The following is a 57,671-nucleotide window of genomic DNA, read 5'->3' as shown; positions in this document are numbered from 1 at the left end:
ATCGCCCAGGCCCAGATCGGTTTTGCCGACCGCCTGCTGGTGAGCAAACGTGATCTGGTGGACGACGCCACCTTTGATGCCCTCAGCGAACGCCTCACCCGCATCAACCGCCGAGCGCCGATTCGCGTGGTGGAACACGGCAAGATCGACCTGGCGCAATTGCTCGACGTGCGCGGTTTCAACCTCAACGCAGGCATGAGCCTGCGCCCAGTGAGCAAGGCGCCGTCCATCGACCGCATCTCCAGCCTGGTGCTGCGCACCGACCAGCCACTGGACATCGACCGCCTCAGCGAGTTTATGAATGAGCTGTTGGAAGACCATGGCAAGCAACTGCTGCGCTACAAGGGCGTGCTGAACATCGCCGGGGAAGACCGGCGCATGGTGTTTCAGGGCGTGCTGAAGCTCTACGGCTTCGATTGGGACACCGAGTGGGCCGAAGGCGAGGCGCGGGAAAGTGTGATTGTGTTTATTGCCGATGACCTGCCGGAGGACAAGATCCGCGAAGGTTTTGCTCGGATCTACCATCTGTGACCTGAAATGAGATCAGGCATAAAAAAGCCCGGCTCAAGAGCCGGGCTTCTTATTCAAGCAACTGCAATCAAGCGCCGTATACCGGCAGCTTCTTGCAGATGGCCTTGACCTTCTCACGGACCGCGTCGATCACGGCTTCGTTGTTCAGGTCGGCCAGGATGTCGCAGATCCAGCCAGCCAGTTCCTTGCACTCTGCTTCTTTAAAGCCACGAGTGGTCACAGCCGGGGTGCCGAAGCGCAGGCCCGAGGTGACGAACGGCGAACGTGGGTCGTTCGGTACGGAGTTTTTGTTCACGGTAATGAAGGCTTTGCCCAAGGCAGCGTCAGCATCTTTACCGGAAATGTCCTGCTTGATCAGCGACAGCAGGAACAGGTGGTTTTCAGTACCGCCGGACACTACATCAAAGCCGCGCTCGATGAACACGCTGGCCATGGTCTGGGCGTTCTTGACCACTTGTTGCTGGTAGGTCTTGAACTCAGGCTGCAGCGCTTCCTTGAAGCAGATCGCTTTGGCGGCGATCACGTGCTCCAGCGGGCCGCCCTGGGCGCCTGGGAAAACGGCGGAGTTCAGCTTCTTCTCGATCTCGGCGTTGGCGCGAGCCAGGATCAGGCCGCCACGTGGACCGCGCAGGGTCTTGTGGGTGGTGGTGGTGACCACGTCAGCGAAGGGAACCGGGTTCGGGTAGACGCCAGCGGCGACCAGGCCAGCCACGTGAGCCATGTCCACGAACAGGTAAGCGCCCACTTTGTCGGCGATGGCGCGGAAACGTGGGAAGTCCAGGATCTGCGAGTAGGCAGAGAAACCGGCCACGATCATTTTTGGCTTGTGTTCAACCGCCAGGCGCTCGACTTCGTCGTAGTCGATCAGGCCGTTGGCATCGATACCGTATTGAACGGCGTTGTACAGCTTGCCGGAGGAGGAAACGCTGGCGCCGTGGGTCAGGTGACCGCCGTGGGCCAGGCTCATGCCCAGGATGGTGTCGCCGCCTTGCAGCAGGGCCAGGTACACGGCGCTGTTGGCTTGGGAACCGGCGTGCGGCTGGACGTTGGCGTAATCGGCGCCGAACAGCTCTTTTGCACGGTCGATGGCCAACTGCTCAACCACGTCGACGTACTCGCAACCGCCGTAGTAACGCTTGCCTGGGTAGCCTTCGGCGTACTTGTTGGTCAGAACCGAACCTTGAGCCTCCATGACCGCAGGGCTGGTGTAGTTTTCCGAAGCGATCAGCTCAATGTGCTCTTCCTGGCGCACGGCTTCTTGCTCCATGGCGGCGAAGAGATCGGCGTCGTACTTGGCAATGGTCAAATCACGGCTGAACATGGCGGTCCTCAAGGATCGGGGGCAGAAAAGGAGGGCATTCTAACCCAATGGGTTTTAGATGGCATATGAAAGGACATCATGTCGCGGACAAGCGGGATTCACTTGGGCATGAGTGGTGGCTTTGGAGGCCTCATCGGGGCAAGCCCCCCCACACTTGAATGTGTTCACAGATCAAAATGTGGGAGGGGGCTTGCCCCCGATGGGGCCAGTAGCCTCACCACCTGATCTCAATCAAACATGAACAGCGCATCATTACTGAACTGCACCTCAAACCGATTCGCCGGCATCGGCCGTCCGAACAGATAACCCTGCACCTCATCGCAGCCATGCTCGCGCAGGAAGTCCAGTTGCTCATGGGTTTCCACGCCCTCGGCGATTACCGCCAGGTTGAGGCTGTGGGCCATGGCAATAATCGCCCGGGCGATCTGCGCGTCCTGCTCTCCGGACGGCAGGCCGTCGACAAAGGTGCGGTCGATCTTCAACACATCGATAGGGAATTGCTTGAGGTAGTTGAGCGAGGAATAGCCCGTGCCGAAATCGTCCACCGCGATACTCAGGCCCAGGTTTTTCAGGCTGTCGAGGATGTGCAGGGCTTCGTTGACTTCGCGCATCAGGATGCTTTCGGTCAGCTCCAGCTCCAGGCACGCCGGCGGCAGGCCGGTGTCCTTGAGGATCGTGGCAATGCGGGTGCCCAGTTGGCCGTCGGAGAACTGCCGCGCCGAGATGTTCACCGAGACTTTTGGCACGCGCACCTTGTTCTGGTGCCAGGTCTTGAGCTGGCGACAGGCTTCGCTGATCACCCAATCACCCACATCCACCACCAGGCCCAACTCTTCCAGCACCGGAATGAAGTCCCCTGGCGGCACCAGCCCGCGACGCGGATGGCGCCAGCGCAGCAGGGCTTCGGCGCCGGTCAGGCGTTTGCCATCGCCGCTGAACTGCGGCTGGTAATACAGCACGAATTCGTTCTGTTCCAGGGCGTGGCGCAGGTCGCTTTCCAGCTCCAGGCGTTCCAGGGCGCTGGCGTTCATGTCGGCCTGGTAGAACTGGAAGTTGTTCTTGCCACGTTCCTTGGCGTGATACATCGCCGTGTCGGCGTTTTTCATCAGTTGGCTCAGCTCGTTACCGTCCTGCGGGCTGAGGGCGATGCCGATACTGGCGGTCACAAAAAACTCGCGACCCTCCAGTACAAAGGGTTTCACCAGGCTGGCAAGGATCTGCTCGGCCACGTGAATCGCACGGTTCAGCGCCATCTCACGGCTGACCCGTGGTTGCAGGAGCAAGGTGAACTCATCACCGCCCATGCGCGCCACGGTGTCGTCTTCGGCCACGCAGCCGAGCAGGCGGGTGGCCATTTCCTTGAGCATGCGGTCGCCAGCGGCGTGGCCGAGGGAGTCGTTGATCGGCTTGAAGCGGTCCAGATCGAGGAACATCAGCACCACCCACGACTTCTGCCGCTCCGCCGACTGCAACGCAGTGTGCAGGCGGTCCTGGAACAGCGTGCGGTTGGGCAGGTGGGTCAGGGCATCGTAATAGGCCAGGCGGTGGATGCGCTGTTCGCTGGCCTTGCGCTCGCTGATATCACTGAAGAAGCACACGTAGCTGGCCAGGTCGCCTTCGTCGTCGAACACGGCGGTAATGCCGACCCACGCCGGGTAATGTTCGCCGTTGCGGCGCTTGAGCCACACTTCGCCTTCCCACGTGCTGTGCTGGTGCAGTTGCTTGAGCACGTAGCGCAGGTGGGCTTCCTGCTGTTCATCGACGGTGAGCATGTTCGGCAACTGGTCGAGTACATCCGCGACGGCATACCCGCTGACCCGGCTGAACGCCTCGTTAGCCTGCACGATATAGCCCGCCGGGTCGGTGATCAGGATCGCCGAGGTGGAGTGCTCGAATACCGTGGCCGCCATGCGCAGGTCTTTCTCGGCGCGGCGTTGTTGGCTGATATCGCGGCCGACGCCGAGAATGCCTTCGAAGGCGCCATGCTCGTCCCACACCAGGACCAGGCGCAGCTCGATCGGCACCTTACGGCCGTCGGCGCGCAGGCAGTCAAACAGGAACAGCTGGGTCTGCACTTCATCGCGCAGCTTGTTCAGCACCTCGACGTCACCCAGTGCGCGGCTGACCTGTTCCACCAGGCTGTAGATACCGGCCAATTGCGCCGGATTGGCGATGATCGACTGCCAGCCGTTCTTGAACACCCAGTCCACGTCGTACCCGAGCACCGCGCTGACCGATGGGCTGATGTAGTTGAGGGCCAGTTTGCTGTCTGTGGAGCAGATCACGTCACTGATGCTTTCGGCCAGCATGCGGTAGCGTTTTTCGCTGTCGCGCAGGGATTCGCTGGCTTCGATCTGGTCGGTAATGTCCTTGGCCACGCCGATGATACGGGTGACCTGGCTGGTTTTATCGCGGGCCAGGGCCTGCTCACGAATGTCAAAGCGCCGCCATTGGTTGTTGCGATGGCGGAAACGCAATTGGCAATGCAACTGCGTTGCGTAGCCGGCCTGGCGTTGCTGCAGGCGCAAGTCGTGGTAATGCTCGGCGTCGTCGGGGTGCAGCAGGATTTCCCAGAAGTACTCGCCCATTTGCTGCAGTTCGGCCTTTGTGTAGCCGAGGGTGTGGCCCAGGTGATGGTTGCTGAAGATCATGCGCTGGCTGATCACGTCCTGCACATACAGATGATCAGGCACCGTGCGCACCACGTCCGACCAGAAACTCTCACGCTCCACCAGCGACAGCTCGATCAGCTTGCGGCTGGTGATGTCGCTGATACTGAGGATCACCGCCTTGAAATCGTCCTTCTGCTCCGGCAGGCGCATCACCAGCCACAGGTATTGCTCGTTACCAGCCACATCGTTGAGCTGGATTTCCAGTTCAAGCTGGTTCTGCTGGGTCAGCACGGCTTCGAGTATCTGATGGCCAATGGACGTGCTGTTGCTTGGGCAGTCATCGATCAGCCGTTCCCAAGCCTCCTCGCACGAGTCCACGTTCAGCAGGCGCACCGCTACCTGGTTGATCTCGGTGATGCGCAGCTCGGCGAGCAACTGCCTGCTTTCTTCAGGCTTGTGTTGCAGCCAGGCGTGCAATTGCTCGCGGGTCTGCACGTGCGTCCTGGCAAAAAACGCATTCAGGCCTGACAGGTCAAGCACGCACAAGGCCACGCCGGTGCCTTCGAAAATATCCTGATAACGCCGCCGGCCTTCATGCACCTGGCGCTGACGGCGACGCATATTCAGCAGCACGATCACCGGGATCAACGAGAACGCCAGGCCCAGCAGGCATTTGCCGATAAACGCCGGCAGCAGTTGTTCCAGCACAGCGGCGCGGTCGAACATGCCACGCAACTGCCAGTCGCTTTTGCTCAGCGGCGTGACCAGTACGCTTTTATTCAAGTCATCCGGGGTCAGGGCGCCGGACCATTGCGCCGGCGAGCCATTGTCACGGCTGACCACGCGGTGGTTCAGGCGGTTTTCGATGGCCCACATCGGGCGCGCACCTTGGCTGTCCTGGCGGGTGAGGTTAACCAGGTAACCGGGCGCCAGGCGCAGCGCCCAGTACATCCTTGAATCGCCGCTGGGCTGGTGCAGCAGCAGGTAGATGATGGTGCCGTCGTTGTTGTTGCTCAGGTAATAGGACTGGCCGTGACTGCGTTGCACCAATTCTTCCAGCCAGGCGCTGTCCTCGCTGTCATTGGCGCTGTCGCTGATCATCGTGCCGCTGGGGGCCAGCAGGGCGAAACTGCGCAGCTCCGGCAGGGAACGCTGCAAGGTGCGCATCAAGGCCTGTTGCTGTTCGCTGTCGCGGGGCGGTTCGACGATCGGTAGCAGGTTGAGAGCAATTTTTGCGCTCAGGGCCATGTTCAGGCTGAACTCTTCAGCCAGGTCGGCGCTGTAGTCGATGGTGTATTGCTGCTGGTTTTTCTGGTTTTGCTGCAACTGGTCCAGCAGTTGCCAGAACAATAACGCGAGCAGCATGAGGACGAGCGTCGCCAATGCGCCTTTAAGGGTGCCGTGCAGGGGCGCTCCCGGCGCTATATGAGCGGCGCGTAAAGGCGTTGGCGGCGTGACTTTGGACAAGCTGTGATCCTGCGGTTTGGCTGGATTGGCGCGCGACGTGCACTATAAGCCGGACGCCCGGAGGGCGGCTAGCATGCCTTGACTTGTGGCAAAGTGCCAGCCCCGCTTGGCTGGACTGACCAAGCGCATTCAGGTAGCTTTGCCGGTTACGCGGGGGCGTTCCAGCCCCAGAGACTCAGGCTTTTTCCGCTCGCTGGCATTGATGATAGTCAACGGCCCGCGCGGCGCATGGCCTGGCACGGGCTTCGCCCGCTTAATTCATCAGTCACTGACGCTAGGTTCACCATGGCTCAATACGTCTTCACCATGCATCGGCTGGGAAAAGTTGTTCCGCCGAAGCGGGAAATCCTGAAAAACATTTCGCTGTCCTTCTTCCCCGGCGCCAAGATCGGCGTGCTCGGCCTGAACGGTTCGGGTAAGTCCACGTTGCTGAAAATCATGGCTGGCGTCGACACCGAGTTCGAAGGCGAAGCCCGCCCGATGCCGGAACTGAACATCGGTTACCTGCCGCAAGAGCCAATCCTCGATCCGACCAAAACCGTGCGCGAAGTGGTCGAAGAAGCCGTCGCCGTGATCAAGAACGCCCAGGCGCGCCTGGACGAGGTCTACGCGGCTTACGCTGAAGAAGACGCCGACTTCGACAAACTCGCCGCCGAACAGGCCAAGCTCGAAGCCATCCTGCAGGCCGGCGACGGTCACAACCTGGAGCGCCAGCTGGAAGTCGCCGCCGATGCGCTGCGCCTGCCGGCGTGGGACGCCAAGGTCGAATTCCTGTCCGGTGGTGAAAAACGTCGCGTGGCCTTGTGCCGCCTGCTGCTGTCGGCCCCCGACATGCTGCTGCTCGATGAACCCACCAACCACTTGGACGCCGATTCCGTCGCCTGGTTGGAACACTTCCTTCACGATTTCCCGGGCACCGTGGTTGCGATCACGCACGACCGGTACTTCCTGGACAACGTCGCAGGCTGGATCCTGGAGCTCGACCGCGGCGCCGGCATCCCTTACGAGGGCAACTACTCCGGTTGGCTGGAAGCCAAGTCCGACCGTCTGGCCGCCGAATCCAAGCAGCAATCGGCCCACGAAAAAGCCATGAAGGAAGAACTGGAGTGGGTGCGCAAAGGCGCCAAGGCCCGCCAGTCCAAATCCAAGGCGCGTCTGCAACGCTTTGAAGAAATGCAGTCGCAGGAATTCCAGAAGCGCAGTGAAACCAACGAGATCTACATCCCGGCCGGTCCACGCCTGGGTGACAAGGTCATCGAGTTCAAGAACGTTTCCAAAGGCTATGGCGACCGCGTGCTGATCGACAATCTGTCGTTCTCCATGCCAAAAGGCGCGATCGTCGGCGTAATTGGTGGTAACGGCGCGGGTAAATCCACGCTGTTCCGCATGCTGATGGGCAAGGAAACGCCGGATTCGGGCACCATCGAAGTCGGCGAAACCGTGCAACTGGCCTGTGTGGACCAGAGCCGTGATGACCTGGATGGCAGCAAGACGGTGTTCCAGCAGATTTCCGACGGCTCCGACCAGATCCGCATCGGCAACTATGAAATCCCGTCGCGCACCTACGTCGGTCGTTTCAACTTCAAGGGCGGCGACCAGCAGAAGTTCGTCAAGGACCTGTCCGGTGGTGAGCGTGGCCGCTTGCACCTGGCCCTGACCCTGAAAGAGGGCGGCAACGTGTTGCTGCTCGACGAACCGTCCAACGACCTCGACGTAGAAACCCTGCGTTCCCTGGAAGAAGCCCTGCTGGACTTCCCGGGCGCCGCCATTGTGATCTCTCACGATCGGTGGTTCCTTGACCGCGTCGCGACCCACATCCTGGCGTACGAAGACGACTCGCAAGCCGTGTTCTTCGAAGGCAACTACACCGAGTACGAAGCCGACCGTAAAAAGCGCTTGGGCGACGCTGCTGCCCAGCCGCACCGTGTACGCCACAAAAAACTCGCCTGATCCGGCGGGTTTGAAAAAAAGCGGAGCCCTCGGGCTCCGCTTTTTTTTGCGCATTTTTCCTGACCCACACCGATCAAATATGGGAAGGGGCTTGCCCCCGATAGCCATTTATCTGTTGGTGCATGTGCGTGATTTGAAATCCCCTTTTAAGTGCATAAAACACGGTAAAACTGGATACAGTTATATCCAATGCACCATTTAAATTCACAAAGGCGACATTTTGCCCTGTCGCAGTGCGACATGAATTGATAAAGTCCGGCCCAATCTCCCTTAAAAACAATCAATTTGCCGAGACTTTTCATGATCGAATCCGTCGAATCCTTCCTTGCCCGCCTGAAAAAACGCGACCCAGACCAGCCAGAATTTCACCAGGCTGTAGAGGAAGTCCTACGCAGTCTGTGGCCGTTTCTTGAAGCCAATCCTCACTATCTGAACTCGGGCATCCTGGAACGCATCTGCGAGCCGGAGCGTGCAATTACCTTCCGGGTGTCATGGGTCGATGATCACGGCAAGGTCCAGGTCAATCGCGGTTTCCGTATCCAGATGAACAGCGCCATCGGCCCTTACAAAGGCGGCCTGCGCTTCCATCCGTCGGTCAACCTGGGGGTGCTGAAATTCCTCGCCTTCGAACAGACCTTCAAGAATTCCCTGACTTCGCTGCCCATGGGCGGCGGTAAGGGCGGCTCGGACTTTGATCCAAAAGGTAAGAGCGACGCAGAAGTCATGCGCTTCTGCCAGGCATTCATGAGCGAGCTGTACCGCCATATCGGCGCGGATGTGGATGTGCCGGCTGGCGATATCGGCGTAGGCGCCCGTGAGATCGGTTTCCTGCTTGGCCAGTACAAGCGCCTGAGCAACCAGTTCACCTCCGTGTTGACCGGCAAGGGCATGACCTACGGCGGCAGCCTGATCCGCCCGGAAGCCACCGGTTTTGGCTGTGTGTACTTCGCTGAAGAAATGCTCAAGCGCGACGGCCAACGGGTTGAAGGCAAGCGCGTGGCGGTGTCCGGCTCCGGCAACGTGGCGCAATACGCGGCACGTAAAGTCATGGATCTGGGCGGCAAGGTGGTCTCCCTGTCCGACTCCGAGGGCACCCTGTACGCCGAAAGCGGTTTGACCGAAGAGCAATGGTCAGCCCTGTTGGAGCTGAAAAACGTTCAGCGCGGCCGCATCAGCGAATTGGCCGAGCGTTTCGGCCTGGAGTTCCGCAAGGGCCAGACGCCTTGGGAGCTGGCCTGCGATATCGCCCTGCCATGCGCCACCCAGAACGAACTGGACGCCGCAGCCGCCCGCACCTTGCTGCGCAACGGCTGCATCTGCGTGGCCGAAGGCGCCAACATGCCGACCACGCTTGAGGCGGTGGATATCTTTATCGAGGCAGGCATTCTGTTTGCACCGGGCAAGGCATCCAATGCCGGTGGCGTAGCGGTGAGTGGCCTGGAGATGTCGCAGAACGCCATGCGCCTGCTGTGGACCGCCGGTGAGGTGGACAGCAAGCTGCACAACATCATGCAGTCGATCCACCACGCGTGTGTGCACTACGGCGAAGAAAACGGCCGGATCAACTACGTGAAGGGCGCGAACATCGCCGGCTTCGTGAAAGTCGCCGACGCGATGCTGGCCCAAGGCATCGTCTAAGTCTCGGCTTCGATACGCAGCACCTCGATCAACTGATCGCCGACGGGGCGCTGCCACAGCACCTCGTCGCCGATCTGGGCGCCCAGCAATGCGCGACCCAGAGGTGAACCCCAGTTGATCAGGCCTGCGGTCGCGTCGGCCTGGTCTTCACCGACTAACTGGATGCGCTGCTGCTCGTCCTGTTCATTGGCGAACGTGACCCAACTGCCGATCTGTACCTTGTCGGTGGAAGTGGCTGACGCCACCACTTGGGCGCTCTGCACCCGCTGGCTGAAATAGCGCAAATCCCGCTCAAGATCGGCCTGGCGCTGCTTATCGGCCTGTTCGCCCTTGGCGGACTCGGCGCTGTATTCGGCCTGTAGTTGCGCAACCTTGGCCTGTAACTGCACCAACCCATGCGCGGTCACGTGATTGGGCTGCTCGCTGACCTGCCGCTCCACCGGCTGATCAGCCTGGGCGGCGGCGCTGTCTTCATTCACAAAAGCTCGGCTCATGGTGTTCTCCCTCTATGAAGCTTGGGCCATGGTCGCCGTGCTTTAGTTTCGATGGATGTCTGAACGCGACCTATTGCGAGCGATAGGCCCTGGCGGCATCGCGATCCTTTTCCTGCTGCCAGGCGCGCTCACGGTCGTCCCAGTGATTGTCCTTGTAGTCGCGCAGTTCTTCGTTCTCGCGCATGGCCTTGCACTGGCGAAAACCGTCTTCCCAGCCTTCGGCGTACTCCCGGTCTTTCAGATAGCGTGGCACGTTCTTGCGAAATGTCCCCGTGATCACCCCGGCCGCTTGGCGACCGCTGCTGCAGCCGTCGTCAAAGCCATCGGCAAAAGCCGGTGGATAGCCTTTGGCCAACAACTCCTGGTGAGTCGATTGACAACCCGCCAGCCACGCCATCGCACACAGCATTACCGCATACCGCCACATGGCTTACTCCCTGGCCGTTTCACGGCTGATAGGGGAAGTCTAGAAGGGGATTCGTCGGGGGGATGTGAAAGGCGTGTGAGAAATCTGTAGACCGCTATGGGCTGCGCAGCAGCCCCAATACAGGCAATGGAGATTATCCAGAAAGAGTGCGGTGCCTGGTTTCGGGGCTGCTGCGCAGCCCAACGGGAGCAAGCTCCCTCGCCACAGGGGATATCGTCCGCCCCTAGTCGTAATAACCCACGGTCTTTTTCAATTGATCCGCATACTCGTAAATCTCATCAATGGACGAAATCGCATGTCGGGTTTCATTTTTTTCCTCGTCGAATATCCCGAGGTACTTCTGACTGCGGTTGAAGTGGAGGCGACAAATCGGCTTGCGATTGTTGTCGTCCAGCAAAATTCCAAAATAGCTTTGAGTATCTCGCTGAACAATTCGCTTGGCATCTACCACCGATCTCACAACTGCCCTGACGATGTGATAACCCTCTAACTCTTCAAGTGTCGTCAGGATCTTGTCTTCTGATTCATCGCGGTCCTGCGTATCAGAATTCGCGCTGTTTGCCACTGGCATCGAGGCGATAGTCGGTTGAATTACGCCGCTCATGGCTGACTTGAGTCGATCATTGATTTGATCATTCAGGAATTGTGCTAGCGCTTTTCGAGTCAGTTCAAAAAACTGTTCACGCACTTTCTGCGTGATGACGCCGTCATAAACGCGGGATGCAAAAAATTTCACGAATTCGTCTTCGGGTTTACTGACCTGAGCGCCGATAATTTTCTTGAGTTGGCTGACGTACTTCAGCTCTCCTGCAGCATTGATGATCGAATCTACGTCGAAAGCCGACTTAGTAAGCTTGATCAATTCAGGCACGGAATATTCGTCAATGTCCAGCAAGTCTAGTTCCAGGAATGGCTTTTCGTCCATTTTGTTGGGGGCGTCCAGGTCGGTAAAAAACCTGTAGACCTGGCCGTTTGTGAGAATGGAGATTCTCGCGCTTGTCACATGGAAGTATCGAAAAAGCTGAGAGGCGTGATTAATGCTCAGTGACTCACCGATTTTTTTGCATTCGATGAGAATTTGAACCTCACCGTTTTTCATGATTGCGTAGTCGATCTTTTCGCCTTTTTTAGTCCCCACATCGCATACGAACTCAGGCGTCACTTCCTGGGGATCAAACACGTCATAACCCAGGACAGTGTTTATGAAAGGCATTACGAAAGCATTTTTTGTAGCTTCTTCCGTTTGAATGGCAGGGCCTTGTAACCGAACTTTTGCTGCCAGACTGGTAAGCTTTTCAAAAAAATCCATAGTCAGCCTCTACCTATTCAGATCCGTGGATAGACTTGGTGGCAATTTGATTGCTATCCGAGACTAGCCACAAATTCTCATAAAGCGAGGGCAGTAAAAGCAAGTTGGTATAAATTAGAAAAAGCTAAAAAATAGGCTGAGGTTTCCTGCTTATTAATCAGTGGCTTGAAGATGCCTAAAGGATTTCTATATCAGCGAATAAATTTGCCAATTTTTACCCCACTCGACCGCGTGCCGCATGCTCAGCCAACTCTTGCTGGATAAACGCCGCAATCATTGCGCGATAGACCTGCTCGGTGACTTCTGGATTGGCGCCCAGCGTGTGCGCCAAGCCCCGCACCTTGGCGATCACCTGTTCAACCCGTTGTGGTGCCTTGACCGCATCTGCATCCTTTTTAAAGCGGGCTGCCTGGGATACGTAGGCGCCACGTTCAGCCAGTAGGCTGACAATTTGCTGGTCGAGGCGGTCGATGTTGTCACGGACTTCTTCGAGAGTGTTGCAGTTAACTGCCATGTTGATTGGAACTCCCTGAGATGGAAACTGAATAAATACGGGCAAATGTGGGAGGGGCAAGCCCCCTCCCACATTTTGATTTTCGCCAGGCTGGGTCAGTAGTGATACCACTTTACTTCGAGCATCACTTCATTGACCGGTGTCGACAAGTGGCTGTATTCGCGCTGTGCACTCAGGCGCAGCCCCAGGTTGCGCGACAGTTCCCACTGTTGGTTGAGGCTGATGCTGCGACGCACTTCACCATTGGTGAAGAAATCGCCCTTGGCCTCCAGGCTCAGATTGCCCAGCGGGTTTTTCCACAGTACGCCGGTGTTAAAGCCGGCCGCGGGGGAGATGGCTTCGTTGAAGTCGTTGTTGTGTTCCACACGCACGGTGCCGAGGGCGAAGCCGAGCATGTCGTCGCGCAGTTGCCAGGTGCCGCCGGCGCCGCCGTTGACGTGGGCGACCAGGGTTTCATCGTCGTGCTTGCCCGGCACGCGTTCCAGGCCGCCGGTGACTTGCCATGACCACGGCTGCAGCAGGGCGTTGCGCGGGGTCAGGGAGCGGATGGTGGCCAGGTCCAGTTGCTGCAGTTGCCAGTGGTTGCCTTCGTACTGGCGCAGTTTCATTTGCAGGATTTCGATCTGCGCGCCGAGGGGGAAGCCTTCGGCATTGTCGTTGAGGTCGTGGTAGGCCATGCGCAGGCCGTATTCACCGAAGGCCTTGTCGCCACGGGTGCCGAGGCCGGCTTGCCAGGTGCGCGATTCGTGACCGTTTTCCGGCAGGCCGGGCGGCGTGATCTTCAGGTCGGGCGCGGGGTTCTGGTTGATGGCGCGCAGCAATTCGAAACTGCGTTGGGAGCGTGCAGTGTCGCGTTCCAGGCCGTTGGCGCGGTAGCGGCCCAGGCGATAGGCGGCGTCGATGATCAGGGCCTGGCGGTCGCGGGGCAATGCTTTAAAGGCCGGCGCCTGCAATTGTTGCTGGTCATCGCTGACCTTGAGCACCCATTGCTGTTCGTCGCTGTCCAGCGGCTTGGCGCGTTCCAGCAACTCGCGCTCGCGGGATGGCCTGTAGTCGATTTTCTCGACCAGGCCTGCGTCCTTCACTGCCTTGACGGTGTCGGTAGGAATGGCCGTCAGCGGGAATTGCTCGGTCAGGCGCAGGCCGGGGCGGGCCACTTGCAGCAGTTCCAGCAGGCGATAGGAGCAGTTTTCGTCGAAGAAGAAGTAGTCGAACTGGATCTGCTTGAGCTCCCACACGTGCTCGACCATGCGCTCGGTCTCGACCTGGGTGAGGTTGAGCCGGTATTCCCACAGGTCGCGGTTTTCGAGGCTACGGTACTCGGAGAGTTTTTCCTGGTAGGGCACCAGCGCGAACAGGCCGGGGTAGCCGCCCATCAGGCCTTTCCAGGCGTAGAGGATGCTGTTATCCGAGCCTTCTATGTAGGCGCCGAAGTTGATCGCGTAGCTGAGCAGCGCGGTCTTGTTGCTCTGCACGTCAGCCTGGTCGATACGCAGCAGGGTGTGGCCGAACATCGACGACGGGCTGTTGAGGTAGGCCGCCGGGAAGATCATCACCGCGCTGTGAGGGGCGACATCCTTGAACCATTGCTTGAATTCGGTGCAGTCCACGGCGGGCAGGTCGGTCAGGTTCAACTGAGCCTTGAGCCAGCGGGTACGTGCGGGGTAGACACATTGGGCGTGTTTTTCGCCCAGGCTGGCCGGAGCATAGAGTGCTTCAACGGTGGCCTTGAGTTCGGCATCCGGGTGGTGGGCGCCATCGGCGGCCAGGAAGAATTTCTTTTCACTGACATAACTGCGCCAGCCGCTGATTTTCCCGGCTTCGTAATGGCCCAGCGAAAGCCAGAACGGATCGTTGGCCAGTTGCTGCAAACGTTGATCATCAAGGTGCGGTGCCGCGTACAGCGGGGCGCAGGCGAGGAGTGCCATCCAGGCAAAGCGTTTGAGCATAGGGGCAACTTAAGTCGGAAATTAGAGAGACCCAAAGGGGAGGCGGGTCCAAAAATAAAACCCGCGCCTGGGGAGGCGCGGGCAGGTCGAGCTTAAGCCTGGGTAGCGTATTTCGCCAGACGGGCATCGCCTTTCAGTACAGCCAGGGTGTTGTTGTGCACGTCTTCAGCGGTCACATCGGCCTTGCTGAAGATTTGTTGGAAGTGTTCGTGAGCCACGGCTGCGAAGTGGTCACGATCTTCTGGCGCAACGCCCAGTACCACGGCGTAGGTGGTCAGTGCTTCGCCATTACCCTTGGCCATGTCTTCGGACAGCTCGTTCATCATGCCATTCATGGCAATCCAGGACTTGCCGCCGTAGGTCAGCGCGCTGTTGGTGCTGCAACCGTTGGTGCCCGAGGTCATGCCGAAGGTGGCGTTGCCCGAGGTGCCGTTGGTGGTGGAAGCCAGGAAGTGGGCTGGAGTACCGCGCTGGCCTTCGAACAACATGTTGCCCCAACCGCAGTTCGGGCCACCTGGTGCTTCTGCCATTGCATTGAGGGAGACGACGGTGAAGAGAGTACCGAGAAGGATCCGTTTCATAGCTTTGTTCTCTTTGTGTGCAAACCAATGGACAAGGGTTCAGGCACTTCATAGCGCCCTAGGGGTCGGTTATTAGTCCAACCCGCGCAGTTTGGAGTTTAGGCACGTTCCAAGGGTTCCGTGTGTTTTTATAAAACAATCAGAGATGTCGCGATTTTTTTGTAGGACGCATTCCGTGTCTACGCTTTCCCAAAGGCTCGCCTTGCCAGAGCGCGCAACGGAGAGCCAGAATGCCGTCATCTGCCCCGCCTGATGTAAGGAAGCCCGATGCCTGATCCTGTTGCTGCCAGCCTGCGTCTAGCGCCCGAAGCGCTGACTCGCCCTTTCTCCGCTGAACAGTTCAGCTTCTCGACCACCAATGATTTGGAGCCCTTTCGCGGTGTGCTTGGCCAGGAACGCGCAGTTGAAGCGTTGCAGTTCGGTGTGGCCATGCCACGCCCCGGTTACAACGTATTTGTCATGGGCGAGCCGGGTACCGGCCGTTTTTCGTTCGTCAAACGCTACCTGAAAGCTGAAGGCAAGCGCCTGCAGACCCCGTCGGACTGGGTCTATGTGAATAATTTCGACGAGCCGCGCGAACCCCGTGCCCTGGAATTGCCAGGCGGTGCGGCGGCAGCATTCATTGCCGATATCAATGGCTTGGTCGATAACCTGGTGGCCACCTTCCCGGCGGTCTTCGAGCACCCGACTTATCAACAGCGCAAAAGCGCCATCGACCGCGCCTTCAACCAGCGTTACGACAAGGCCCTGGACGTGATCGAGCGTCTGGCTCTGGAAAAGGACGTGGCGCTGTACCGCGACAGCACCAACATCGCGTTCACGCCGATGCTCGACGGCAAGGCGCTGGACGAAGCCGAGTTTTCGCAGTTGCCGGAAGTGGATCGCGAGCGTTTCCATACGGATATTTCCGAGCTGGAAGAGCGCCTCAACGAAGAGTTGGCCAGCCTGCCGCAGTGGAAGCGTGAGTCCAACAACCAACTGCGTCAGTTCAACGAAGAAACCATCACCCTGGCCCTGCAACCTTTGCTGGCGCCACTGTCGGAAAAGTACGCCGAGAACGCAGCTGTCTGCGGTTACCTGCAGGCCATGCAGGTGTACCTGCTCAAAACCGTGGTCGAGCAATTGGTCGACGACGCCAAGACCGACGCCCAGGCCCGCAAGCTGCTCGAAGAGCAATATTGCCCGAGCCTGGTGGTGGGTCACCCCGTCAACGGTGGCGCACCGGTGGTATTTGAGCCGCACCCGACTTACGACAACCTGTTCGGCCGTATCGAGTACAGCACCGACCAGGGCGCGCTCTACACCACGTATCGCCAACTGCGGCCGGGCGCCTTGCACCGTGCCAATGGCGGGTTCCTGATCCTTGAAGCCGAAAAAATGCTCAGCGAGCCGTTCGTGTGGGACGCCCTCAAGCGTTCCCTGCAATCGCGCAAGCTGAAGATGGAATCGCCCCTGGGCGAGCTGGGCCGCCTGGCGACAGTGACCCTGAACCCGCAGATGATCCCGTTGCAGGTCAAGGTGATCATCATCGGCTCGCGCCAGTTGTACTACGCGTTGCAGGATGCTGATCCGGACTTCCAGGAGATGTTCCGGGTGCTGGTGGATTTCGACGAAGACATTCCAATGGTCGATGAGAGCCTGGAGCAGTTCGCCCAGTTGCTCAAAACCCGCACATCGGAAGAAGGCATGGCGCCGCTGACCTCGGACGCGGTGGCGCGGCTGGCGACGTACAGCGCTCGGCTGGCGGAGCATCAGGGCCGTCTGTCGGCGCGTATTGGTGACTTGTTCCAGCTGGTCAGCGAGGCGGACTTTATCCGTCACCTGGCGGGCGATGAGATGACCGACGCGGGGCATATCGAGCGCGCGCTCAAGGCCAAGGCCACCCGCACCGGCCGCGTGTCGGCACGGATTCTCGACGACATGCTCGCCGGGGTGATCCTGATCGACACCGCGGGTGCGGCCGTGGGCAAGTGCAACGGGCTGACGGTGCTGGAAGTCGGTGACTCGGCGTTCGGCGTGCCGGCGCGGATTTCCGCCACGGTGTACCCGGGCGGCAGCGGCATTGTCGACATTGAGCGTGAGGTCAACCTTGGCCAGCCGATTCACTCCAAAGGCGTGATGATCCTGACCGGTTACCTGGGCAGCCGTTATGCCCAGGAATTCCCGCTGGCGATTTCGGCGAGCATCGCGCTGGAGCAATCCTACGGTTATGTAGACGGCGATAGCGCGTCCCTCGGCGAGGCGTGCACCTTGATCTCGGCGCTGTCGAAAACCCCGCTCAAGCAATGCTTTGCCATCACCGGCTCGATCAACCAGTTTGGTGAAGTGCAGGCGGTGGGCGGGGTCAACGAGAAGATCGAAGGCTTCTTCCGCCTCTGCGAAGCGCGCGGTTTGACCGGTGAGCAAGGGGCGATCATTCCCCAGGCCAACGTCGCCACGTTGATGCTTGATGAGAAGGTGCTGCAGGCCGTACGCGCCGGGCAGTTCCATATCTACGCGGTGCGCCAGGCCGATGAGGCGTTGAGCCTGTTGGTGGGCGAGGACGCGGGTGAGCCGGACGCCGAAGGGCAATTCCCGGAAGGCACGGTGAATGCGCGGGTGGTCGAGCGTTTGCGGGCGATTGCCGAGATGATCAGCGAGGAAGACTTGAAGGAGGCGGAAAAGGAATTGGCGCAGCAGGCGTTGGCTGAAGCGAAACCTGTGAGCTGACGGGTCTCTGTGATGGGCCAGCGTTCTGATGAGCGGGCTCTTGTGGTGAACGGACTCTCGTGGTGAGTGGGCATTTGTGGTGAGCAGGCTCTTGTGGTGAGCGGGCTTGCCCCGCGCTGGGCTGCGCAGCAGCCCCAATAAGGTCACCGCAGAGTGCCAGAATCAATCGCGGTGAAGGTTTTGGGGCCGCTTCGCGGCCCAGCGCGGGCAAGCCCGCTCACCACAGGGACTGCTCACCACAGGGACTGTTCACCACAGAGACTGTTCACCACAGGGACCGCTCACCACAGGGACTGCTTATCACAGGGGATCACCTACCACACGGATTTGCTCGCCACAGATTTGGTGAAGTTGCCAATAAACTGACTCAACCATAGGCGCCCACCACCGTTGGTCTCTATAACCTTGGTTTGTAGCGGTTTTCTTCTATTCTCTGCTTTAGGGATATCCACAGGAGTCGCTGGATAGAAACAGCCTCGCCCCAGGCCGGGCTGAACACCGATCTACCGAGGGTCGCCGCCATGCCGCGCAACCTTTGCCTTACCCGCCAGTGCTTCGGCCTGGTCACCCGTATCGAATGCTCCATTCGCCCTCTCGCGGGGGATAACGGGATGTGGACCGTATTGTTTGCCGCCGGAATGTCCGGTGAACAGCCGTCCACCATCAAGTCCCAAGGCCCGTTTCCTGGGTCTTCTGCGGCGCAAACCATTCTGGAGTCCATCGTGGACAGCCTGACCCAGCACGGCTATGAGGTGGCGGGCGACCCGCAGATCTGGTGCCTGCACATGCAGGCCCACCTGCGACAGCTCAATGGCAACCGTGAACCGCTTGCGCTGTAGCGGTGGTCATTTGCTGTCAGGTTTGTCCAGCTTGACCTCAAAGCCGTATTGCACGGTGTTCAGGTCGGTGCGTTGGTAGCTTTCCAGTGCGGTCGGTCGGCCGTAGAAATAATGCACGTCAAACATCGCCGTGCCGTACTCCTCGGCGCGGTGGCTGACCCCCAGAATTTCCTTGAGGTACTGGCCACTGGCATCCTTGGCGTAGAAGCGCCAGCTGTCGGCGGGGAAGTCTTTTTGATCGACGACCAGCGCGTTGTCCTTGAGCGACAAGCCCTTGGGCAGTTTGGTCACGTCCAACTCGCCTTTCTCGATAGTCGCCAAAAACAGCGGGATCGAGCCCACCACGAACGCCGGGTTTTCCGGGAACAGGTTGAGGTCGTAGGTGAGGGTGCCACGGGCCGGGTTCAGCTCGAACGCTTCGGTCGGCAGCTCGATGGGGTCTCCGCGCTCGCCTTTTTCGTCCGCGGTAAAAAAGGTAATCGGCGATACGCTGCTGTTGCGCTCGGCACCCACCAGGTCGTCGTTGAAGGTGAATGGGTGGTCGAACACCACATGCGCGGCACTGGCGTCCTCAACGGACTGGCTGATGCTGACGCTGTTTTTCAGCTGATCTTCGGTCATGGCTGCGTCTTTGAGCCAACTGGCAGCGCTGTCGTCGTACACGGTGACCGGCATCGGCAAGGCTTGTACGGTCTTTTCCAGGCTGTTCTTGTCGAAGCGCAGCACTGGCAGTTCAAGGTCCTTGCGGGTGACGGATGCCGTAGAGAAGTCCATCACGTTGACCTGCAGGTTATCGATCAGGCCGTTGAAGTACACCTTGGCGTAATGACTGCCCTGTTTATGTTCGAAGGCTTTCTGTTCATCCGTGAGCTGTTTTTCGAACCCTTGCGACCAGGCCTTCTGCTTTTGCATCTCAGCCAGTTGTTTCTCGTAGAACGCCACTTGCGCAGCGCTCTCGTTGATCGAGCCTGCGCGCGTGAGGAATTGGCCTGTACTGTCCCGCGCTTGCACCAGCAGAGGGTTCGGCGACTCATCGCCGACTTGCGGTGCCAGCGGTGCGCTGTTGGTCAGCTCGATTTCCGCGTAGTTCTTCTCCAGCAGCAGCAAGTTGAGCGTCATAGTGCCTTCGGTGCGCTTGTGGCCCACGTCCTTTTTCGACAGATCAAACGTCAGCACCTTGCCCGGCGCGATGACTTCGACCGCGCCTTTGAGCGTGACGGGCTGCGGTTGGCTCTTGTTTTCCGTCTCGATACCGTCGATGAAGGGGTAGGTCACCGTCAGGTCATCGGGGTTGGTCAGGTTGGAGCTGCTGGGGCTTAACTGAATGCCGGGGTCGGTTTCCGACCATTCTGGCTGGAAGGGCACGACTTTGTTGTTGCTCAAGGTGACCGACTGCCATTCCAGGCCATGGGGGAAGGGGAATTGGTCGGGCATGTTGAAACTGAACGGGAAGACCGGTTGCAGATCCGTCAGGTAGTCGGAATGGGAGGTCTTGCGCAGCACGAACAGGCCATTGATGTAGGTGTCCACCAGCGCCTGGGGCGTTGGGTAGTGCTTGAGCAAGGCGAGGGTGTCTTCGCCGTACTCGGCTTCGATGGGCTTGGTGGCCAGCTTGACTCGCGCCCGTTCCAGCAATAACAGCGAACCGCCGAGGTCGGCGATGGCGTCGCGCAGTTTGGGGTCTTGGATGCTGTCGAGGGACTGCTCGAACGTGGCGGTTTTCTCTTCAAGCGTCGTCTGTTTCTGCTCGTCGCTGGGAGAGCAGCCGCTGGCCAGCAGCAATGCCGTGCACAGGCCGATGCTGGCCAAAGGGGATCGCACATCCATCATCTGAGTTTCTTCCTGTCCGACGTCATCGAGCCGAGTTTAGGGGCTCGACACTAGCAGAAAAATTCTCTTACAGATGCCGCCTGGGTCAGTTTTCTCGTGCTTACAGGTGTCTTGTAGCGGCTGGTATACTCGCCGCCATTTTTAGCCAAGCTGTGTGAGATCCCATGGAACGCTTTATCGAAAACACTATGTACGCTTCACGCTGGCTGCTGGCGCCGATCTACCTGGGGCTGTCCCTGGGTTTATTGATCCTGGCGCTGAAATTCTTCCAGGAAATCATTCACGTGATTCCCAACATTTTTTCCATGCTGGAAGCGGAAGTGATCTTGCTGCTGCTGTCGTTGATCGACATGGCGCTGGTGGGTGGCTTGCTGGTGATGGTGATGATTTCCGGCTACGAGAACTTCGTGTCGCAGCTGGATATCGATGAAAACAAGGAAAAGCTCAACTGGCTGGGCACCATGGACTCTTCCTCGCTGAAGATGAAAGTGGCGGCGTCCATCGTGGCGATTTCCTCGATCCACCTGCTGCGCATCTTCATGGACGCCAAGAACGTCGATCCCGATCACCTGATGTGGTACGTGATCATCCATATGACCTTCGTGGTCTCGGCCTTTGCCATGGGCTATCTGGATAAGCTCACCAAGCACTGATCCCGCCGTGCGCTGGCCTTACTGCTCGATGAAGTAGTAAGGCTGGCGACCGATCTTCATCTCTTTGATCACCGTGACCTTCCCGCTCAGTTGGCGGGTGTTGTCCAGCAATGCAATGTTGCCGGGCTTGGCCGTGAGAAAGCTGCGTAACTGCGCTTCGGTTTGCAGGATCGGCAAGTAGGCCTGCAGATAGAACACGCTCGCCCCGGCAATGCGTTCATTGGGCTGGAACATCACCACGTCCCTACCTTCGGTTTGAAACGCCCTGGCCTGACTGATCACCGGCACGAAGGACTCACGCTTGTCTGCTTTGGGGGCGAACCAGAACGCAGCCGTCAGGTAGCTGGCAATTGCCAGGCTGAATGCACTGATGATCACGCCCCGGTGGTAGCGGTACAGCGCTGGCTTGTGTGCCTTGAGCCACTCCAACAGCACCCCTGAATATTCTGCGGCGAGCACCGCAGCGGCCGGGGTCAGTGCCATCAGGTAAACCGTGCGCTTGCTGGAAGCCAGGGTCAGCAGGGTGAACTGTGCCACCAGCCACACGCTGAAAAACAGGCGGTAGCGGTTGTGTACCAGACTTTTTCGAAAGTGCCACAGGCCCAGGTACACGAGGATATTCCAGGGTAGAAACGCCTCCGGCAGCTTCGCGATGTAGTAGTAGAACGGCTCGTAGTGCCCGGCCTCGACAAACGAACCGCTGAAGCGCCCAACGCTGTTGGTCCACAACACTTCGCCGACCGCCTGCATCCCCCCACGTTGAAACAGAAACCCCAGCCAGATCAGCAGCGGCACCAAAGCCAGTAGCGTGAACAACGCCGGCTTAAGCCAGTCGCCGATGCGCAGGCGTTTATCCATCAGGCTGGTGCTGGCCAGGTACACAAAGATCACGATGCCCGGCAACGCCAGCCCCAACACGCCTTTGCTCAGGGTGGCGATGACCATGCCGGCGGTAAACAACGCCCAGGCCCACACACTGGAACCTTCGCGCTCGGGCCGCAGAGCCTGGTAAAACCCAAGCAATGCCATGGTCACGCCGAGGCTGAGCAGTGAATCCTCACCCACACCGCGCACATTGCCCCAATAACTGGCCATGGTCGCCAGGATCAGCGCGGCGCTGAACGCCAGCGTCTGCGGCCGCCCGAAGCGACGTAGCATCCCGTACAGCAGCATCACGCTGAACAACCCGGCAAACGCCGAAGCCAGGCGCACCGCCCCGGTGCTGGCGCCGAACAAACGAATCGCGCCGGCGTCCAGCCACAGGCTCAGGGGCGGTTTTTCCAGGAAAGGCTCTTGAAACAGGCGCGGCACCACCCAGTCATTGTCCAGGTGCATCGCCATGGCAATCCCGGACACCCTTGCCTCGGTGGAGCCCTGCAGCTCGTGGTTGCCAAGGGCGAAAAAGAACAACAGACCAGCAATCAGGAGCAGCAGGGGAGCGGGACGCGTCATGGAATCTGGCTACCGGGGCATGAGACCGATCGGGCGACCGGTCATGGGTAGTCAAGGAGTATACGAGCGCGATTCTTAACCTTTGGTGAATGGCTGTGGAGTTTTTCTCGGGCGCATCAGGGCAGTTTCAACCTGGGCACTGCCGCTTTGCCTTGTTCGGTCAGCACCGGTTCCAACTGCTCCCAGGTGAAGGTCAGGTCGTTGTCGCAACCGTCACCATTGGCCGGCGTGGCGAGCCGCAGGCCCTGGGTGTTGAAGCTCAGGTCAAAGCTGGAGTAATCGGTAATCGCGGGGCAGCCCTCGTCGGTGCTGGTTTGCTTGGCCAGCCAGGTGCTGAAGGCGGCCGGCAGCTTCAAGTGCCCGGAATAGGCGTCGTACCACTGCTGATGGCCGCCGAACCAGGTCCATGGGTCCACACTCTCGCCGGTTTGCAGATTCCAGGAGTGCAGCCCCCAACTGATGCCCCTGGCGCCTGTGCCCGCGGCCCAGCGGTAGAACCGCACGGTAATGAATTGCGACGACCAATAGCTAGGCTCAACCTCGATTTCACTGGTATAGGCCGAGCCGTTTCGACCCAGGTATTCACGTCGTTCATGAAAGTAGTCGGTTAGATCATCGTCATTGACGGCCAGAGCGGCGAGTTGCTGATTGATCTTCTGCACCGCCGGGCCGTCGCCCTCCAGCTTGAGCGTGACGCGGGGGCCCTGAGTCTTGAGTTGGTAGGCATGGTTTTCGAAAGTCTTCTTCTCGGTCTTGATCGGCAGCGGCGCGGCTTCCATGGGCGCGTTATAGGCATCGCTGCCGCAGCCGTCCGTGGCAATGCGGCGTAAAGCCAGCGGCAGCGGCGTGCCGCCGGTGGTTTTACTCCAGGCACCAGAAAGGGCATCGCCTTGAGGTTTTTGCAGGGCCCAGAAACCGGTGTTGCCTTCCTCCACCCAGGGAGCGTTGTCGTTGGCCTGAGTCAATTGGATAGGGGTACGAATGCGCTGGTAGTAATAACTGCCATGCTCCCCGTCGGCACCGTTGAAACAGACGGTGATCGCGGACTTGCCCAAAGTACCTTGCCAAACCCCGGCCAGCTCAGCAGCGGTGGCGAGTAAGGGCATGACAGAGAGGGCGATAACGGCGAAGGGCTTGAGCACGGGTATCTGACTTCCGATTGTCTGATAAAGGCCGTCAGGGTAATGGGAAGTGTGAGGGGATGCCAGCGGGCGAGAAACGCTGAGGCGCCTCGCCCGGTTTCGTGTTTTAGGGTTGTGGCGGATGGGTAGTGAATGGCTGGATGTTCAAGACTCGTTCTACCAGTAGCTCACCCAGAACGATCAATTGCTGAGCGGCGAGCAACTTGTGGCGGTGCGCGCCTTCAAGCTCGAAAGCCAGGTCGGTGGTCATCGCGTTGAGACAGGCGAGGGTTTCGCTGGCTTGGATTAGCAGGGTTTCGGGGTGGATGTTTTCGGCGAGGGTGAAGAGGGTGGTTGGGGGATTGGGGGTGATTTTTTTCATGATGAAGCTCCCACACTGTTTAAGGAGCTGCCTCCCCCTGCTGTCAAACAGGAATAGGTGGCAGCTGTACGCGGGTTGACAGACCGGAAGTGTAGGAACCCGGCGCACCCGAAGATGCCCCACGCACAGCCACCATGAACGGGGCGGAATGCGTAAGCATGCCGTCTTATCACGGGGTGTGAAAGGTTACACTTTTCGGCCTGTCAAAGCCGGTCGCTGATGAGCAGCGACTGGGGGAAGTTAGCGTTGTGACGCGGGCTGCGCCAGTTCATCAAGGGCGCGGTAGCTTGAAGGAAAATTCTGAAGGCCTTCCCCTGCGCCTCCCAACCAGCAACAACCAAACCCGACCCTGACATGTGCTGCTGCATTTGTTCACCTATATGCATAAGTATCTGCACTAAAGTGGCCTCAAAAAATATGTAGATACCAATGCCTATAGGGGCACCTATCCTCGACGTAACCTGTTGTATTGCTTAAGGTATGGCCATTCGATATTGCCCATTCGGTGGTCCGCATGAAGCGCGCGCAATTCCTTGCACAACCTGAAGTGGTGGATTTTCTTGCATGGTTGCAAGTTAACTTGCCGGTGCTCACGTTCAATCTGCGCTTTAAAGCCAGTAACTTCGTGCCCGGTGGTTTGATCGCCCAAGTTCAGGGTTTCGAGCAAGTGATCAAGCACTATCGCTGGAAGGCGAGCTGGCAGGATACGCACCAGAACAATGTCGATTCACAGACCTGGTCACAGACCCAACGCTCACTCGGACAACTGCGCGAATGGCTAACAAGTGCCGTCACTGCGGGTGATGATGCGCAAGCCCTCGCAGCCTGTTTGCAGGTGCTTCGCTGGGGCGGTGTACGGGGCGCGATTCCCTTTTTGCAGCGGCTGGCTGCCGAAGGTCGCCTGACGAATTATTTGCGCAACATGGCCGGGCTTATGGCGCTTGATACTGACCACGACCTGGAGGGTCTCAACGCGGAAAGCGTGCAGCGTTTTGATGCGGGCCTGACCAAGATTCATGCGTTGCTTGATGTGTCGGGATCGCCGATTTATGACAGTCGCGTCGGCGCTGCGATGGGCATGTTGTATTCACTGTTTCGCCAGCAATGGACCGGCAAGGGAAAACCCTTGTTAGCGTTCCCTTCCGGAGGTGCCCGTGGTAACCAGTTGCGTAACCCTGGGGCCTTTGTGAATGGGGTGGCGGCGCCACAATTTTCATCGATCAACTATGAAACGTGGGCGCGCTGGCAGGTTCGGCTGGGTTGGATTATCCGAGCCTTGCTTGAACGCACGAACTGGTTTATTGAGCACGGTGCTTTACCCGCTCGCTGCCACGCCTTTGAGGCCAGCCTGTTCATGCTTGGCTATGACCTGCGCTGTTTTGGCGTGCCGCCCACGCCAATGGAATCTGTGACTCAAACGCAGCCCAGTGAGCGTGAAAGCACGGGCTGGGTACCGAGGGGGCATCCCTTCAGCCAGGTCATCCAGGATTACCTCATGTTTCGCCGCAGCGGTGCACAGGACAATAAAGCGTCATTTGTTGACTGGCTGTCGACTCACCCACGTGACGCCAAGACGATCTCGCGCGCGACTGCACAAGGTTACTGCTTTGCGTTTTCCATGCAGGAGTTCGACCTGTTCGGTCGCCCCATCGAAACCCTTGAGCGCATCGTTGACGGTGGCAAGGACGGCTTGTGCGCGGCACTGGGGTATAAGGAACTGGAGCCGTTCACCTTGGCGGATGAGCGGGTCAATGTGTGCCTGGTGGATGTGCTGATCACCGGGAAGGCGTATCAGCAGGCGACGAGCGCGCAGGCGCGCGTCGAGTTCATCCTGAGCGCCGGCTACGCCGGGACCGAGAACGCCGCAAGAACGCTGATGGCCCTGGGGCGCAACGTAGGCAACCACTTCGGCCTGCTCGATGCAGAGCATTTGCCGACGCCTCTGTTCGAGCAGTTTTTTCACAGCTGTTCGTTCGACGCCTGACGTGCATACGGCCGAGTGCGTCCGCACGCGAGCAGAAAGTGCGGCGCACCGCCCTCAATCATGCATGAGCCAGGGCCTCAACTCCTTGAGATTGGTAACCACGATCTGCTGTGCCTCAGGGTTGGTGGCCTGGTTTCTCGGGTCGACCTGATAGCGTCGTAACACATACTTCACCAATGCTTTGCGACTGGCGACCACCAGTTGCCCATCCGTCATGCCGAAGTCGGTTTCGATGATTGCCTGCTGCGCCGCGTTCAAGCGGCCATCGGGTGCAAAGATGATCGGTACTTCGGTGTTCCAGTCTTCGTCCAGTTCACGTGTGTTCTGCGACTCGTCGAGCAGGTCCGGCTCGCCCCGCAGGCGGCTCAATACAAAGTCGCGATACTGGCGGTTCTTCTCACAGTAGGCGCGCACATGCCAGCGCATCCCGGTGTACACCAGGGTATGTGGGGCGATCAGGCGGACTTCCACGTTCGGGGTGTTGAGCGAAACGTATTCGGTTTCCAGGCGCAAACCGTCGCGACAAGCCGCGAGCAAGGGCCGCAGGATTTCTGGCCGAATCGGTCGGTCCGGCACTTCCAGCACCTTGGTATGAGCGTAGGCCAGGGCCAATCCGTCGATGTGCGGCGCCCGTTCATTGTTCTGGTAAAGCAGGTGCAGATAAGCACTGGCGCTGTCATCGATGAACAGCGGTTTGAACTGTTTGCTCGGTACATAGCCCTTGCGTTGCTTGTCATATGTCAAGTTTCGGGGCGCATGTTCATTAATGTAGGTGTTGATGTCTTTGGAGGCCTGCTGACGGCTGATGCCGAAGCTCTGGATCAAGTGCCCCGTGGTCAGCCGACCTTCCCACCAGGCAACAGTCTCGATCAAACGATAGCGAAGTGCTAGGTCCCAACGGACTTGTTCGATGGATTGCTTGCGTTTCATACCCGCTCCATGTGTGTGAATACTTTACCTGTATAAGTCTACATTCTAGACCTGTCGTTAAACACTACATATCGTGTAACTGTCTTCGGAATACATCGAAGGCATGAAAGGATGTGAGCATGAGTATGTCGGAAGCGGTTTCGACGGGGGCATTGGCGGTGATGGGGATCATCCTGCTGGTGCTGATACAGCAGTGTTTGAAGCTTAGTGAGCTTTGGAAAATGGTCGACCATTATCAGAAAGATCTGAGTTGGGCGCAGATCTGGGAAGTAGAAAACCGCGAGTTGCGTTCGGCGCTGCGGGCCGAAAGAGAACACGTCGCGCAGTTGCAGCGACAGCTGGTGATTTTGCAGGCAATGCTCCCGGTAGAGGAATAAGCCGTGGGGCGGGTATTCAGGAGAACGTATTGATGCCGATAAAACCCACACCCTTCACGTTTGTGTGTGAAGACTGCAAGTGGAAGAAAACCGTCGCCCCGCGCAGTGATGCATTGATGCCCGGTGATTGGTTTGCGGTCTGTCCGAAGTGCGGCAGTACGGCGCTGAAAATGCGCGCGGCAGGGTGGCTTGAGGCGGCGGCAGCGGAGCTTGTAGCACTGCGGAGGCTGTAAGTAACGCGGCGGAGGGCAAGAAAACTCGGCTGCGATAGGTTGTGGCAATGTGGCATCATCTGCCGACGTCTTGATATATCGCGGCCGCAAAATGCGCTCTCGCTAAGCGATGGCGCCCCAAGGAGTTTCAGGTTTATGGATCAAGCAGTGCTGTATATCGATGCGCTTGAGGCTGAGTGCCAACGTCTTCAACTGCAACACGCTGAGGCCGTGCCACCCAAGCCGCGCATTGCTGCATGGGGGTTGGTCAAAGCCGGCAAAAGCTCGTTGCTCAACATGCTGAGCGGCAATGTTCGCGAGGAATATTTCGCAACCGGCGTGGTGCGTACCACCCGCATCAACCAGCAGCTTGAGCTTGAACACTATGTGCTAGTCGACACACCTGGCCTGGGTATAGATCAGGTGGATAGCCAACAGGCCATGGAAGGGCTCGACATCGCCGATATTGTGCTATTCGTTCACGCGCCTCCGGGGGAGTTGGACGAGGAACAAGTCAGCCTGTTGCTAAAACTGCGTGAGGTCCATGGCGATGCCCTCGAGCAGCGGTTAGTGCTGGTGTTGAGTCTTCTGGACTTGGATCAGAACGGCTCGATGGCTCAGGTGCGTGAGCGCATTGAAGGCCAGGTGCTGCGTTGCCTGGGGTTCCAGCCGATGTGCTTTGAAGTCTCCAGCCGCCGTTATCAGCGTGGTGTTGAATTGGGCCGTGAAGGGATGCAGGCCAAAAGCGGGATTCCCGGTCTGGCCTTGCATCTTGACCAGATGTCGAGCGAGTTGGCCCCCTCACTTACGGTGGCTCGTCAGCAGCGCCTGGTGCAACGCCGTGACGAGTTGGCGGCCGCGCTTGGCCGCGCTATTGAGCATGAGCAATTAGCGATGCAGAAGCTCTGTGCGCCCTACGCCAACACCGCCAATGCATTCGTTGAACTGATGAGCAGCGTTCAAAGCCGTTTTTCGGCTAAGACCGCCGAGATCCGCACTGCCCGCGAAAAGTTGAACAGCCTTTAAGTCAAGGAGACTTGTAATGCCTCTACCCTGGTTGATTGGTGCTGTTGCGGTGGCTGCCGTGACAGCGATCGTCAAGGCCGTGTCTGATGACAGCCCGTCTTCAAGTTCATCCAGCGCTTCAAGCTCTGGTGACGCTGAGCGTCGCAAGCAGGAGCTTGCCGCCAAACGTGAGCGCGAGCAGCAAGGCTTGAAGGCGCGGATCTCGAACCTGGAAAAAGATCGCCGCGAGCAATTGAAAGCACAGCTCAACAGTGCCGGGCCAATCCTGGGTCGGCCCGTGAAGGCAATTGCCGCGGCGAAGACGGCGACTCAGCTGGAGCAAACCGTCGCCAGCAAGCAATCCTCGGGCTCAGCTTACGGGGAAGCGATGAAGGTCATTTTGCATGCCGACTCGGCGTTCTCTGCGGTGAAAACCAAACGCTTCCTTTTGCAGCTCAATGTGCTTGAGGCCCTTACTGCACCGCTGGCTGCCCAACAGGCGGAGCAGCAGGCCCAGGTGCAACTCAAGCAATCGGCGGCGCGAATCAAGCGACTGCAGCAATTGAAAAATACTGTGGAGCAGCTTGTATGAATGCCGTGACCCGCGACGAATTGATGGGCGCTTTCGAGCAACTCCAAACCCAGTTTGAGCGACAGAAAAACGACATCCATGCCAAGGATCGTGCATTCAACTTACTGCGCCAGGAATTTGTTTCCAGCAACCTCGAACACACCCAGGCGTTGCTCGACTCTGTCAGCAACGACAACCCGCTGCACGCGTTGGCGCAAGGTCTGTCGGAACGTTTGGCGGATCAGTTCGCCGTGTGGCAAAAACAAATCAAGGTCCGCGCCAAAGGCGCGCAGTTTCGCGAAAACGTCAACGACTCTCTGCTGGTATTCGTCTACGGCAAAGTCAAGTCTGGCAAGAGTTCGCTGGGTAACTATGTTGCTTGGGGCCACAGCGAGCCTACCGCGCAATTGAAGGCGCAGGCGAAAGTCCAACCCGTTTATTTCTCTACCGAGCAGACAACAGTAGAGGGCGGTGACAAGCACAAGGAAGCTGAACATAACTTGCAGTTTCGCGTGGGCGCCACCGAAGCGACCAGCTCGATCCAGGGCTTTCGTTTACCTGGTCTGACCTGGGTTGATTCGCCGGGCCTGCATTCGGTCAACCGGACCAATGGAGACCTGGCGCGTGAGTATGTCGAACACGCCGACCTGATCCTCTACACCATGAGCTCCCAAGCACCCGGTCGAGCCTCCGACATGGGCGAAATTGGCGAGTTGCTGGCCGACAAAAAGTCTTTGATGGTGTTGCTCACGGGCAGCGATACCACTGATGAAGACGAAGACGAAGACGGCAATGCGGTGTGTGAAATTGTCATGAAGCCGGCAAAGGATCGGCAATCACAAGTTAATTATGTAAGCGAAGAGTTGCAGAGGCTGGACGACAATGCGCTGAAGTACACGCATGTGTTACCCCTGTCGACACGCTTCGCTGAAACACACCCGGATGATTTGGCTTCCAGCGGTGTGGGCGACTTGTTCCAGACGCTCAAGGCCATCTGCGACAGCGATGCGCTGCAGCTCAAACTTGCCACGCCAATGAAGAATTTGCGCAACGCCATCAAGGACACGGTGGCAGACCTGGCTTTGGTGGCAGATCTGGTCACCGGCTTCGAGCAGCAGATCCGTGAGCAGGGCAAGGCTATTGAGCAGGAGATGCACACCCTGGGCCTGGCAGGCGCCGCGCAGATGGGCCGTTACGTCAACCAACTGTTCGATGCAGGCTACGACGAAAAGCATGAAGGCAAACTGCGTAACCAACTCACGCGGGTTCTGGGCGACCGGGCTGATGACGCGCTGAGGCATATCGGCAAGACACAACAAGCCGGGTTGCGCCGGGCTTTCGACGCGAGCCGTTTAAGTGCCCTGCCTGAATACCGAGAAGTAACGCAGGCCAAGGAATACCGAGCCGGTACCGAGTCAGGGACCAAGACAGCCTGGGGCGCGGGCGGGACGCTGGTGGGCGGCGCCATAGGCTTTTTGGTAGGAGGCATACCCGGCGCACTGCTCGGGGCCTCCATTGGCAGTACTTCCAGTCTTGCCGGTCGCAGTGCCAAGGCTCGCTATGAAACGCATCAAGTAGTGGTCGGCGACAACCTGGAAGAGCAGCGCCAAGCTGCCCTTGACGCCTACGCCAACGCTGTGCCGGATTTGCTGGCTGAGCACGTCATGCAGCTTTACGAACCGGTGCGCGCTGGCATGCAACGCTATTGCGAGCAACTCGTCAGCGAGATTGCCCGCTTGAACGACCGACTTGATTACCTCGTTGAGAGCCAACAGTCATGACGCAGCAACCTCCAATGTCCCACGTACTGTCGCTCTACGACGATGTGGACGAACTGTGTGCCGTTTACAACCCCTCAGCGACACCGGCCATCCGCAAGATGGTGGCGTCCCGAAAGGCCAGCGCTGCAGCAACCATCATGGTCTACGGCGTGTTCAACGCCGGTAAAAGCACACTGATCAATGCGTTGCTTGGCGCTGAGCTGGCGCAGGTTGCCGATACGCCGGAAACCTACAGGATCCAGGGTTACCGCTGGGGCGACTTCGAAATCTTGGACACGCCGGGTATCGACGCGCCACAAGCTCACGAGCAGGTGACGCGCGAGCAATTGTATGGCGCTGACGTGGTGATCTTTGTCGTCAACCCGCTGGGCGTTGTTGAAGAGGAAGCCACGCTTTCGGCATTGTTGGAGTTGGTCGAGCGCAATAAACAGATCTTCCTGGTGCTTAACCGTAAAAATCCGCTGGAGCCGCTGGAAGCTGAGCGAATCAAAGACCAACTGCGCGAACGGATCCAGCAAATGGCCCGGGCGCGCGGATTGCCGCAAGTGTTGCAGGCCATCCCGATCCTGGAAGTTAACGCCCGATCGGCGCTCAAGGCCAAGCTTGAGCACAAGAGTAATTTGCTGCAGAACTCGGGCTTTCCGAAGTTCGAAAGTGAACTCAACCAGTTCTTTGCCTCGATCGAGCAGCGTCAGATTGTTGCCGGTGTGGCCACTGATTTGAGCGGTTTCATCGATGAGACGCTGGACCTGTTGGACCAACAGCGCGACCAGGCCTCCAGCGCTCGCATTGATGCGTTTTATGCGCAAATTGCAAGGCGTGAGATTGATCTACGCTCGCTGCTTAAAGCGTCGATACAAGCCAAGTCGGCCGGTGTGGCGCAGAGCGCGATCATGGCGATGCACCAGGACGCAGAAGGCGCCCAGGCCAAAATCGATGGACTGATCCGGCGCGCCAACGAACAGGTGTGTGGTGATCTGGACGATGAACTCAAACGCCTGGCGCTGGATGCGTCGCAACTGCTCGACGAGATGTTCGACCAGGTCCGCGTTCAGCAAGCAGGTGTGCCGTCCACGGGCACGCTGGACATCCCCGACGCTTCAGCTGGTCAACCCTCAGCGGGTACCGACTCGACCGTCGATATGAGTTTGCTGGAGGCGGGTGTGCGCCAAGCGGGTGGGGCGCTGAGGACCGAACACGTGGTGACGGTGATGAAGTTGGGCAAGGAATGGCTGCCCACCCTATTCAAGGGTATTGGCCCGGTCACCATGGGCAAAGTGGCTGAACAGGTAGTAGGCAAGGTGCTGCCCGCCATCGGCGTCGTCTACCAAGTCGGTAAATTGATTTACACCGCTTTTGCTGGCGACCCGGAGCAACAGCGCCTTGAAGAGCAATCCCGCCTGGAACAGCAACAGCGAGAGCGCCGCGACCAAGCGATCAAGAGCCTGGGCGACGATATTGCCTGGGAGTTCTCGCGGGCCCTGACCGAGGTAGTGGAGGCCAATATCAAGAGCAATTTTGCGCTGGTCAACGACAAGCTTAAAACCTTGCGCGACAGCCTCAGCCAGACCGAGCGCAAGCTCAGCGAAGACCGCGCGTTGCTGGTGCAGTGCCAGGTCACGCTGGACACCTATGTCTGAACACCGCCAGGCATTCCCCTGTAACCGCTGCATGCAGTGCTGCAAGCGTGTCCACCTGTTGCCGCAAACAGCCGGGATGGATCGGGGTGACGGGGTGTGCAGGCATTTGGATGAAGCCGAGAGCGGCTGTCGCATTTACGCGAACCGGCCGGATATCTGCCGCGTGGATCGGCAATACGAACTGAATTATCAACGGACGATGACGTGGGAAGCGTTCGTGGAAGTAAACGCAGCAGCCTGCAAGCAGCTGCAAACGATGTGATGTGTTGATCATTTGAATAATTATGGAGGCTGTAATGGTGGAAGTAGCTGATCGGCAGCAGGACGCTATTGATGACGTCATTCGTGATGCGGTACGGGGTTCCGGCAAGGTCAATATCGTCGTCGCCGGCAAGACAGGTGTTGGCAAAAGTACCCTGATCAACACAGTGTTCCGTGGGCAGTTGGCAAAGACCGGCTCCGGTACTCCGGTGACGCAGCAGATCGAAGAGATCTCGAAGGAAGGCCACCCGATCACGATCATCGACAGCAAAGGTCTGGAGCTGAAGGACTACGCGACCATTCTCAAGGACCTGGAAAGTTTCCTTGAGACGCGCGCTGCCCATCACGATGAGAACAAGCACATCCATGCGGCATGGATTTGTATTCAGGAAGGCGGTGATCGCATTGAACAGGCGGAAGTTGACCTCTGTCGTGTGTTGATTGATCAAGGCATTCCGGTAGTGGCGGTGGTCACTAAAAGCATGTTTTCCAAGGACATCAACTTTCACCTCAAGGTCAAAGAACTTTTGCCCGGTGCTCATGCCGTTGTGCGGGTGCGCGCCGAGGCGCAGCAGATCGAAGTCGACGACGGCCAAGTTTATACGTTGGGCGTCAAAGGCATTGATGAGCTGATTTTTGAATCAGCGAAGTTGATTCCCGAAGCAAAAAAGCGTGCATTCGCGAATGCATTGAGCTCGCGGCATCAATCTTCCATGAAAATCAAAGTCGAGCAGGCTGAGAAGGAAGTATTGATTGCCTCCGGCTTGGCGGCCGCGGCGGGCGCTACACCGATTCCGTTTTCTGACTCGTTCGTGTTGGTACCGATTCAGGTCGGGATGTTGGCCAAAATTGGTGTGACCTTTGGTATGGAAGTCAGCACCAGTGCCTTGACCACCTTGGTGGCCTCGGCGCTGGGTTCGAGCGCAGCAAGCCTGCTGGGGCGCGCGGTGGTGACCGGTCTGCTGAAAATGATTCCAGGCGTCGGTAGTGCGGTCGGCGGCACCATCGCCGCGACAACCGCAGCTACGTTGACCAAAGGGTTGGGCGCGGCTTACATCTCGGTGTTGACGGACTTCTGCAATAACAACCCGGGCAAGGAACTCAACATCGGTTTGATCAGTGAAGAGTTGAAGAAGAAGCTGTCGTTCAAGTAACAGGCTGGTACCTGAAACCGTCCTTGCAGGCTGTGTGAAAAACATGGCAGTCCGGCGCTCGGGCGGTTGTAACTGACAGCCTCACCCGCTAATCGTTACACTGCGTGCATCTTGTCACGCCGGAGTCCTCTCGGCTTGGCCTATTGCCCGCAGTGCCGTTTTAGCGGGCATTAAACTCATTATTCAGGTAGTAATCAGCAGTGATCACAGGCGCTATCAAATCCCAAGTTGACCAGATCTGGAACGCGTTCTGGAGCGGCGGCATTTCCAATCCCATGGAAGTCATCGAACAGATGACTTACCTGCTGTTTATCAAACGTCTCGACGAGTTGCAGACAGTTAAAGAGCGTAAAGCCGCGCGCACCGGCCAGCCGATTGAAAATCCGATTTTCACCCCGAAACAGGCGGATTTGCGCTGGGCGGCGTTCAAGGCGCTGGGTGATCCGGCCAGCTTGTACACACTGATTGCTGACAAGGTTTTCCCATTCATCAAGTCCTTGGGCGGCGAAGACGGTGAGTCCACCTACGCCGCGCACATGAAGGATGCGCGCTTCACCATCCCCAACCCGGCGTTGCTGGTCAAGGTGGTGGACATGCTCGACGCCATCCCTATGGAAGACCGCGACACTAAGGGTGACCTCTACGAATACATGCTCGGCAAAATCGCCAGTGCTGGGCAGAACGGCCAGTTCCGCACGCCTCGGCACATCATCAAATTGATGGTCGAAATGATGGCGCCCAAACCGTCGGACACCATCTGTGATCCGGCCTGCGGCACCGCTGGTTTTCTGGTGACGGCTGCCGAGTATCTCAATACTCACCACAGCCACGAGTTGTACCAGGACGCGGCCAGCGCCAAGCGCTTCAACCACGACACCTTCCACGGCTTCGACTTCGACAGCACCATGCTGCGCGTCGGGTCGATGAACATGCTGCTGCACGGCGTGGAAAACCCGGCGATTGAAAACCGTGATTCGCTCAGTGAAGGGCATGCTGGTGTCGAAGGGCAGTTCAGTTTGATCCTGGCCAACCCACCGTTTGCCGGGAGCCTGGATTACGAGGCGTGCGCCAAGGATTTGCAGCAGATCGTTAAAACCAAAAAGACCGAGTTGTTGTTTCTGGCCCTGTTTCTGCGCCTGATGAAGGCGGGTGGGCGAGCGGCGGTGATCGTTCCGGACGGGGTGCTGTTCGGTTCCAGCAAGGCCCATAAAACACTGCGTCAGATGCTGGTGGAGGAGCATAAGCTGGACGGGATTGTTTCGATGCCGTCGGGTGTGTTTCGGCCATATGCCGGGGTGTCTACTGCGATTTTGTTGTTTACCAAGACCAACTCTGGCGGCACCGACCACGTTTGGTTCTACAACATGCAGGCGGATGGCTTCTCGTTGGATGACAAGCGTAATGAGTTGGACGCGAGTAAGCACGAAAGTAACAACCTTCCCGACATCATCGATCGTTGGCATAAGCGCAATACCAGCGCTGGTCTTGACCGCACTGCGCAGAGCTTTTTTGTGCCGAAGGCTGAGATTGTTGGCAACGACTATGACCTGTCGATCAACCGCTACAAGGAAGTGGTGTACGAGGAAGTGCAGCATGAAGCACCGCAGAAAATTCTGGCCGAATTAAAGGCGCTGGAGGCGGAGATTATGCGGGGGATGGGTGAGTTGGAGGGGATGCTGCAATGACTCTTCTCACTGCGCCCGTTGGCGAGTTGACTGAGATATTAAGTGGATTCGCCTTCAAATCTGAGCAATTCAATAATTCTGGCGAGGGGCTTCCATTAATCAGGATTCGAGATGTCGTCGAAGGTGCTTCAGACACTTATTACTCTGGAGACTACAAATCGGAGTTTCTGATCAAAAACGGCGATGCGTTAATAGGCATGGATGGTCAGTTCAATCTTGCATGTTGGCGCGGTGGGCCGGCGCTCCTAAATCAACGTGTCTGCAAAATCAAAGCAACAGATGAGCGGCTGGACCAGAGCTACCTCCTGCGCGTTCTTCCACTGGCGCTAAAGGAAATTGAAGATCGGACTCCTTTCGTGACGGTTAAACATTTATCTGTTAAATCACTGCGTGAAATCGAAATTTCGCTCCCACCACTTTCTGAACAGCGTCGTATCGCGGCAATTTTGGACAAGGCCGACGCGCTGCGCGCCAAGCGCCGCGAGACCATCGCCAAGCTCGATCAACTGCTGAAATCCGTGTTTCTGGAGATGTTTGGCGACGCTACGGTGGCGACCACATCAGTAGCTGAGCTTGCACCTTCTGCGGGTGCTATTCGGACCGGTCCCTTTGGCAGTCAATTACTGCACAGCGAGTTTGTTGAACACGGCATCGCCGTTCTCGGTATAGATAACGCTGTCACTAATGCGTTTGCATGGGCAAAGCCCAGATTCATTACGACAGAAAAATACTCGCAGCTCTCTCGTTATCGGGTTAATCCAGGCGACGTACTGATCACGATCATGGGGACTTGTGGGCGATGTGCTGTTGTTCCTGACGACATGCCAACTGCGATTAATACAAAGCACCTTTGCTGTATTTCGCTAGACCGCACGCGTTGCGAGCCGGAGTTTTTGCACTCTTACTTCCTCCTGCATCCGATTGCCAGGAACTATCTTGAGAGTCGAGCAAAAGGGGCAATCATGGCGGGCCTTAATATGGGGATCATAAAAGAACTCCCTGTTGTTTTACCCTCTCTAGAAAAGCAACGGCATTTTGTTTCAATAAAGAGGGCGTTAGGGCGCCAGATTGAACAAACACAAGCTCAAGAAAATCGGTTCGATGAGCTATTTGCTGGGCTCCAACAAAATGCTTTTGCGGGAACGCTCTAGGTCTCGCACGATCTTCCATCACGCCAAGGAACAGGCAACCCCACATGGCTCAATTCTTCCCCTCCCGCACCACCTGCCGCTTCGACACCCCAGGCGAGCGCCGCCTGGCCGAACGCCTGGAGAAGAAGCTCGAAGACGACTACCTCTGCTGGTTCAACGTCCCGGTGGGGCCAAAAGCCCTGCAGCCGGACTTCGTGCTGCTGCATCCCTTGCGCGGGCTGCTGGTGCTGGAGGTAAAGGACTGGAAGCTGGAAACCATCCAGAACATGGATCACAACCAGGCGCGAATTTATGCCGACGGCCTGCTCAAAACCGTGAAAAACCCCATGCTGCAGGCTCGGGCGTATGCCATGGAAGTGGTGATGATGTTGCAGCGGGACCCGGCGTTGAAACAGCCCGCCGGTTCGCCGTACGCAGGCAACCTGATCATGCCCTTCGGCTGGGGTGTGGTAATGACGGCGATTACTCGCAAGCAGTTTATGGGGACTAACCTGGCCCAGGTGCTGAACCCGCAACAGGTGCTGTTTCAAGACGAAATAACCGAGACAGTGGACGCCGAAGCCTTCCAGCAAAGCCTGTGGAATATGTTCCAGCATATCTTCCCCTGCCAGATGAGCCTGCCGCAGATCGACCGTGTGCGTTATCACCTCTACCCCGAAGTGCGGGTGAACACGTTGCCAGGGCAGTTCGGTTTGTTCGCAGAACAGCACGCGCCCCTTCCCACGCTGATCAAAGTCATGGACTTGCAGCAGGAGCAACTGGCGCGCTCGCTGGGCGAGGGGCATCGGGTGATTCACGGCGCGGCAGGCTCCGGCAAGACCATGATTCTCGGCTATCGCTGTGCGCACCTGGCACAGGTGTCGAGCAAGCCGGTTCTGGTGCTCTGCTACAACAAATCCCTGGCGGGCCGTTTGCAACAGGTACTGATCGAGCGCGGCTTGAGTGAGAAGGTCAAGGTGCGTAATTTTCATGCCTGGTGCTCGGACATGCTCACTGCTTTTAACGTTGATCGTCCTGCGCAGCACTTGTCGATCGACGTGAAGATGGCGCAGATGGTTGAGAGCACCATCGACGGTGTCGACCGTGGGCAAATCCCACGAGCTCAATATGCAGCTGTGCTGATCGACGAGGGGCACGACTTCCAGCCGGAGTGGTTCAAGCTGGTGGTGCAGATGATCGACCCCGAGAGCAATTCCTTACTGGTGCTGTATGACGATGCGCAGTCGATCTATCGCGGCAAGGGCAATAAAAAGGGTATGGATTTCAGTTTCGCCAGCGTCGGTATTCAGGCCCAGGGACGTACTACCATCTTGCGTTTGAATTACCGCAACACCGTGGAGGTATTGTCAGTGGCGCGGGCTTTTGCCGTTGAGTTGCTGACCGCGCGCGATGCTGCCGAGGACGGAGTCCCCATTGTCGCGCCTCAAAGCGCAGGCCGACGGGGCGCGTTCCCCGAGCTGCTGCGGTGTAATTCTGATTGGCAGGAATACAACTGTATCGTCGAGCGCATCCGTGATGAGCAAGGTCGGGGCCGAGTGTTGGATGATATGGCGGTGATCTACCGCAGCACTTCCCAGGCGCAACGTATCGAGCGGGCGTTGAGTGAGGCAGGCATCAGCTTTGCCTCGGGCCAGTCGTCCAAGGGGCGCAGTGCTCTGTATGGCAGTGAGGATGCAGTCAAGATCGTCAGCATGCATTCGAGCAAAGGCCTGGAGTTTGGTTTGGTGCTGATTCCTGGTCTGGGTGACATGCCGAAAAAGGGCGAGGACGAGGCCGACGAGGCGCGTTTACTGTATGTGGCTATGACGCGCGCGATTGATCGGCTGGTAATGACCTACCGCGAGCCTTCCAGCTTTACCCGCAGAATTCAGGATTCAATAGGCAGCGTGCGTCAGCACCTGGACGAAATGGACTCACAAAGGGCAGTCGGCTGATATGAGCAACTTTGAATTTCTCATCTCCGAATTTGAAGCGTTGTTTGAACCGGCCAAAGGCGCGGAGCAACTGGTTTACCCCGATCCGCGCGCCTGTTGCATGCGCACCCGGCATGCTTTGGAGCAGGCGGTGCATTGGCTGTACAAGCATGACCGCGACCTGCGCATGCCCTATGACAACGGCCTTAATCTGCTGCTGACTCAGGTGGAGTTTGTACGCCTGCTACCGCCGCAAATTCATCAGAAGACCCGCTTGATTCAGAAGCTTGGCAATCAGGCGGTGCACTCCAATCAACCGATTGGCTACAGCGATGCGATGAAGCTGGTGCGCGAGCTGTTTCATGTGTTGTTCTGGCTGGCACGCACCTATACCCGCGCCAGTGATCCAAAAAGTATCGACGCGGTGTTTGACGAAAAACGTGTGCCTCAGCTTGTCAGCATGAGCGAGGCGGTGGCGTTTACCCGTGCGGAACTGAAAAAACAGGAAGCCAAGTTCCAGGAACAGATCGCCGCCCAGCACGGCACCCTTGAAGCTCGCGAGGCGGCGATTGCTGAGCAGGCCGCAAGCCTGAGTGAGCGCGAAGCACTGCTGGCGCGTCTGGATGCCGAACTGGTTACAACCCGTGCGGCGTTGGCCCAGGCCAAAGCGGCCAATATCGCCGTGCCGGACACCCATGATTACGACGAAGCCGACACCCGTCGTCTGTTTATCGATGTGCTGTTGCGCGAAGCCGGTTGGGAATTGGGTAAGAACGCTGACGCCGAAGTGCCAGTCAGCGGCATGCCCAATGGGTTGGGTGAAGGGTATGTTGATTACGTACTGTGGGGCGCCAATGGCAAACCCTTGGCCGTGGTGGAGGCCAAGCGCAGCCTGAAAGACCCGGACGTGGGTCAGCAGCAGGCCAAGTTGTACGCCGATTGCCTCGAGGCCGAAAAGGGTCAGCGGCCGTTGATTTTCTATAGCAACGGTAACCACACCTGGCTCTGGGACGACCGTCGTGCACCGCCACGCGAAGTACAGGGCTTTTACACTCGCGATGAACTCGAGCTGGCGATTCAGCGGCGCAGCCTGCAAACCGACTTACGTGATCTGCCGATCAATAGCGAAATTGTCGAGCGGGCATACCAGCACCGTGCGATTCGAGCGATGAGCGAGTCACTGAGTCAGGGTCGCCGCGCGGGCTTGCTGACCATGGCCACCGGTACTGGCAAGACGCGGATGTCGATTGCCCTGATCGAGTTGTTGATGCGGGGTAACTGGGTTAAGCGCGTGCTGTTTCTGGCTGACCGGGTAGCCCTGGTCAAACAAGCCACAAATGCTTTCAAGGAGTTTTTGCCGGACTCCAGCCCGGTCAACCTGGTCACTGACAAGAATGGCCAGGGCCGTGTGTATCTGTGTACCTATCCAACCATGATGGGGTTGATCGAGCAGATGGAGGGTGACCGGCGCAAGTACGGCGTTGGCCACTTCGACCTGATCGTAATCGACGAGGCACATCGCAGCGTGTACCAGAAGTACGGCGCGATCTTTCGTTACTTCGACAGTTATCTGGTGGGTCTGACCGCCACCCCGCGCGACGAAGTGGATCGCGATACCTATCACCTGTTTGGCCTCGAAACTGGCGTACCGACCGATGCGTATGGTCTGAGTGAGGCGGTGGATGACGGTTATCTGGTACCCCCCACGGCGTATTCGGTGCCGATCAAATTCGTTCGCGAAGGCATCCGTTATGACCAGCTCAGTGATGATGAGAAAGAGCATTGGGAGTCGCTGGATTGGGGGGATTACAGTGCCGAGGGTGATGCACCTACGGAGGTGCTAGCTTCTGAGGTCAACAAGCAGCTGTTTAACGAGCCAACCGTTGACTTGATGCTCAGACACTTGATGCAGAACGGTCTCACGGTTGAGGGCGGCGATAAGCTTGGCAAGACTATTATTTTCGCAGTGAACCAGAAACACGCCGAGTTCATTGCCCGGCGCTTCAACCATCATTACCCGCATTTTAATGGCGAATTTGCGCGAGTTATCACCCACTCTGTGAGTTATGCCCAGACCCTGATCGATGATTTCAGCAGCAAACTTAATAAGTTGCCGCAGATCGCCATTTCGGTGGATATGCTCGATACGGGCATTGATGTGCCACAGGTGTTGAACCTGGTGTTCTTCAAGGCTGTGCGCTCAAAAGTGAAGTTTCTGCAGATGATTGGCCGTGGTACGCGTCTGTGTCCGGACTTGTTTGCCCCGGGCGTACATAAGCGAGAGTTCGCCATCTTCGATTTTTGCGCGAACTTTGAATACTTCAACGAAAACTCTAAGGGCGCGCTAGGCGGCATGGCTGAGCCTTTGGGCAAGCGATTGTTCAAGGCGCGGCTGGATCTGCTGTCTTTATTAGCTCCCAACGACGTTGACGGGCCTGGCAACCTGGCGGAGACCCGAGGTCAGTACGATGTCTACGGCGAGCTGCGCACAGGGTTGACCAACGAGTTGCACAACGAAGTAGCAGCGATGAACACAGACAACTTCATCGTGCGTACTGAACTGGAATACGTGACCCGCTTTGCCGAGCGTGAGGTTTGGAATGCTCTGGATGAGGCTGCGCTGGGTGATCTGCGCAGTCACGTCGCAGGTCTGCCGAGTGAGCGTGATCCTGAGCACATCACTGCTAAATTGTTCGACCTGCTATGCCTGAATTTGCAGTTGGCGTTACTGCGCTCAACCAGCGACTTCGTAACCTATCGCGACAAGGTGGTTGAGTTGGCCAGCCAGCTAGAGGTAATGGACAGTATTCCAGCCGTACATGCTGAGTTGGCGTTACTTCAAGACGTGCAGACAGACGAATACTGGCAAGACATCCGCTTGCCGATGCTTGAGCAATTGCGGCGCAGAATGCGTGAGTTAATCAAGTTTATCGAGCGCCGCCCAAGTAACCCGGTGTACAGCGTGCTGAGCGATGAAATTGGCGAAGCACAGGTCGTCAATTTGAAGGACTTCAACACTGGCATCAACCTTGAACAGTACAAGAAGAAGGTCGAAGCCTATATCCGTGCCAACGAGAACCACGTAGCCATCGCCAAGCTCAAATTCAATCGACCATTGACGCCGATTGACCTTCGCGAGCTGGAGCATTTTGTCTACGAGTCGGAGCCGGTAAAGAGCCGAGAACAGTTCGAGCAATGTTATGGCTCCGACCAGCCGCTGTCGCTGCTGATCCGCTCGTTGGTAGGCTTGGACCGCAATGCTGCAAAAGAGGCTTTCGGTCAGTTCCTCGACGTAAACCGCTATAGCAGCCAGCAAATTCGTTTTGTTGAAATGATTATCGAGCGTCTCACCCGACAGGGTGTGATGGAGGCCGCTCAACTCTACGAACCGCCGTTTACCGCCCTGCATCACGAGGGATTAGACGGTGCGTTTGGCGATGCGGATGCCAATGCGATAGTAGCGGTGATCGCTGCAATTAAACGCAGTGCAGCAGCGTGAGGTGATCGGAGCAGCAATACTAAAACGACAGAGGCTCAACATTCGTTTACGCAAGCCAGGGGCGCTGAAGCTGTTGAGTTCACTGGATTTCAGGCACAAAAAAAGACGTCCGTGGACGTCTTTTTTCGTTGAAGTGGTGGAGCCGGGGGGATTTGAACCCCCGTCCGCCAGTACTCCGCTGTCGGTACTACATGCGTAGCCGTTTCTATTAAGTTAACCCTCAGCGACCCGAAGGGCAGGGTGCTTTGGGCGAGTTGTGTAAGTTTTAGCCGCTTCGTCCACAACGTACTGCACGGCGATTCTGTTCTATATGACAATCACTTTGGGTTTACAGACATCCCCTGGTGATTGCTGGACCCGAAGGTACCAGAAGCTCAGGTCTAAGGCTGCTTACGCAGCGATAGCGAATTCCTGGCCGTAGTTTTCGTCATTGGCAACTATAAGTAGTTGCAACAGTGGATTTACGAGTTCTGTTACCAACTCGGCATGCACCTAAAGTTTCGCGACCGGCGTCGAATCCTAAACGGCCCCGTGCTTGTAACTCGTTGTTTCTTAGTGAGTGACAAGCCTGTGCAGTGTACGCCAAACGGTCACCGAAGGCCAACCCGAAGGTTGGCCCTATTGCTTACTTGCCGCCTTTGTTGCTGTTTTGCAGGTCTTGCAGGGCTTTGTTGGTGACTTCGATGCACTGCTTATCATCGCCAGACGCGTGAAATGCCATGGCCTGGGAGACGATCGTGTCGATTTCGCCACTTTTGCCGGTGGTGTCGGTGGCGAGCGTCGCTTTGGCGTTGTTGAGTTTATCCAGGTTGATCTGGCACAAGTCTTTGTCACTGCCGGCCGCGAAGGCCGGGGACGCCAGCATCGCAGCGGTAATGAACAAGCCAGCAAGAGCGGAACGCTTCATAGGGTATCTCCTTGCGCAAAGGGCTCGACGCTGCTGGCGTTGAAGGGCTGCCAGCGACATCACTGATTGGCCTCGTTCGTTGAGGCCTATTCAAGTGACTGCATTGGCGCGCAGGGGTTCTGTTTTTTTTCAGGATTAGTGGGCGCGGGCCTGGGTGACGCGGTCTACGAGGTACACCAGCCCGTGATAATCAATGCCCCCATGCTGGCTCAAGCCGATTTCGCAGGTTCGGCTGGTGGAGATGCCTTCACTGCAATGTTGCACGGCTTCCTTGAGGGATCGCAGTGAGTGGGCATTGAGTTCTGGCGTGGTAAAGCCCTTGTCGCCGGCAAACCCGCAGCAGTGGATGCCTTCCGGGATCACCACCGTTTTGGCGCAGCGGCGGGCAAGGTCGATCAGCGCCTGGCTTTCTCCCAGGTGTTGGGTGCTGCAGGTCACGTGTACGGCGATCGGTGCTTCCTGGGGCAGGAAATCCAGGCGGTCCATCAGGTGCGTGCGGATAAAACGTACGGGGTCGTAGAGGTCCAGGCGGGTTTCGCCCAGGTCCTGCACCAGGCGCAGGGTGCATGGGCTGGTGTCGCAATAGATCGGGTCAAGGCCACCACGGCTGGCGTGGAGCATGGCGCCGATCAACTCCTGGCGCTTGTGCTCTGCCTGTTCGGCGTAGCCTTTGGAGGCGAAGGGCTGGCCACAGCACAGGCTGTCCTGATTGTCGGGAAAGACGACCTGGTAACCAGCTTTTTCCAGCAGGCCACGGGTTTTGTCGTACAGCGACATTTGCTCTTTATCACCGGCCGCCGGGCCCATTGCACGTGAGACGCAGGCGGCCAGGTAGACCACCCTAGGCCGCTCATCCGTCACAGTTGGGCTGAACCGAATGGCCTTTTCCGGCTGTGGCATGGCGTTGCTCCACTGTGGAATTTGCCCCTTGGACAGTTTGGTCACGCAGGCAGACAGCTTCGCCAGGCGAGGTGCGCCGAGCAGCATGCGTGCACCATTGGCGACATGCAGGGTAAAGCGCGCACCTTGCAATGCCGTGGCGAAATGGGTGGCGAGCCATTCGGCGGTTTTCGTACGGTCGGCGTCACGGCTGCGAAGCTTTTTCACCAGCTCGCCGGTATTGATTCCCACGGGGCAGCGCTGGGCACATAACCCAGTGGCGGCGCAGGTGTCGATGCCTTGATAGTGGTAGGCGGCTTCCAGTTCGGTGGTGTCGACGCCGGTGCGTTTTTTCGCCTGTATGTCGCGCCAGATCACGATGCGCTGGCGCGGGCTCAACGTCAGGCCTTTAGAAGGGCACACCGGCTCGCAAAAGCCACACTCGATGCATTTATCCACAAGCTCGTCGGCCGCAGGCAGTGGCTTGAGATGCTTGAGGTGGATCTGCGGGTCGTTGCTGAGCACCACGTCCGGGTTGAGAATGCCGTTGGGGTCGAGCAGACGCTTGAGCTGCCACATCAGCTGGTATGCATCGCTGCCCCATTCCAACTCGACGAATGGCGCCATATTGCGGCCGGTACCGTGTTCGGCTTTTAGTGAGCCGCCGAACTCCACGGCCACCAGTTGCGCGACGTCATCCATGAACGCTTGATAGCGTGTGACTTCTTCCGCGCTGTTGAAGCCTTGGGTGAATACAAAGTGCAGATTGCCTTCCAGGGCGTGTCCGAAAAGGATGGCTTCGTCGTAGTGGTGTTTGTCGAACAGTTCGATCAGGCGGTTCACGCCAGTGGCCAGTTGTTCGACAGGAAACGTCACGTCTTCGATGATCACCGTAGTGCCGGTTTTGCGCACAGCGCCGACGGCGGGAAACGTGTCCTTGCGGATTGCCCACAGGCGGGCGTTTTCTACAGGGTCTTCAGTGAAGTCGACTTGTTTCTCTACGGGGAAAGCGGCCAGGGAGGCCATGATCAGCGCCAGTTGCTCGTGCAGTAAAGAGGGCGATGCCCCGCGGGACTCGATGAGCAGCGCACAGGCATTTTCCGACAGGTGCTGTACGAAGGCGGGCATGCCCGGTTTGCTCTGCACCGAGCGCATGCTGCGTCGATCCAGCAACTCTACGGCTGAGACCGGCTGGGTTTTCAGCACGGTTACCGCGTTGCAGCACGTCTCGACATCCGGGAACACAATCAAGGCCGACGCTTTGTTCGGATGATCGATCACGGTGTCGTAGGTCACTGCGCTGATAAAACCCAGCGTGCCCTCGGAACCGACCAGCAGATGGCTGAGGATATCCAGGGGTTCATCGAAGTCCACCAAGGCATTGAGTGACAGCCCAGTGGTGTTTTTCAGACGGTATTTGTGGCGAATTTTTGCGGCGAGTTCGACATTTGCGCGTGTCTCGCGACCTAGTGTCGCCAAGCGTTCAAGCAGCGCACTGTGATGCTCACGAAAAGCCCTGACGCTGGCCGCATCTTCGGTGTCCAGGCAACTGCCGTCGGCCAGCACGAGACGAATCCCGGCCAAGGTGTGATAGGTATTTTGTGCGGTGCCGCAGCACATGCCGCTGGCATTGTTGGCGACGATTCCGCCGATCTTGCAGGCATTGATCGACGCCGGGTCCGGGCCGATCTTGCGCCCGAACGGCGCTAGCCAGGCGTTGGCCTGGGCGCCGATCACGCCGGGTTGCAGGCGAATCTGAGTGCCTTGCCCGCGAATCTCGCGGCCGTTCCAATTGTCCCCCAGTACGATCAGTACCGAATCGCTTATCGCTTGCCCGGACAAGCTGGTGCCGGCCGCGCGGAAGGTCACCGGTACGCGCTCGCGCTGGGCCAGTTGCAGGAGTGCTACCACCTCGTCTTCCGACTCCACGCGGATCACCAGTTGTGGGATCAATCGGTAAAAACTGGCGTCGGTGCCGAATGCGAGGGTGGAAAGCGGGTCGTCGAAACGCCGATCTTTTGGGATCAGTTGTGCGACGTCAGCAAGGAAAGCAGCAGGCAGGCTCATTGATCCTCCAGAAATGGCTGACGCCGGAATCGTCATCCGGCGTCGGTTCTTACCCTATTACGTGTAGGTCTTAGTGCACCAGCATGCCGGTAAACCAGTAGGCCTGAGCCAGTGTGATCAGCCCTACGATCGTGGCGAAGAACAGGCTGTGCTTAAGGGTAAAGCGGAACAGGTCGGACTCCTTGCCCACCAGGCCGGTAGCGGCGCAGGCCACTGCGATCGATTGCGGCGAGATCATCTTGCCGGTGACGCCACCGCTGGTGTTGGCGGCTACCAGCAGCGTGTCATTGACGCCGATCTGGTGCGCCGTAGTGGCTTGCAATGAGCTGAACAGGGCATTGGACGACGTGTCGGAACCTGTCAGGAAAACCCCCAGCCAGCCGAGGAACGGCGAGAAGAACGGGAAGGCTGCACCGGTGCCGGCCAACACCAGCGCCATGGTCGACGACATACCGGAGTAGTTGGTGACAAAGGCGAATGCCAGCACCATGCCGATAGACAGGATCGGCCAGCGCAGTTCGTAGAACGTTTCTTTTAAAGTGGTAAGACCAATCTTGATGTTTATTTTCAGCACCAGCATCGAGATCAGTGCGGAAAAGAAAATCGCGGTGCCGGTCGCTGAAATCGGGTCCAGCTTGAATACCGCTGGAATGGCAGTCGGGTTGGTCACGATGGGGGCGACCTTGACCACCAGTTGATCCAGGTGCGGGATCGCGAAGTTGAATACCCAGCTGTACATCGAGCCGCCAGCGGCGAACATCGCCTTGAACGGCTTGAGCGTCCAGATAGTGACCAGTACCGTGAGGATCAGGAACGGCGACCAGGCCTTGAATATCTGACCCAGGCTGTAAGGCGAGGCGACGGTGCTGCGTGGCAATCCGAAGCCGCCGGCACTGGCGGTAATGGCTACGCCGGAGGTGGCGCCAGCTATCTGCGCGCCGGCGGTGCGCTTGGGTTGCCAGACTTTCAGGAACAGGGTCAGGGAAATCAGGCTGGCCAGGGCCGAGGTGATGTCCGGCAGTTCCGGGCCGATGAAGTTGGACGTGAAGTATTGGGTGATGGCGAAGCTCAACCCCGCGACCAGCGCAGCCGGCCAGGTTTCACGAACGCCGCGCAGGCCATCCATCATGAACACCAGCCAGAACGGCACGAACAGTGACAGCAGCGGCAACTGGCGGCCGGTCATGGCGCCGATCTTGAAGGCATCGATTCCAGTCACCTGCCCGGCAACGATGATCGGAATGCCCAGGGCGCCAAAGGCGACCGGCGCGGTGTTGGCAATCAGGCACAAGCCGGCGGCGTACAGCGGGTTGAAGCCCAGGCCTACCAGCAACGCAGCGGTAATTGCTACGGGAGCGCCGAAACCGGCAGCGCCTTCCAGGAACGCGCCAAAGCAGAAGCCGATCAGCAATACCTGAAGACGTTGGTCGTCAGTGATCGACAGCACCGAGCTGCGGATGATCTCGAACTGGCCGCTCTTGACTGTGAGTTTGTACAGAAACACCGCTGCAACGATGATCCAGGCAATAGGCCAAAGGCCGTAGGCAAAGCCGTAGCCGGCTGCGGCCAGCGCCATGTCCACTGGCATCTGGAAGGCAAAGATCGCTACCAGTATCGAAAGTGCAAGGGTAATGCTGCCGGCCACGTGGCCTTTGAGGCGAAACACGGCCAGGGCCAGGAAGAAAAATACGATGGGAATAACGGCGGCCAATGCGGACAGGCCGAGGCTGCCGAGCGGGCTGTAAAGCTGTTGCCAGGTTTGCATATGGGGTGGCCCCTAATTGTTGTTGGTCAGGCACATCTAAGTCGACTTGGATAATTGGTATTACCAATTTACAATCGCTGGAGGCTAGGTTAAAAGCCTTCAGGGGGATGTGTCAATTTGCCGCTCACGAAACTTTGGTCGTAGGTTGGAGGGCGAGACCATCTGATCGGATGAATCGAGGCTGTTCTGATAGGTGCTGGAAGGGCGGTGATAGGCCAGAATAGAGGGCCCGGCGAGTGGTCGGGATGGTGGAGAGTGAGTTATGGGGTTTGATCAGGTGCGTCAGCGCCGTTTGTCTGACGATATTGTCGAGCAGCTTGAGGGGATGATCCTTGAGGGCACGCTGAAGTCGGGTGAGCGTTTGCCGGCTGAGCGCGCTTTGGCTGAGCAGTTTGGCGTGTCGCGTCCGTCGCTGCGTGAGGCCATTCAGAAACTGGCCGCCAAGGGGTTGTTGGTGAGTCGCCAGGGCGGAGGCAATTATGTTGCCGAGTCACTGGGTTCGACGTTCAGTGATCCGCTGTTGCACCTGTTGGAAAACAATCCCGAGGCGCAGCGTGATCTGCTGGAATTTCGCCAGACCCTCGAAGCGTCCTGTGCTTATTACGCCGCGTTGCGTGCAACCGAGGTCGACCGTGAGCGGCTGACCGCTGCATTCGAAGCCTTGCAGGATTGCTATACCCGCGTTGATGAAGTGAGCCGAGTGGAGGAGGGGGCAGCGGATGCGAGGTTCCACCTGGCCATTGCGGAGGCCAGTCATAACGCAGTGTTGCTGCACACCATTCGCGGCTTGTTCGACCTGCTCAAGCGTAACGTGGTGACCAACATTGGTGGTATGTATCAGCAGCGTACAGAGACCCGAGACATGCTGATCAGTCAGCATCGGGAGTTGTACCAGGCAATTATTGAGGGGCGGGCCGAGCAGGCGCGAGACGTCTCGACGCGACATCTGGAGTACGTGCAGGAGGTATTGGCGGAGGTGCGTCAGGAGGTTCAGCGCGTGGCGCGTGCGGAGCGGCGAAAAGGGATGTAGCCGACGGACTTGTTCCGAGGCTACATCACTGCAAGGACTACTCTTCCTTGCCTTTGTTGCGCACGGCGCGATGCAGTTCGCGATTGGAGTCGCGTTCGCGCTCGGTATCACGCTTGTCGTATTCCTTCTTGCCCTTGCCCAGTGCGATCTCGCACTTGACCAGGTGCTTGCTCCAGTACCAGGACAGGCAGATACAGGCGTAGCCTTTCTGCTGTACGGCGGCGGCGAGCTTTTCCAGTTCGCGCGCATTGAGCAATAGTTTGCGTGTGCGCACCGGGTCGGCAATTACGTGGGTGCTCGCGGTAGTCAGCGGGGTGATATGACTGCCCAGCAGCCATGCCTCGCCATCTTTGAGCAATACGTAGCTGTCGACCAGTTGCAACTTGCTGGCGCGCAGACTCTTTACTTCCCAGCCGGCCAGGACCAGACCAGCCTCGAACCGATGTTCGATGAAGTAATCGTGTCGCGCCTTTTTATTTTGCGCGATGGTCCCTGTGGGGTGTTTCTTTTGTTTAGCCATAGGGGCGGCATTATAGGGAGTTGCGAGCGTGTCGGCTACGGTCAACCTGCGTGCTTGAGCGTGTTGGTCGAATCCCGGACAATGCGGGCAGTTCTTTGGTTTTTTTCTCTCGCGGATCGGGCTGTTCTTTCGCGATGTTTGCCGCTCAGCTGTGGAAATAACGCACACATGACGACGCATATTCAACGTTCGGCCCTGCTGCCCTATCCGGCTCAGGCGCTCTATGACCTGGTCAACGACGTGGCGCGTTACCCGGAATTCTTGCCTTGGTGTTCTAAGGCTGAGGTGCTGGAAAGCACTGATGAACACATGGTTGCCAGCGTCGGGGTGGCGAAAGGTGGGCTGGGCCAGCACTTTGTCACGCGTAATGTGCTGGTGCCGGGCAAGTCCATTGAAATGAATCTGCAGGAGGGGCCTTTTACCCAGTTGCACGGTGTCTGGGTATTCAAGGCGCTGACCGACAAGGCCTGCAAGATCAGCCTCGATTTGTCGTTTGATTACGCTGGCCCGCTTGTGCGGGCTACATTGGGGCCCTTGTTCAACCAGGCGGCCAACACACTGGTAGATGCGTTCTGTCAGCGGGCCAAGCAACTGCATGGTTGAGATTGAGGTGGTGTATGCCGCTGCAGATCGCCAGGTTTTGCTGGCGTTGACGGTGGCGTCCGGCACAAGTCTGCGAGCGGCGGTGCAGGCGTCCGCAATTACAATGCTGTTTCCTGATCTGGATCTGGCTGATTGCCCTTTGGGGGTATTCGGTAAAGTTGTCGCGGATGCTGAAGCGCGCGTTGTGCAGCCAGGTGATCGTATTGAGATCTATCGCCCCTTGCTGGTTGATCCTAAAGAAGTGCGTAGATTGCGGGCGGCCAAGGCGGCGATGACCAGGCAGTAGAATTCATAAGCTTGTTAAACATCAGGCAACAAAAAGCCCGGCATGCCGGGCTTTTTTGCAGGCGCCGCACTGTTACTGCGGGCTGGTGTCCAGCGGCTGAGGCGTCGGGACCGGAACGGTTTCCACACCATCGACGTCTTTCTGGATCTTGTCGAGCAGCGAGCCTGGCTTGGCCGGTACTTCGGACTTCGGCTTCTCGCTCTCCTGCGCAGGCGCAGTCACGTTGGTGCCGTTGTCTTTGCCGAGCAGGGCTTCATCGCGGCTTACGCCGGGCATGAAGTCACCGGACAGGCTGACAAGCTGGTCATTGCCATTAAAAATGACGCTGACGCGTTCCTGTTGGCGTTCACCGCCGCCAGGCTGCAGGCTGTAGAGATAATCCCAGCGATCGGCATGGAAAGTGTCAGTCAGCAGGGGGTTACCCATAATAAACCGTACTTGCCGTCGGGTCATTCCCGGACGTAACTGGTCTATCATGTCCTGCGTGACGACATTGCCCTGCTGGATGTCGATTTTGTAAACCCCGGGGAATGAACAACCGGCGAGTGCGAGCAGTCCCACAAAGGTGAAACTGGTTAGCAAGAGCTTGGTGTTTTGCATCGGTGGGCGACTTCCACTATCTTGGCTGGGACAACGTAAACGCCGATCATACCCGTATTAAGAGAAGCTGCGAAGCAGCATCCGCGAGAAAGCTAACCATGGTTGAAAATAGCGAACTACGCAAAGCCGGTCTTAAAGTGACTCTGCCACGAGTCAAGATTCTACAAATGCTCGATTCTGCTGAGCAGCGTCACATGAGTGCCGAGGATGTTTACAAGGCGCTGATGGAGTCTAACGAGGACGTCGGCCTGGCCACGGTTTACCGTGTACTGACCCAGTTTGAAGCCGCAGGGCTGGTGGTTCGTCATAATTTCGACGGCGGTCATGCAGTGTTCGAATTGGCTGACGGTGGTCATCACGATCACATGGTCGACCTGGATACCAATGAGGTTATCGAGTTCACCAGCCCGGAAATCGAAGCGCTTCAGCATAAGATTGCTGAGGAGCATGGCTTCGACTTGGTCGACCATAACCTTGTGTTGTACATCCGTAAGAAAAAGTAAAAACGACGCAGAATGGCTCTGCGAAACGATCGAAGGCGACCCTAGGGTCGCCTTCGTGCTTTCTGTATAAAGAAAAGTTCGGCTCAAGCCTTGGTGGCAACAACCATTTTCTTCGCGTGCGCCAAAGACTCCTTGGTCAGATCGATCCCGCCGAGCATTCGGGCGACTTCTTCCACGCGTTCCGACTTGTTCAACTTGGATACTGCGGTGTGTGTTGCATCATTGCCCCGTACCTTGTGCACAAATAAGTGTTGATGGCCCTGTGCTGCCACTTGTGGCAAGTGGGTGACCGTCAGTACCTGGCCTCGATCTCCCAGGCGACGCAACAACTGACCAACAATCTCCGCAGTCGGGCCTCCAATGCCTACGTCTACTTCATCGAACACCAGCGTAGGCACCCGCGACGTCTGCGCAGTAATCACTTGGATCGCCAGGCTGATGCGCGACAGCTCACCACCGGATGCGACTTTTGCCAGGGCCTTGAGCGGTTGCCCAGGGTTGGCGCTGACCAGTAGTTCAACCTGCTCCAGGCCGTGAGGTTGCAATTCATTATTGGAGTTGGCGCGCAACTCGATGGTGAAGCGTCCTCCCGGCATGCCCAGGCGCTGAATTTCCTGTTCAACGGCGTGGGCCAGGCTGCTGGCGGCCTGCTGGCGTAGATCGCTCAGTTCGCGGGCCTTCTCCTGATAGTGACGGGCAAAAGAACCGAGTTCTTCGCCTAGTCGCTCAATGGATTCGTCATTCGCATTCAGGGTTTCGATTTCATCCAGCAGCTTTTGCTGCATGGTTGCCACTTCGGTGGGCTGGATTCGATGTTTGCGCGCCAGGGTATAGATGGTATCGAGGCGTTCTTCTATTTCCTGCAGGCGCGCCGGGTCGGCATCGAAGTGATCCAGGAAGCGGTTGAGTTCACCGACGGCTTCTTCGACCTGGATTTGTGCACTGGTCAATAGGGTGGTGGCCTCACTCAGCGAGCCTGAAGCATTGTTAACGCTGGACAGTCGGTTGAGGCTGGCGGTCAGTGCATTGAGTACATTGCCCGAATCACTTTCGCTGCATTGCTCCACCACTTGCCGGCAGATACCCAGCAGGGTTTCGGCGTTGGTGAGGTTTTTGTGCTCCTGCTCCAGTTGTTCCAGCTCGGTCTCGCCAAGGCCCAGGCTTTCGAGTTCTTCAAGCTGATAACTGAGCAGTTGATGGCGAGCACGTTGCTCGTCGCCGGAGTTGGATAGGCGTTCCAGCTCCTGGCGGGTCTGCCGCCAGCGCTGGGCAGCCAGTTGCACCTGCCGGGCAAGGTCTGTGGCGCCGGCGTATTCGTCGAGCAGGCGGCGGTGGGTGTCGGTTTTCAGCAGGGACTGGTGTTCATGCTGGCTATGGATGTCGATCAGCAATTCACCGAGGGCTTTCAGGTCGCCAAGGGGGCACGGTGTTCCGTTGATATAGCCGCGTGAGCGGCCTTCGGCGGTGATGACTCGGCGCAGAATGCAGGGGCCGTCATTGTTGAGGTCGCGCTCGGCCAGCCAGGCTTCGGCTTCTGGGATGTCCGCCAGGTCGAAGGTGGCCAGGATGTCGGCCTTGTCGGCACCGGGACGCACCACGCCACTGTCGGCGCGGTCGCCCAGGGTCAGGCCCAGGGCGTCGAGCATGATCGACTTGCCGGCGCCGGTTTCGCCTGTGATAACGCTCATCCCGCGATCCAGTTCGAGATCCAGATGTTCAACGATGGCGTAGTTATGTACGGACAGGTGCACGAGCATGACGGCCGCTCCCAGGCTTTAGGTCTGGTTATTTATACAGTGTTTTGTTTGGCGCTGACAATCCTGATGCTTAGCTCGATTTGCTCGGTCGAGGAGGTTTTTTAGTGCAAAGAAGAATGGTGGTGCGGGAATTGATCTGCAGCAGGCGAAAGACTTTTGGTAACGCTTGCGCCCTTGAAGCTGGAAATTGTGGCCCCATATACCGGAACAGAAGCGCGAGTTGAGTTCGCGCATGATTTTGAAAGGAGAAATCTATGGCTGACGAACAGACGCAGGATACGCAAACTCCAGACGCCAATTCGGCTGTCGGTGATGAACTGGCGACCCGTGTGCAAGTGCTCGAAGAGCAATTGGCCGCTGCGCAGGATCAGTCTTTGCGTGTTGCCGCCGATCTGCAGAACGTCCGCCGCCGTGCCGAGCAGGATGTAGAGAAAGCTCACAAATTCGCGCTTGAAAAATTCGCCAATGACTTGCTGCCGATCATCGACAGCCTGGAGCGTGGCCTTGAATTGTCCAACCCGGATGACGAAAACATCCGCCCGATGCGCGAAGGGATCGAGCTCACCCTGAAAATGTTCCAGGACACCCTGAAGCGTTATCAGCTCGAAGCCATCGATCCGCAAGGCGGTGAACTGTTCAACGCTGAGCATCACCAGGCAATGGCCATGCAGGAAAGCCATGACCTGGAACCCAACAGTGTGTTGAAGGTGTTCCAGAAGGGTTACCAGCTCAACGGCCGCCTGCTGCGTCCGGCAATGGTAGTGGTGAGCAAGGCTCCTGCACCTGTTGCACCTTCTATTGATGAGCAGGCTTGAAATTCGCCGCAAGGCCCCCATTTATAAGTCAAGCGTTTAAGTGCTACCGCAGTTAGCCACCACTGCTGCGGCAACCAAATTCAAGTTTCGGGAGAGTAAATCATGGGCAAAATTATCGGTATTGACCTGGGGACCACCAACTCCTGCGTCTCCGTGCTGGAAAACGGCGTTGCAAAAGTAATCGAGAACGCCGAAGGCGCGCGTACCACGCCGTCGATCATTGCTTACGCCAACGACGGTGAAATCCTCGTTGGTCAGTCGGCCAAGCGTCAGGCTGTCACCAACCCGCACAACACTTTGTACGCGGTAAAGCGCCTGATCGGTCGTAAGTTCGACGAAGAAGTCGTACAGAAAGACATCAAGATGGTTCCGTACAAAATCGCCAAGGCTGACAACGGTGACGCCTGGGTTGAAGTGAACGGCCAGAAAATGTCGCCGCCACAAATTTCGGCTGAAATCTTGAAAAAGATGAAGAAAACCGCCGAAGACTACTTGGGCGAAGCAGTGACTGAAGCGGTAATCACCGTTCCAGCCTACTTCAACGACAGCCAGCGCCAGGCGACCAAAGACGCCGGCCGCATCGCTGGCCTGGACGTAAAACGTATCATCAACGAGCCAACTGCAGCCGCTCTGGCTTACGGTATGGACAAGGCCAAAGGCGACCACACTGTGATCGTTTATGACCTGGGTGGCGGTACCTTTGACGTTTCCGTGATCGAAATTGCCGAAGTTGACGGCGAGCACCAGTTCGAAGTGTTGGCTACTAACGGTGACACTTTCCTGGGCGGTGAAGACTTTGACATTCGTCTGATCGACTATCTCGTTGACGAATTCAAGAAAGAAAGCGGCATGAACCTCAAGGGTGACCCGCTGGCAATGCAGCGCCTGAAAGAAGCTGCTGAAAAAGCCAAGATCGAGCTGTCTTCCGCTCAGTCGACCGACGTCAACCTGCCTTACATCACTGCAGACGCTACCGGTCCTAAGCACTTGAACGTGAAGATTTCTCGCGCCAAGTTGGAAGCGCTGGTCGAAGATCTGGTTCAACGCACCATCGAGCCTTGCCGCATTGCGCTGAAAGACTCCGGTATCGACGTTGGTGCAATCAACGACGTGATCCTGGTAGGCGGTCAGACCCGTATGCCGCTGGTTCAGAAGCTGGTTACCGAGTTCTTCGGCAAAGAAGCGCGTAAAGACGTGAACCCGGACGAAGCGGTCGCCATGGGTGCTGCCATCCAGGGTGCGGTATTGGCTGGTGACGTGAAAGACGTGTTGCTGCTGGACGTGAGTCCGCTGACCCTGGGTATCGAAACCATGGGTGGCGTGATGACTGCGCTGATCGAGAAAAACACCACGATTCCTACCAAGAAATCCCAGGTGTTCTCGACTGCCGATGACAATCAAGGCGCTGTGACCATTCACGTGCTTCAAGGTGAGCGTAAGCAAGCTGCCCAGAACAAGTCCCTGGGCAAGTTCGACCTGGCTGAGATTCCACCAGCACCTCGTGGCGTGCCGCAAATTGAAGTGACTTTCGACATCGACGCCAACGGCATCCTGCACGTCGGCGCGAAAGACAAGGCTACCGGCAAAGAGCAGAAGATCACCATCAAGGCCAACTCCGGTCTGTCTGATGAAGAAATTCAACAGATGATCCGTGATGCTGAAGCCAACGCTGATGCAGATGCCAAGTTCGCAGAACTGGCCGGCGCCCGTAACCAGGGTGATGCACTGGTGCACTCGACACGTAAAATGATCGCCGATGCCGGCGAGAAAGTGACCGCTGAAGAGAAAACTGCAATCGAAGCCGCCGTGGTTGCCCTGGAAGCCGCTGTTAAAGGCGACGACAAGGCTGCTATCGACGCCAAGATTGAGGAACTGTCCAAAGTCTCCGCACCGGTTGCCCAGAAGATGTATGCCGAGCAAGGCCAGCCAGCTGAAGGTGCTGCGCAACAGGCAGAGCCTGAAGCCAAGCACGACGACGCTGTCGATGCCGAGTTCGAAGAAGTCAAAGAGACCAAGTAAGTTGGTCGCCCGGTTGACCGCTATCAAGCGGTGACTGGTAGGATGTCGCCGCGCGGGAGCTTGCTCCCGCGTTGGCGTGTCTGGGGTATGTGAATTTTTACAGCATGCGACAACGCTCGGATGCTGGCGGTGTGATCGGGGATGCTCCTGCTTTCCGAGCATTAAATACCGCGTTTTTGGCCGGGTCCCTGGCTAAAAGGTAGTAATGACCAGGATCGTTGAATTGACGTGAGTTGGGTCCGGGCCTGTATTGGGGCTCAACGAGTTTAGTCAGGCTCAGGAGGGTCTGGCTGAACGTCCTTAAGAGTGCAAAGACTTATGGCAAAGCGTGACTATTACGAAGTGTTGGGTGTGGAGCGCGGCTCCAGCGAGGCGGACCTGAAAAAGGCTTACCGTCGCCTGGCGATGAAGCACCACCCGGACCGTAATCCGGATAGCAAAGAATCCGAAGAAATGTTCAAAGAGGCCAACGAGGCCTACGAATGTCTGTCTGATCCCAACAAGCGTGCGGCCTACGACCAGTATGGCCATGCTGGTGTCGACCCAAGTATGGGCGGCGGCGGTGCCGGTTTTGGCGGTCAGAACTTCTCCGATATTTTCGGTGACGTATTCAGTGACTTCTTTGGCGGTGGTCGGGGTGGTCAGCGCGGTGGTGCCCAGCGTGGCAGCGACTTGCGCTACACGCTGGAGCTGAACCTGGAAGAAGCTGTTCGCGGCACAAGCGTCAACATTCGCGTGCCGACGCTGGTCAACTGCAAGCCGTGTGATGGTTCGGGTGCCAAGAAAGGCTCCTCGCCGATTACTTGCCCGACGTGCGGCGGTATTGGCCAGGTCCGTATGCAGCAGGGTTTCTTCTCGGTGCAGCAGACCTGCCCGCGTTGCCATGGCCAGGGCAAGATCATTTCCGATCCGTGCGACTCCTGCCACGGCGAAGGCCGTGTCGAAGAGTACAAGACCCTTTCGGTGAAAGTGCCGGCGGGCGTGGATACCGGTGATCGCATTCGCCTGTCTGGCGAGGGCGAGGCGGGTACTCAGGGCGGTCCAACGGGTGATCTGTACGTGGTGATCAATGTGCGCGAGCACTCGATCTTCCAGCGTGACGGCAAGCACCTGTTCTGCGAAGTGCCGATCAGTTTTGTCGATGCGGCCTTGGGCGGTGAGTTGGAGATTCCGACCCTTGATGGTCGAGTCAAGCTGAAGATCCCTGAGGGGACGCAGACGGGTAAACAATTCCGCATTCGTGGCAAGGGCGTAGCGCCAGTGCGCGGTGGCGGTGCTGGCGACCTGATGTGCCGTGTGGCGGTGGAAACTCCGGTCAACCTGGGTCGCCGTCAGCGTGAACTGCTTGAAGAGTTCCGCAGTTCGTTGGAAGGCGATGACTCTCACTCGCCGAAAACCACGGGCTTTTTCGATGGTGTGAAGCGCTTCTTCGGCGATCTGTAAGGAAGTGAATATGCGACGTATAGCCGTAATGGGCGCTGCCGGGCGCATGGGCAAGACGCTGGTCGAAGCGGTGCAGCAGCGTTCTCCAGTCTCCGGCCTGACTGCGGCGATTGTTCGTCCTGGCAGCACATTGATTGGTGCGGATGCGGGTGAGTTGGCTTCACTGGGTCGTATCGGTGTGTCGTTGTCCGGCAACCTGGAGCAGGTGGCGGATGAATTCGACGTGCTGATCGATTTCACGTTGCCGGAAGTGATGCTGAAAAATCTCGCCTTCTGCCGAAAGGCGGGCAAGGCGATGGTGATCGGTACTACGGGTTTGACTGCCGAGCAGAAGCAGTTGCTGGTGGAGGCGGGCAAGGATATCCCTGTCGTCTTTGCTGCCAACTTCAGTGTCGGCGTGAACCTGTCGCTCAAGTTGCTGGATCTGGCCGCGCGCGTGCTGGGTGATGAAGCGGATATCGAGATTATCGAAACGCATCACCGTCACAAGATCGATGCGCCGTCGGGTACCGCGCTGCGCATGGGCGAGGCTATT

General features: G+C 57.8%; 44 protein-coding genes, 1 other RNA gene and 1 pseudogene (2 of these 46 only partly in view). 26 read left to right on the top strand and 20 right to left on the bottom strand.

What is annotated here, in order from left to right; all coding sequences use genetic code 11:
• Positions 1-531: the 3' portion of a GTPase gene (gene yjiA, locus DNK50_RS27725; protein WP_112196797.1), read on the top strand. It extends 429 nt beyond the left edge of the window; 531 of the gene's 960 nt are visible here — the last part of the coding sequence; its start codon lies off the left edge, out of view; its stop codon occupies positions 529-531.
• A gap of 67 nt (positions 532-598) precedes the next feature.
• On the opposite strand, the gene glyA is transcribed toward yjiA, so the two are convergent.
• Both glyA and DNK50_RS27715 read right to left on the bottom strand, forming a co-directional pair.
• On the bottom strand, positions 599-1,852 hold the full coding sequence (gene glyA, locus DNK50_RS27720; protein ID WP_053137906.1) for a serine hydroxymethyltransferase: 1,254 nt from the start codon (positions 1,850-1,852) through the stop codon (positions 599-601).
• Between the two features lie 227 nt (positions 1,853-2,079).
• Positions 2,080-5,931 (bottom strand): bifunctional diguanylate cyclase/phosphodiesterase, encoded by a 3,852-nt coding sequence (locus DNK50_RS27715; protein ID WP_112196796.1) that lies wholly within the window; start codon positions 5,929-5,931, stop codon positions 2,080-2,082.
• A 285-nt stretch (positions 5,932-6,216) separates the two neighbouring features.
• On the opposite strand from DNK50_RS27715, the gene ettA reads away from it, so the two are divergent.
• The gene (gene ettA / locus DNK50_RS27710; protein WP_099584751.1) at positions 6,217-7,881 is read left to right on the top strand and encodes an energy-dependent translational throttle protein EttA; all 1,665 of its coding nucleotides are present in this window, start codon (positions 6,217-6,219) and stop codon (positions 7,879-7,881) included.
• Between the two features lie 300 nt (positions 7,882-8,181).
• Positions 8,182-9,519, top strand: coding sequence for an NADP-specific glutamate dehydrogenase (gene gdhA / locus DNK50_RS27705; protein ID WP_112196795.1), 1,338 nt, complete (start codon positions 8,182-8,184; stop codon positions 9,517-9,519).
• On the opposite strand, the gene DNK50_RS27700 is transcribed toward gdhA, so the two are convergent.
• The 6 genes from DNK50_RS27700 to DNK50_RS27675 all read right to left on the bottom strand — a co-directional run bounded on the left by DNK50_RS27700 (position 9,516) and on the right by DNK50_RS27675 (position 14,793).
• Entirely contained in the window at positions 9,516-10,013 is a 498-nt protein-coding gene (locus DNK50_RS27700; protein WP_112196794.1) for a GreA/GreB family elongation factor, read from the bottom strand. The two genes, gdhA and DNK50_RS27700, sit on opposite strands and share 4 nt — an antisense overlap.
• A gap of 70 nt (positions 10,014-10,083) precedes the next feature.
• On the bottom strand, positions 10,084-10,440 hold the full coding sequence (locus DNK50_RS27695; protein WP_112196793.1) for a hypothetical protein: 357 nt from the start codon (positions 10,438-10,440) through the stop codon (positions 10,084-10,086).
• A 223-nt stretch (positions 10,441-10,663) separates the two neighbouring features.
• On the bottom strand, positions 10,664-11,749 hold the full coding sequence (locus DNK50_RS27690) for a type I restriction endonuclease (protein ID WP_112196792.1): 1,086 nt from the start codon (positions 11,747-11,749) through the stop codon (positions 10,664-10,666).
• A gap of 214 nt (positions 11,750-11,963) precedes the next feature.
• The gene (locus DNK50_RS27685) at positions 11,964-12,263 is read right to left on the bottom strand and encodes a chorismate mutase (RefSeq protein WP_112196791.1); all 300 of its coding nucleotides are present in this window, start codon (positions 12,261-12,263) and stop codon (positions 11,964-11,966) included.
• Between the two features lie 95 nt (positions 12,264-12,358).
• Complete coding sequence (locus DNK50_RS27680) at positions 12,359-14,212, bottom strand: DUF4105 domain-containing protein (protein ID WP_112196790.1); 1,854 nt, start codon at positions 14,210-14,212, stop codon at positions 12,359-12,361.
• A gap of 92 nt (positions 14,213-14,304) precedes the next feature.
• Positions 14,305-14,793 (bottom strand): DUF3015 domain-containing protein, encoded by a 489-nt coding sequence (locus DNK50_RS27675; protein WP_099584757.1) that lies wholly within the window; start codon positions 14,791-14,793, stop codon positions 14,305-14,307.
• 267 nt (positions 14,794-15,060) lie between these two features.
• Here DNK50_RS27675 and DNK50_RS27670 point away from each other — a divergent pair, with 267 nt between their 5' ends.
• Both DNK50_RS27670 and DNK50_RS27665 read left to right on the top strand, forming a co-directional pair.
• Entirely contained in the window at positions 15,061-17,502 is a 2,442-nt protein-coding gene (locus tag DNK50_RS27670) for a Lon protease family protein (RefSeq protein WP_099584758.1), read from the top strand.
• A gap of 521 nt (positions 17,503-18,023) precedes the next feature.
• Positions 18,024-18,341 carry a hypothetical protein gene (locus DNK50_RS27665; RefSeq protein WP_099584759.1) on the top strand — a complete coding sequence of 106 codons (318 nt, stop codon included), beginning with the start codon at positions 18,024-18,026 and terminating at the stop codon, positions 18,339-18,341.
• Positions 18,342-18,347: 6 nt separating this feature from the next.
• On the opposite strand, the gene DNK50_RS27660 is transcribed toward DNK50_RS27665, so the two are convergent.
• Positions 18,348-20,171 carry a hypothetical protein gene (locus DNK50_RS27660; RefSeq protein ID WP_112196789.1) on the bottom strand — a complete coding sequence of 608 codons (1,824 nt, stop codon included), beginning with the start codon at positions 20,169-20,171 and terminating at the stop codon, positions 18,348-18,350.
• Between the two features lie 164 nt (positions 20,172-20,335).
• Here DNK50_RS27660 and DNK50_RS27655 point away from each other — a divergent pair, with 164 nt between their 5' ends.
• Positions 20,336-20,824 (top strand): TIGR00645 family protein, encoded by a 489-nt coding sequence (locus tag DNK50_RS27655; RefSeq protein ID WP_099584761.1) that lies wholly within the window; start codon positions 20,336-20,338, stop codon positions 20,822-20,824.
• Positions 20,825-20,842: 18 nt separating this feature from the next.
• Here DNK50_RS27655 and DNK50_RS27650 read toward each other — a convergent pair whose 3' ends face one another.
• The 3 genes from DNK50_RS27650 to DNK50_RS27640 all read right to left on the bottom strand — a co-directional run bounded on the left by DNK50_RS27650 (position 20,843) and on the right by DNK50_RS27640 (position 23,779).
• Positions 20,843-22,276 carry a glycosyltransferase family 39 protein gene (locus DNK50_RS27650; RefSeq protein WP_112196788.1) on the bottom strand — a complete coding sequence of 478 codons (1,434 nt, stop codon included), beginning with the start codon at positions 22,274-22,276 and terminating at the stop codon, positions 20,843-20,845.
• Between the two features lie 116 nt (positions 22,277-22,392).
• Positions 22,393-23,418, bottom strand: coding sequence for a hypothetical protein (locus DNK50_RS27645; protein WP_112196787.1), 1,026 nt, complete (start codon positions 23,416-23,418; stop codon positions 22,393-22,395).
• 106 nt (positions 23,419-23,524) lie between these two features.
• Positions 23,525-23,779, bottom strand: a complete 255-nt coding sequence (locus tag DNK50_RS27640) for a DUF6124 family protein (RefSeq protein WP_112196786.1) — start codon at positions 23,777-23,779, stop codon at positions 23,525-23,527.
• Positions 23,780-24,293: 514 nt separating this feature from the next.
• On the opposite strand from DNK50_RS27640, the gene DNK50_RS27635 reads away from it, so the two are divergent.
• A complete protein-coding gene (locus tag DNK50_RS27635) occupies positions 24,294-25,763 on the top strand; it encodes a hypothetical protein (protein WP_112196785.1) in 1,470 nt (489 codons plus the stop codon).
• Positions 25,764-25,817: 54 nt separating this feature from the next.
• On the opposite strand, the gene DNK50_RS27630 is transcribed toward DNK50_RS27635, so the two are convergent.
• Positions 25,818-26,693, bottom strand: coding sequence for a WYL domain-containing protein (locus tag DNK50_RS27630; protein WP_038847644.1), 876 nt, complete (start codon positions 26,691-26,693; stop codon positions 25,818-25,820).
• A gap of 119 nt (positions 26,694-26,812) precedes the next feature.
• Here DNK50_RS27630 and DNK50_RS27625 point away from each other — a divergent pair, with 119 nt between their 5' ends.
• The 11 genes and pseudogenes from DNK50_RS27625 (at position 26,813) to DNK50_RS27570 (ending at position 41,942) form a co-directional block, all read left to right on the top strand.
• A complete protein-coding gene (locus DNK50_RS27625; protein WP_112196784.1) occupies positions 26,813-27,070 on the top strand; it encodes a hypothetical protein in 258 nt (85 codons plus the stop codon).
• Between the two features lie 368 nt (positions 27,071-27,438).
• Positions 27,439-28,308 carry a GTPase gene (locus tag DNK50_RS27615; protein ID WP_112196782.1) on the top strand — a complete coding sequence of 290 codons (870 nt, stop codon included), beginning with the start codon at positions 27,439-27,441 and terminating at the stop codon, positions 28,306-28,308.
• Positions 28,309-28,366: 58 nt separating this feature from the next.
• Positions 28,367-28,879, top strand: coding sequence for a hypothetical protein (locus DNK50_RS27610; protein WP_162633407.1), 513 nt, complete (start codon positions 28,367-28,369; stop codon positions 28,877-28,879).
• A complete protein-coding gene (locus DNK50_RS27605) occupies positions 28,876-30,639 on the top strand; it encodes a dynamin family protein (protein WP_112196780.1) in 1,764 nt (587 codons plus the stop codon). Before DNK50_RS27610 ends, DNK50_RS27605 begins: the two co-directional genes overlap by 4 nt.
• Positions 30,636-32,279 carry a dynamin family protein gene (locus DNK50_RS27600; protein WP_256595413.1) on the top strand — a complete coding sequence of 548 codons (1,644 nt, stop codon included), beginning with the start codon at positions 30,636-30,638 and terminating at the stop codon, positions 32,277-32,279. The genes DNK50_RS27605 and DNK50_RS27600 overlap by 4 nt, the downstream gene beginning before the upstream one ends.
• Entirely contained in the window at positions 32,272-32,541 is a 270-nt protein-coding gene (locus DNK50_RS27595) for a YkgJ family cysteine cluster protein (protein WP_112196778.1), read from the top strand. The genes DNK50_RS27600 and DNK50_RS27595 overlap by 8 nt, the downstream gene beginning before the upstream one ends.
• A 34-nt stretch (positions 32,542-32,575) precedes the next feature.
• Complete coding sequence (locus DNK50_RS27590; protein ID WP_112196777.1) at positions 32,576-33,694, top strand: GTPase; 1,119 nt, start codon at positions 32,576-32,578, stop codon at positions 33,692-33,694.
• Between the two features lie 200 nt (positions 33,695-33,894).
• A complete protein-coding gene (locus DNK50_RS27585; RefSeq protein WP_112196776.1) occupies positions 33,895-35,379 on the top strand; it encodes a class I SAM-dependent DNA methyltransferase in 1,485 nt (494 codons plus the stop codon).
• Positions 35,376-36,530, top strand: a complete 1,155-nt coding sequence (locus tag DNK50_RS27580; RefSeq protein ID WP_112196775.1) for a restriction endonuclease subunit S — start codon at positions 35,376-35,378, stop codon at positions 36,528-36,530. Before DNK50_RS27585 ends, DNK50_RS27580 begins: the two co-directional genes overlap by 4 nt.
• A gap of 44 nt (positions 36,531-36,574) precedes the next feature.
• A pseudogene (locus DNK50_RS27575) lies at positions 36,575-38,311 on the top strand (DEAD/DEAH box helicase); the annotation flags it as partial.
• Between the two features lie 154 nt (positions 38,312-38,465).
• The gene (locus tag DNK50_RS27570; RefSeq protein WP_112196773.1) at positions 38,466-41,942 is read left to right on the top strand and encodes a DEAD/DEAH box helicase family protein; all 3,477 of its coding nucleotides are present in this window, start codon (positions 38,466-38,468) and stop codon (positions 41,940-41,942) included.
• Positions 41,943-42,076: 134 nt separating this feature from the next.
• Here the strand turns inward: DNK50_RS27570 and ssrA are convergent.
• The 4 genes from ssrA to DNK50_RS27550 form a co-directional block, all read right to left on the bottom strand.
• Positions 42,077-42,473, bottom strand: a transfer-messenger RNA (tmRNA) gene (gene ssrA / locus DNK50_RS27565).
• A 94-nt stretch (positions 42,474-42,567) separates the two neighbouring features.
• Positions 42,568-42,849: a hypothetical protein gene (locus DNK50_RS27560; RefSeq protein ID WP_112196772.1), complete on the bottom strand. Its 282-nt coding sequence runs from the start codon at positions 42,847-42,849 to the stop codon at positions 42,568-42,570.
• A 135-nt stretch (positions 42,850-42,984) separates the two neighbouring features.
• Entirely contained in the window at positions 42,985-45,795 is a 2,811-nt protein-coding gene (locus DNK50_RS27555; RefSeq protein WP_112196771.1) for an FAD-binding and (Fe-S)-binding domain-containing protein, read from the bottom strand.
• Positions 45,796-45,865: 70 nt separating this feature from the next.
• Positions 45,866-47,560, bottom strand: a complete 1,695-nt coding sequence (locus DNK50_RS27550) for a lactate permease LctP family transporter (protein WP_099584778.1) — start codon at positions 47,558-47,560, stop codon at positions 45,866-45,868.
• 262 nt (positions 47,561-47,822) lie between these two features.
• Between DNK50_RS27550 and DNK50_RS27545 the strand changes: the two genes are divergently transcribed.
• A complete protein-coding gene (locus tag DNK50_RS27545) occupies positions 47,823-48,590 on the top strand; it encodes an FCD domain-containing protein (RefSeq protein ID WP_099584779.1) in 768 nt (255 codons plus the stop codon).
• 37 nt (positions 48,591-48,627) lie between these two features.
• Here the strand turns inward: DNK50_RS27545 and smpB are convergent, their stop codons facing one another.
• Positions 48,628-49,110 (bottom strand): SsrA-binding protein SmpB, encoded by a 483-nt coding sequence (gene smpB, locus DNK50_RS27540; protein WP_003176160.1) that lies wholly within the window; start codon positions 49,108-49,110, stop codon positions 48,628-48,630.
• 168 nt (positions 49,111-49,278) lie between these two features.
• Here smpB and DNK50_RS27535 point away from each other — a divergent pair, with 168 nt between their 5' ends.
• Positions 49,279-49,713 (top strand): type II toxin-antitoxin system RatA family toxin, encoded by a 435-nt coding sequence (locus DNK50_RS27535; protein ID WP_112196770.1) that lies wholly within the window; start codon positions 49,279-49,281, stop codon positions 49,711-49,713.
• Positions 49,706-49,999 carry an RnfH family protein gene (locus DNK50_RS27530; protein WP_112196769.1) on the top strand — a complete coding sequence of 98 codons (294 nt, stop codon included), beginning with the start codon at positions 49,706-49,708 and terminating at the stop codon, positions 49,997-49,999. The genes DNK50_RS27535 and DNK50_RS27530 overlap by 8 nt, the downstream gene beginning before the upstream one ends.
• A gap of 72 nt (positions 50,000-50,071) precedes the next feature.
• Here DNK50_RS27530 and DNK50_RS27525 read toward each other — a convergent pair whose 3' ends face one another.
• A complete protein-coding gene (locus DNK50_RS27525; protein WP_017528805.1) occupies positions 50,072-50,599 on the bottom strand; it encodes an outer membrane protein assembly factor BamE in 528 nt (175 codons plus the stop codon).
• A 98-nt stretch (positions 50,600-50,697) separates the two neighbouring features.
• Here DNK50_RS27525 and fur point away from each other — a divergent pair, with 98 nt between their 5' ends.
• Positions 50,698-51,102: a ferric iron uptake transcriptional regulator gene (fur, locus tag DNK50_RS27520; RefSeq protein WP_003194220.1), complete on the top strand. Its 405-nt coding sequence runs from the start codon at positions 50,698-50,700 to the stop codon at positions 51,100-51,102.
• A gap of 83 nt (positions 51,103-51,185) precedes the next feature.
• Here the strand turns inward: fur and recN are convergent, their stop codons facing one another.
• A complete protein-coding gene (gene recN / locus DNK50_RS27515; protein WP_112196768.1) occupies positions 51,186-52,859 on the bottom strand; it encodes a DNA repair protein RecN in 1,674 nt (557 codons plus the stop codon).
• A gap of 254 nt (positions 52,860-53,113) precedes the next feature.
• Between recN and grpE the strand changes: the two genes are divergently transcribed.
• The 4 genes from grpE to dapB all read left to right on the top strand — a co-directional run.
• Positions 53,114-53,674, top strand: a complete 561-nt coding sequence (grpE, locus tag DNK50_RS27510; protein WP_112196767.1) for a nucleotide exchange factor GrpE — start codon at positions 53,114-53,116, stop codon at positions 53,672-53,674.
• A 102-nt stretch (positions 53,675-53,776) separates the two neighbouring features.
• Positions 53,777-55,693, top strand: a complete 1,917-nt coding sequence (dnaK, locus tag DNK50_RS27505; RefSeq protein ID WP_099584783.1) for a molecular chaperone DnaK — start codon at positions 53,777-53,779, stop codon at positions 55,691-55,693.
• 318 nt (positions 55,694-56,011) lie between these two features.
• Complete coding sequence (gene dnaJ, locus DNK50_RS27500) at positions 56,012-57,136, top strand: molecular chaperone DnaJ (protein ID WP_015885930.1); 1,125 nt, start codon at positions 56,012-56,014, stop codon at positions 57,134-57,136.
• 10 nt (positions 57,137-57,146) lie between these two features.
• Positions 57,147-57,671 carry the 5' portion of a 4-hydroxy-tetrahydrodipicolinate reductase gene (gene dapB, locus DNK50_RS27495; protein WP_112196766.1) on the top strand. Its footprint extends 282 nt past the window's final position, so 525 of the gene's 807 nt are visible here — the first part of the coding sequence; it begins with the start codon at positions 57,147-57,149; its stop codon lies off the right edge, out of view.

The sequence above is a fragment of the Pseudomonas sp. LG1E9 genome, assembly GCF_003290225.1.
Lineage (GTDB): Bacteria > Pseudomonadota > Gammaproteobacteria > Pseudomonadales > Pseudomonadaceae > Aquipseudomonas > Aquipseudomonas cyclaminis.
The sequence above is the reverse complement of the archived record's forward strand: the minus strand, read 5'-3'. Positions and strand labels throughout refer to the sequence as shown.

Excerpts from the sequence above, each read along its gene's own strand:
- DNK50_RS27700 (WP_112196794.1), bottom strand. The coding sequence starts at position 10,013 with ATGAGCCGAGCTTTTGTGAATGAAGACAGCGCCGCCGCCCAGGCTGAT.
- grpE (WP_112196767.1), top strand. The coding sequence starts at position 53,114 with ATGGCTGACGAACAGACGCAGGATACGCAAACTCCAGACGCCAATTCG.
- DNK50_RS27635 (WP_112196785.1), top strand. The coding sequence starts at position 24,294 with ATGAAGCGCGCGCAATTCCTTGCACAACCTGAAGTGGTGGATTTTCTT.
- DNK50_RS27625 (WP_112196784.1), top strand. The coding sequence starts at position 26,813 with ATGAGTATGTCGGAAGCGGTTTCGACGGGGGCATTGGCGGTGATGGGG.
- DNK50_RS27660 (WP_112196789.1), bottom strand. The coding sequence starts at position 20,171 with ATGATGGATGTGCGATCCCCTTTGGCCAGCATCGGCCTGTGCACGGCA.
- DNK50_RS27560 (WP_112196772.1), bottom strand. The coding sequence starts at position 42,849 with ATGAAGCGTTCCGCTCTTGCTGGCTTGTTCATTACCGCTGCGATGCTG.
- DNK50_RS27550 (WP_099584778.1), bottom strand. The coding sequence starts at position 47,560 with ATGCAAACCTGGCAACAGCTTTACAGCCCGCTCGGCAGCCTCGGCCTG.
- DNK50_RS27535 (WP_112196770.1), top strand. The coding sequence starts at position 49,279 with ATGACGACGCATATTCAACGTTCGGCCCTGCTGCCCTATCCGGCTCAG.
- gdhA (WP_112196795.1), top strand. The coding sequence starts at position 8,182 with ATGATCGAATCCGTCGAATCCTTCCTTGCCCGCCTGAAAAAACGCGAC.
- DNK50_RS27615 (WP_112196782.1), top strand. The coding sequence starts at position 27,439 with ATGGATCAAGCAGTGCTGTATATCGATGCGCTTGAGGCTGAGTGCCAA.
- DNK50_RS27640 (WP_112196786.1), bottom strand. The coding sequence starts at position 23,779 with ATGAAAAAAATCACCCCCAATCCCCCAACCACCCTCTTCACCCTCGCC.
- DNK50_RS27545 (WP_099584779.1), top strand. The coding sequence starts at position 47,823 with ATGGGGTTTGATCAGGTGCGTCAGCGCCGTTTGTCTGACGATATTGTC.
- DNK50_RS27675 (WP_099584757.1), bottom strand. The coding sequence starts at position 14,793 with ATGAAACGGATCCTTCTCGGTACTCTCTTCACCGTCGTCTCCCTCAAT.
- dnaJ (WP_015885930.1), top strand. The coding sequence starts at position 56,012 with ATGGCAAAGCGTGACTATTACGAAGTGTTGGGTGTGGAGCGCGGCTCC.
- smpB (WP_003176160.1), bottom strand. The coding sequence starts at position 49,110 with ATGGCTAAACAAAAGAAACACCCCACAGGGACCATCGCGCAAAATAAA.
- DNK50_RS27670 (WP_099584758.1), top strand. The coding sequence starts at position 15,061 with ATGCCTGATCCTGTTGCTGCCAGCCTGCGTCTAGCGCCCGAAGCGCTG.
- DNK50_RS27580 (WP_112196775.1), top strand. The coding sequence starts at position 35,376 with ATGACTCTTCTCACTGCGCCCGTTGGCGAGTTGACTGAGATATTAAGT.
- DNK50_RS27570 (WP_112196773.1), top strand. The coding sequence starts at position 38,466 with ATGAGCAACTTTGAATTTCTCATCTCCGAATTTGAAGCGTTGTTTGAA.
- DNK50_RS27655 (WP_099584761.1), top strand. The coding sequence starts at position 20,336 with ATGGAACGCTTTATCGAAAACACTATGTACGCTTCACGCTGGCTGCTG.
- DNK50_RS27590 (WP_112196777.1), top strand. The coding sequence starts at position 32,576 with ATGGTGGAAGTAGCTGATCGGCAGCAGGACGCTATTGATGACGTCATT.
- fur (WP_003194220.1), top strand. The coding sequence starts at position 50,698 with ATGGTTGAAAATAGCGAACTACGCAAAGCCGGTCTTAAAGTGACTCTG.
- DNK50_RS27695 (WP_112196793.1), bottom strand. The coding sequence starts at position 10,440 with ATGTGGCGGTATGCGGTAATGCTGTGTGCGATGGCGTGGCTGGCGGGT.
- recN (WP_112196768.1), bottom strand. The coding sequence starts at position 52,859 with ATGCTCGTGCACCTGTCCGTACATAACTACGCCATCGTTGAACATCTG.
- DNK50_RS27555 (WP_112196771.1), bottom strand. The coding sequence starts at position 45,795 with ATGAGCCTGCCTGCTGCTTTCCTTGCTGACGTCGCACAACTGATCCCA.
- DNK50_RS27680 (WP_112196790.1), bottom strand. The coding sequence starts at position 14,212 with ATGCTCAAACGCTTTGCCTGGATGGCACTCCTCGCCTGCGCCCCGCTG.
- DNK50_RS27650 (WP_112196788.1), bottom strand. The coding sequence starts at position 22,276 with ATGACGCGTCCCGCTCCCCTGCTGCTCCTGATTGCTGGTCTGTTGTTC.
- DNK50_RS27605 (WP_112196780.1), top strand. The coding sequence starts at position 28,876 with ATGAATGCCGTGACCCGCGACGAATTGATGGGCGCTTTCGAGCAACTC.
- DNK50_RS27685 (WP_112196791.1), bottom strand. The coding sequence starts at position 12,263 with ATGGCAGTTAACTGCAACACTCTCGAAGAAGTCCGTGACAACATCGAC.
- dnaK (WP_099584783.1), top strand. The coding sequence starts at position 53,777 with ATGGGCAAAATTATCGGTATTGACCTGGGGACCACCAACTCCTGCGTC.
- ettA (WP_099584751.1), top strand. The coding sequence starts at position 6,217 with ATGGCTCAATACGTCTTCACCATGCATCGGCTGGGAAAAGTTGTTCCG.
- DNK50_RS27595 (WP_112196778.1), top strand. The coding sequence starts at position 32,272 with ATGTCTGAACACCGCCAGGCATTCCCCTGTAACCGCTGCATGCAGTGC.
- glyA (WP_053137906.1), bottom strand. The coding sequence starts at position 1,852 with ATGTTCAGCCGTGATTTGACCATTGCCAAGTACGACGCCGATCTCTTC.
- DNK50_RS27525 (WP_017528805.1), bottom strand. The coding sequence starts at position 50,599 with ATGCAAAACACCAAGCTCTTGCTAACCAGTTTCACCTTTGTGGGACTG.
- DNK50_RS27530 (WP_112196769.1), top strand. The coding sequence starts at position 49,706 with ATGGTTGAGATTGAGGTGGTGTATGCCGCTGCAGATCGCCAGGTTTTG.
- DNK50_RS27600 (WP_256595413.1), top strand. The coding sequence starts at position 30,636 with ATGACGCAGCAACCTCCAATGTCCCACGTACTGTCGCTCTACGACGAT.
- DNK50_RS27665 (WP_099584759.1), top strand. The coding sequence starts at position 18,024 with ATGCCGCGCAACCTTTGCCTTACCCGCCAGTGCTTCGGCCTGGTCACC.
- DNK50_RS27630 (WP_038847644.1), bottom strand. The coding sequence starts at position 26,693 with ATGAAACGCAAGCAATCCATCGAACAAGTCCGTTGGGACCTAGCACTT.
- DNK50_RS27690 (WP_112196792.1), bottom strand. The coding sequence starts at position 11,749 with ATGGATTTTTTTGAAAAGCTTACCAGTCTGGCAGCAAAAGTTCGGTTA.